This window comes from Stenomitos frigidus ULC18, assembly GCF_003003795.1.
Taxonomy (GTDB): domain Bacteria; phylum Cyanobacteriota; class Cyanobacteriia; order Leptolyngbyales; family Leptolyngbyaceae; genus Stenomitos; species Stenomitos frigidus_A.
This window is the reverse complement of sequence record NZ_PVWK01000011.1, coordinates 1-50,416: the sequence shown is the minus strand read 5'-3', so window position 1 is coordinate 50,416 and position 50,416 is coordinate 1. Positions and strand designations below refer to the sequence as shown.

The 50,416-nt window shown below is 50.5% G+C and carries 50 protein-coding genes and 1 pseudogene; 38 read left to right on the top strand and 13 right to left on the bottom strand.

From position 1 onward, the window contains the following. Positions 1-133 precede the first annotated feature (133 nt). Positions 134-298, top strand: coding sequence for a hypothetical protein (locus C7B82_RS31850; RefSeq protein WP_181357308.1), 165 nt, complete (start codon positions 134-136; stop codon positions 296-298). A gap of 54 nt (positions 299-352) precedes the next feature. Continuing rightward, positions 353-445, top strand: a complete 93-nt coding sequence (locus C7B82_RS34930; protein ID WP_422632144.1) for a DUF4113 domain-containing protein — start codon at positions 353-355, stop codon at positions 443-445. Positions 446-536: 91 nt separating this feature from the next. Here the strand turns inward: C7B82_RS34930 and C7B82_RS01810 are convergent, their stop codons facing one another. Next, positions 537-737, bottom strand: coding sequence for a hypothetical protein (locus C7B82_RS01810; protein WP_106254604.1), 201 nt, complete (start codon positions 735-737; stop codon positions 537-539). A 348-nt stretch (positions 738-1,085) separates the two neighbouring features. On the opposite strand from C7B82_RS01810, the gene C7B82_RS01805 reads away from it, so the two are divergent. After that, positions 1,086-1,652 (top strand): Hsp20/alpha crystallin family protein, encoded by a 567-nt coding sequence (locus C7B82_RS01805; protein WP_106254603.1) that lies wholly within the window; start codon positions 1,086-1,088, stop codon positions 1,650-1,652. Between the two features lie 87 nt (positions 1,653-1,739). On the opposite strand, the gene C7B82_RS32925 is transcribed toward C7B82_RS01805, so the two are convergent. Then, entirely contained in the window at positions 1,740-1,919 is a 180-nt protein-coding gene (locus C7B82_RS32925; protein ID WP_219903907.1) for a hypothetical protein, read from the bottom strand. Between the two features lie 62 nt (positions 1,920-1,981). Here C7B82_RS32925 and C7B82_RS01800 point away from each other — a divergent pair, with 62 nt between their 5' ends. Continuing rightward, positions 1,982-2,443 carry a GerMN domain-containing protein gene (locus C7B82_RS01800; protein ID WP_219903905.1) on the top strand — a complete coding sequence of 154 codons (462 nt, stop codon included), beginning with the start codon at positions 1,982-1,984 and terminating at the stop codon, positions 2,441-2,443. A gap of 264 nt (positions 2,444-2,707) precedes the next feature. Here C7B82_RS01800 and C7B82_RS34100 read toward each other — a convergent pair whose 3' ends face one another. From C7B82_RS34100 to C7B82_RS01790, 3 genes are all read right to left on the bottom strand, one after another. Continuing rightward, positions 2,708-2,839 (bottom strand): hypothetical protein, encoded by a 132-nt coding sequence (locus tag C7B82_RS34100; RefSeq protein ID WP_281258904.1) that lies wholly within the window; start codon positions 2,837-2,839, stop codon positions 2,708-2,710. Between the two features lie 178 nt (positions 2,840-3,017). Beyond that, entirely contained in the window at positions 3,018-4,079 is a 1,062-nt protein-coding gene (locus tag C7B82_RS01795) for an ATP-dependent 6-phosphofructokinase (protein ID WP_106254601.1), read from the bottom strand. After that, the gene (locus C7B82_RS01790) at positions 4,076-4,285 is read right to left on the bottom strand and encodes a DUF2949 domain-containing protein (protein WP_106254600.1); all 210 of its coding nucleotides are present in this window, start codon (positions 4,283-4,285) and stop codon (positions 4,076-4,078) included. Before C7B82_RS01790 ends, C7B82_RS01795 begins: the two co-directional genes overlap by 4 nt. 724 nt (positions 4,286-5,009) lie before the next feature. On the opposite strand from C7B82_RS01790, the pseudogene C7B82_RS01785 reads away from it, so the two are divergent. The 4 genes and pseudogenes from C7B82_RS01785 to C7B82_RS01770 all read left to right on the top strand — a co-directional run. After that, positions 5,010-5,531, top strand: a pseudogene (locus tag C7B82_RS01785) (pyruvate kinase); the annotation flags it as partial. Positions 5,532-5,738: 207 nt separating this feature from the next. Then, positions 5,739-7,310 (top strand): phytoene desaturase family protein, encoded by a 1,572-nt coding sequence (locus C7B82_RS01780; RefSeq protein WP_106254599.1) that lies wholly within the window; start codon positions 5,739-5,741, stop codon positions 7,308-7,310. Then, positions 7,307-7,750, top strand: a complete 444-nt coding sequence (locus C7B82_RS01775; protein WP_106254598.1) for a hypothetical protein — start codon at positions 7,307-7,309, stop codon at positions 7,748-7,750. Before C7B82_RS01780 ends, C7B82_RS01775 begins: the two co-directional genes overlap by 4 nt. 314 nt (positions 7,751-8,064) lie before the next feature. Next, a complete protein-coding gene (locus C7B82_RS01770; RefSeq protein ID WP_146141023.1) occupies positions 8,065-8,289 on the top strand; it encodes a hypothetical protein in 225 nt (74 codons plus the stop codon). 27 nt (positions 8,290-8,316) lie between these two features. On the opposite strand, the gene C7B82_RS31845 is transcribed toward C7B82_RS01770, so the two are convergent. Continuing rightward, positions 8,317-8,454 carry a hypothetical protein gene (locus tag C7B82_RS31845; protein WP_219903903.1) on the bottom strand — a complete coding sequence of 46 codons (138 nt, stop codon included), beginning with the start codon at positions 8,452-8,454 and terminating at the stop codon, positions 8,317-8,319. A 218-nt stretch (positions 8,455-8,672) separates the two neighbouring features. Between C7B82_RS31845 and C7B82_RS01760 the strand changes: the two genes are divergently transcribed. The 3 genes from C7B82_RS01760 (at position 8,673) to C7B82_RS01750 (ending at position 12,817) form a co-directional block, all read left to right on the top strand. Then, on the top strand, positions 8,673-9,350 hold the full coding sequence (locus C7B82_RS01760) for a DsbA family oxidoreductase (RefSeq protein WP_106254595.1): 678 nt from the start codon (positions 8,673-8,675) through the stop codon (positions 9,348-9,350). Positions 9,351-9,555: 205 nt separating this feature from the next. Further along, positions 9,556-10,587, top strand: a complete 1,032-nt coding sequence (locus C7B82_RS01755) for a caspase family protein (RefSeq protein WP_106254594.1) — start codon at positions 9,556-9,558, stop codon at positions 10,585-10,587. Then, the gene (locus C7B82_RS01750) at positions 10,580-12,817 is read left to right on the top strand and encodes a tetratricopeptide repeat protein (RefSeq protein ID WP_106254593.1); all 2,238 of its coding nucleotides are present in this window, start codon (positions 10,580-10,582) and stop codon (positions 12,815-12,817) included. Before C7B82_RS01755 ends, C7B82_RS01750 begins: the two co-directional genes overlap by 8 nt. 295 nt (positions 12,818-13,112) lie before the next feature. Here the strand turns inward: C7B82_RS01750 and C7B82_RS31260 are convergent, their stop codons facing one another. After that, complete coding sequence (locus C7B82_RS31260) at positions 13,113-13,346, bottom strand: FtsX-like permease family protein (RefSeq protein WP_146141022.1); 234 nt, start codon at positions 13,344-13,346, stop codon at positions 13,113-13,115. Between the two features lie 772 nt (positions 13,347-14,118). Between C7B82_RS31260 and C7B82_RS01740 the strand changes: the two genes are divergently transcribed. Together C7B82_RS01740 and C7B82_RS01735 are read left to right on the top strand one after the other, a co-directional pair. Further along, positions 14,119-14,730, top strand: a complete 612-nt coding sequence (locus C7B82_RS01740; protein ID WP_219903901.1) for a pentapeptide repeat-containing protein — start codon at positions 14,119-14,121, stop codon at positions 14,728-14,730. A gap of 123 nt (positions 14,731-14,853) precedes the next feature. Continuing rightward, positions 14,854-17,601 carry a UPF0182 family membrane protein gene (locus C7B82_RS01735; protein ID WP_106254591.1) on the top strand — a complete coding sequence of 916 codons (2,748 nt, stop codon included), beginning with the start codon at positions 14,854-14,856 and terminating at the stop codon, positions 17,599-17,601. Positions 17,602-17,785: 184 nt separating this feature from the next. Here C7B82_RS01735 and arcC read toward each other — a convergent pair whose 3' ends face one another. The 3 genes from arcC to C7B82_RS01720 all read right to left on the bottom strand — a co-directional run bounded on the left by arcC (position 17,786) and on the right by C7B82_RS01720 (position 21,484). After that, positions 17,786-18,685 carry a carbamate kinase gene (gene arcC / locus C7B82_RS01730; protein ID WP_106254607.1) on the bottom strand — a complete coding sequence of 300 codons (900 nt, stop codon included), beginning with the start codon at positions 18,683-18,685 and terminating at the stop codon, positions 17,786-17,788. Positions 18,686-18,722: 37 nt separating this feature from the next. Beyond that, positions 18,723-20,114, bottom strand: coding sequence for a cyclic 2,3-diphosphoglycerate synthase (locus C7B82_RS01725; RefSeq protein ID WP_106254590.1), 1,392 nt, complete (start codon positions 20,112-20,114; stop codon positions 18,723-18,725). Between the two features lie 113 nt (positions 20,115-20,227). Then, positions 20,228-21,484 (bottom strand): MgtC/SapB family protein, encoded by a 1,257-nt coding sequence (locus C7B82_RS01720; protein WP_106254589.1) that lies wholly within the window; start codon positions 21,482-21,484, stop codon positions 20,228-20,230. Here C7B82_RS01720 and C7B82_RS34925 point away from each other — a divergent pair. Continuing rightward, positions 21,369-21,746 carry a DUF4058 family protein gene (locus C7B82_RS34925; RefSeq protein WP_422632143.1) on the top strand — a complete coding sequence of 126 codons (378 nt, stop codon included), beginning with the start codon at positions 21,369-21,371 and terminating at the stop codon, positions 21,744-21,746. The two genes, C7B82_RS01720 and C7B82_RS34925, sit on opposite strands and share 116 nt — an antisense overlap. On the opposite strand, the gene C7B82_RS34095 is transcribed toward C7B82_RS34925, so the two are convergent. After that, a complete protein-coding gene (locus C7B82_RS34095) occupies positions 21,727-22,065 on the bottom strand; it encodes an ATP-binding cassette domain-containing protein (protein WP_106254587.1) in 339 nt (112 codons plus the stop codon). The two genes, C7B82_RS34925 and C7B82_RS34095, sit on opposite strands and share 20 nt — an antisense overlap. Positions 22,066-22,083: 18 nt before the next feature. Then, positions 22,084-22,305 (bottom strand): DUF4327 family protein, encoded by a 222-nt coding sequence (locus C7B82_RS01705; RefSeq protein WP_106254606.1) that lies wholly within the window; start codon positions 22,303-22,305, stop codon positions 22,084-22,086. Positions 22,306-22,498: 193 nt separating this feature from the next. Between C7B82_RS01705 and C7B82_RS01700 the strand changes: the two genes are divergently transcribed. From C7B82_RS01700 to C7B82_RS01650, 11 genes are all read left to right on the top strand, one after another. Beyond that, positions 22,499-23,032: a universal stress protein gene (locus C7B82_RS01700; RefSeq protein WP_106254586.1), complete on the top strand. Its 534-nt coding sequence runs from the start codon at positions 22,499-22,501 to the stop codon at positions 23,030-23,032. Between the two features lie 15 nt (positions 23,033-23,047). Next, a complete protein-coding gene (gene hoxE / locus C7B82_RS01695) occupies positions 23,048-23,575 on the top strand; it encodes a bidirectional hydrogenase complex protein HoxE (protein ID WP_106254585.1) in 528 nt (175 codons plus the stop codon). A gap of 5 nt (positions 23,576-23,580) precedes the next feature. Then, positions 23,581-25,215 (top strand): NuoF family protein, encoded by a 1,635-nt coding sequence (locus tag C7B82_RS01690; RefSeq protein WP_106254584.1) that lies wholly within the window; start codon positions 23,581-23,583, stop codon positions 25,213-25,215. Between the two features lie 216 nt (positions 25,216-25,431). Next, positions 25,432-25,842 carry a hypothetical protein gene (locus tag C7B82_RS01685; protein ID WP_219903899.1) on the top strand — a complete coding sequence of 137 codons (411 nt, stop codon included), beginning with the start codon at positions 25,432-25,434 and terminating at the stop codon, positions 25,840-25,842. 91 nt (positions 25,843-25,933) lie between these two features. Further along, the gene (locus C7B82_RS01680) at positions 25,934-26,560 is read left to right on the top strand and encodes a 4Fe-4S single cluster domain-containing protein (protein WP_106254582.1); all 627 of its coding nucleotides are present in this window, start codon (positions 25,934-25,936) and stop codon (positions 26,558-26,560) included. A gap of 24 nt (positions 26,561-26,584) precedes the next feature. After that, positions 26,585-27,301, top strand: a complete 717-nt coding sequence (hoxU, locus tag C7B82_RS01675; RefSeq protein ID WP_106254581.1) for a bidirectional hydrogenase complex protein HoxU — start codon at positions 26,585-26,587, stop codon at positions 27,299-27,301. A 13-nt stretch (positions 27,302-27,314) separates the two neighbouring features. Then, entirely contained in the window at positions 27,315-27,497 is a 183-nt protein-coding gene (locus C7B82_RS01670) for a hypothetical protein (protein WP_106254580.1), read from the top strand. A gap of 188 nt (positions 27,498-27,685) precedes the next feature. Further along, positions 27,686-28,228, top strand: coding sequence for an NADH-quinone oxidoreductase subunit B family protein (locus C7B82_RS01665; protein ID WP_106254579.1), 543 nt, complete (start codon positions 27,686-27,688; stop codon positions 28,226-28,228). 10 nt (positions 28,229-28,238) lie between these two features. Further along, a complete protein-coding gene (locus C7B82_RS01660; protein WP_106254578.1) occupies positions 28,239-28,937 on the top strand; it encodes a hypothetical protein in 699 nt (232 codons plus the stop codon). Positions 28,938-28,957: 20 nt separating this feature from the next. Continuing rightward, positions 28,958-29,584 carry a CBS domain-containing protein gene (locus tag C7B82_RS01655; RefSeq protein WP_106254577.1) on the top strand — a complete coding sequence of 209 codons (627 nt, stop codon included), beginning with the start codon at positions 28,958-28,960 and terminating at the stop codon, positions 29,582-29,584. 81 nt (positions 29,585-29,665) lie between these two features. Further along, a complete protein-coding gene (locus C7B82_RS01650; protein ID WP_106254576.1) occupies positions 29,666-31,117 on the top strand; it encodes a Ni/Fe hydrogenase subunit alpha in 1,452 nt (483 codons plus the stop codon). Between the two features lie 67 nt (positions 31,118-31,184). Here the strand turns inward: C7B82_RS01650 and C7B82_RS01645 are convergent, their stop codons facing one another. Continuing rightward, positions 31,185-33,896 (bottom strand): hypothetical protein, encoded by a 2,712-nt coding sequence (locus C7B82_RS01645; RefSeq protein WP_146141021.1) that lies wholly within the window; start codon positions 33,894-33,896, stop codon positions 31,185-31,187. 655 nt (positions 33,897-34,551) lie between these two features. Between C7B82_RS01645 and C7B82_RS01640 the strand changes: the two genes are divergently transcribed. The 13 genes from C7B82_RS01640 (at position 34,552) to C7B82_RS01580 (ending at position 50,064) form a co-directional block, all read left to right on the top strand. Beyond that, complete coding sequence (locus C7B82_RS01640; RefSeq protein WP_106254574.1) at positions 34,552-34,917, top strand: DUF4342 domain-containing protein; 366 nt, start codon at positions 34,552-34,554, stop codon at positions 34,915-34,917. Positions 34,918-34,924: 7 nt separating this feature from the next. Continuing rightward, complete coding sequence (locus C7B82_RS01635) at positions 34,925-35,428, top strand: hydrogenase maturation protease (RefSeq protein ID WP_106254573.1); 504 nt, start codon at positions 34,925-34,927, stop codon at positions 35,426-35,428. Beyond that, positions 35,410-35,751, top strand: coding sequence for a hydrogenase maturation nickel metallochaperone HypA (hypA, locus tag C7B82_RS01630; RefSeq protein WP_106254572.1), 342 nt, complete (start codon positions 35,410-35,412; stop codon positions 35,749-35,751). The genes C7B82_RS01635 and hypA overlap by 19 nt, the downstream gene beginning before the upstream one ends. A gap of 9 nt (positions 35,752-35,760) precedes the next feature. Beyond that, a complete protein-coding gene (locus tag C7B82_RS01625; protein WP_106254571.1) occupies positions 35,761-38,571 on the top strand; it encodes a bifunctional acetate--CoA ligase family protein/GNAT family N-acetyltransferase in 2,811 nt (936 codons plus the stop codon). After that, positions 38,568-40,931 carry a carbamoyltransferase HypF gene (gene hypF / locus C7B82_RS01620; RefSeq protein WP_106254570.1) on the top strand — a complete coding sequence of 788 codons (2,364 nt, stop codon included), beginning with the start codon at positions 38,568-38,570 and terminating at the stop codon, positions 40,929-40,931. The genes C7B82_RS01625 and hypF overlap by 4 nt, the downstream gene beginning before the upstream one ends. Further along, positions 40,922-41,152, top strand: a complete 231-nt coding sequence (locus C7B82_RS01615; RefSeq protein ID WP_106254569.1) for a HypC/HybG/HupF family hydrogenase formation chaperone — start codon at positions 40,922-40,924, stop codon at positions 41,150-41,152. Before hypF ends, C7B82_RS01615 begins: the two co-directional genes overlap by 10 nt. 11 nt (positions 41,153-41,163) lie before the next feature. Beyond that, complete coding sequence (pdxH, locus tag C7B82_RS01610; RefSeq protein ID WP_106254568.1) at positions 41,164-41,802, top strand: pyridoxamine 5'-phosphate oxidase; 639 nt, start codon at positions 41,164-41,166, stop codon at positions 41,800-41,802. 211 nt (positions 41,803-42,013) lie between these two features. After that, positions 42,014-42,589 (top strand): coiled-coil domain-containing protein, encoded by a 576-nt coding sequence (locus tag C7B82_RS01605; protein ID WP_106254567.1) that lies wholly within the window; start codon positions 42,014-42,016, stop codon positions 42,587-42,589. A 253-nt stretch (positions 42,590-42,842) separates the two neighbouring features. Continuing rightward, entirely contained in the window at positions 42,843-46,454 is a 3,612-nt protein-coding gene (nifJ, locus tag C7B82_RS01600; protein ID WP_106254566.1) for a pyruvate:ferredoxin (flavodoxin) oxidoreductase, read from the top strand. Positions 46,455-46,471: 17 nt separating this feature from the next. Then, positions 46,472-47,491, top strand: a complete 1,020-nt coding sequence (locus C7B82_RS01595; RefSeq protein ID WP_106254565.1) for a dihydroorotate dehydrogenase-like protein — start codon at positions 46,472-46,474, stop codon at positions 47,489-47,491. Next, entirely contained in the window at positions 47,475-48,560 is a 1,086-nt protein-coding gene (gene hypD / locus C7B82_RS01590) for a hydrogenase formation protein HypD (protein ID WP_106254564.1), read from the top strand. The genes C7B82_RS01595 and hypD overlap by 17 nt, the downstream gene beginning before the upstream one ends. A 12-nt stretch (positions 48,561-48,572) precedes the next feature. Then, on the top strand, positions 48,573-49,652 hold the full coding sequence (hypE, locus tag C7B82_RS01585; protein ID WP_106254563.1) for a hydrogenase expression/formation protein HypE: 1,080 nt from the start codon (positions 48,573-48,575) through the stop codon (positions 49,650-49,652). Between the two features lie 151 nt (positions 49,653-49,803). After that, on the top strand, positions 49,804-50,064 hold the full coding sequence (locus C7B82_RS01580; protein ID WP_106254562.1) for a hypothetical protein: 261 nt from the start codon (positions 49,804-49,806) through the stop codon (positions 50,062-50,064). The last annotated feature ends 352 nt before the right edge of the window (positions 50,065-50,416 follow it).

The window sequence follows — 50,416 nt, the reverse complement described above, 5'->3', positions numbered from 1 at the left end:
CGGTCTTCTGGCTTCTGAGCCGGTGCTTGAGGTCTGTTTCCGTTTCGGTGATAGCGAGCTTGTAAACGCCTGCCATAGCTGCTGCTTGAACGCCATAGCTACTTTATACCATCTGTAGCCTAACCTTGAGGAATTGGTATTACTGCCTCCTGCACTGAAAGCACCGACAGCTATCTTTAAACCAGGGTTTGCTTACTACAAAGCGGCGATCGTGGCACCAGAACTCGTGGAAGCAGCGTTGGTTCAAACGAGCCTCTTTGATGAGCCATCCTCAGCTAAGAGTCAGCAACTCATGTAGCCATTCGACCAGATCAATCGCCAGTTGGGATCTGGAGCCATTAAATATGGCGCTGTGGGGCTCAAGCAAGACTGGCAGACACGACTCGGCTATCCCTCGCAACGATACACCACGCAATGGGACGAACTGCCGATCGCAAAAACATGACCTGACGGGCAGAAAGATGAGCGGCTTTCGACTCATACGATCGTTTCATTCAGGCTCATGTCGCGCTATTAGTGTGTCGCCCAGCTCAGCGCTAACTAGCCATGCTTGCAAACGATGCCGTTGGGCTAAGCGATCGCTCCCAGGTCTTCTGGGGAACAGAGACCACACGCAACGGTTTCACAACGCTGGGTGACTTCAGCGAGTAGACCAGAAAGGCGACAGCCACGTAAGCAAAGAGAAAATATTCCACTACGGTAGCGGCAAGGGTCAAAACGTCTTGAAGATTGTCCATGTCATGTCGCCTCAAGCTTTAGTCTCACTGTCTCACCACTCGATTACATTGTCTGTTGCAAGCGACACCTGACCCGCGATCGCTACCAGACAATGCGATCGTACCGAGTGGGCTGGAAACCTGATTCTGTCGTAAAGAATCAACACTGTTTTCCTTGTCTGAGACTTGATCCAGAAGCCCGATGTAGAAAGACTTGTGGCGTCATCTTGCACTTTTTAGGGTTATGTCGGCTCAACCCCTTTTAATCCCTCACAAGTTCCTCAAATTGTTTGTCTACCGTATGAGTGTGGGCAAACAGGTTGCCCTGATCAATTTACAACCTTACAAGCATTCAGGGAGGAAAACAGTATGTCGCTCATTCGTTGGCAACCCCTTAAAGAACTGGACACGCTGCGTCGCCAGATGAATCACCTGTTTGATGAAATGATACATAGTGATCGCGAGTTCGATCAATTTCCCCAACTTGAGAACGCACTCTGGGCACCAGCGATCGAACTCAAAGAAACGGACAAAGACGTGATTTTGAAAGCCGTAGTACCTGGCATTGAAGCGAAAGAGCTGGATGTTCAGGTCAGCGAAAACGCCGTTTCCATTACCGGAGAACATCGGGAAGAGAAATGCACCGAAGAGAAGGGCTACTTCCGTTCGGAATTGCAGTATGGTCAGTTTCAACGCACAGTGCCCCTGCCAGTCTCTGTCAAACATGACCAGGTTCAATCTGAATTTAAAGATGGCGTGCTGACACTGACACTTCCCAAAGCTGAATTATCCCATCGGAATGTGACCAAAATCGATCTAACAGCACAACAAAAAGCACGGGAAACGGTTGTGCAGCAACGTCAACATGATGAACACCTGCAAGAAACGATGCATGAGCGCGCAGCCGAGGAGATGGGTTCAGCAGTTGCTCACTAAAATTCACGTCGTCTACCTGAAGAAGATTGCGAAGATTGAAGATTGTTTATAGCCGTTTGAGAACTGCTGCAGCTTAACAGGAGTTGTCTATGAAAACCCATGATGCTTATTCAACTCACCGAAGCGCGATCGTTGGTGTTGAGCTGCTCCTGTTAATAGCGGCAGGAGGAGGCGTTTGGTGGACTTGGCAAGCATCAACGCCAACCGCTTCAAATCAGCAAGCTGCTCCAACAAGAACAGATAAAATGCCTGCGGCTTCACATCCACAGCCAGCTCCTTCACAATCGCAAGCAGCAGTGAGTCCTCAACTCACAAAGCCATCAGCATCTTTGAACAGACCCCAAACCAGGGATCTGCAACCAGAAAGTTATTGGTTGAAGGTCGATGGACAACGGATTAGCCTGGTGCCTCACCGGATTGCACTCAATGCAGCGGTGTCTTCTGAGCAGGCACTCATGGAAGGAATCATCAATCTTCTTGCCAATCCCACGGGAGGCGATCGCAGTAGTGCCATTCCAGTAGGCACTCGCTTACTGAGTTTGCGCATGGCTCCAGAAGGGATCTACGTTAACCTGTCCCGTGAATTTAGTCAGGGCGGCGGTAGTAGCTCAATGATTTATCGAGTGGCTCAGATCCTCTACACCGTCACTAGTCTTGATCCAACCGCAAACGTATATCTCTCAGTTGAAGGACAATTTTTGAATGAAAAACATCCCTTGGGTGGCGAAGGGCTGATCTTGAGACAACCCCTCACACGACAACAATTTGCGAAAGATTTCTCCCTTTCCTAATCCTGCTCGCCCATACTCCTCATACTCCTAGTGACAACGGGAGGCGTGCATCCATTGTGGCGCTGCTGCAAATCGCTATCGAACAAGGAATGAAAGCAGAAGATGCCTTCCAGAGGGTTGAAAACCTAGACTTACTCAGTGATTGATCGCAAGAGAGGATGCAGTCATGCTGAAAGTAAGCGTCGTTTTTGGATAGGCTCTTAAAATATTTGCTCTACCAGGAAGTTAACAGGCAATTTTGAGCAGCCGGTGTTGAATAACCGCTCAAGCGATCGCTGTTTTAGCAAGGCGCTGGTATTCTGTGGCATTAAATCTGGCATCTCTTGCCAGCAATGGCGGCAGAAAAAAGCAGTTTGATGATGGCGAAAACAGCGCACCATCGGATAACCACAGCAAGGACAGTCTCTCATAAAAGTTTTCGCACCTATTTGTAATCACTTCTTTAGCGAGATGGCTGATATCGTGTTCGCTACCTGGTTGTCACAAGCATCTCATCCAAAGATGAGGAATTTGTGAAGCCCTCACAGACTAAAGAAGCATGAATAGATTTTAAATTGCTGTAATCTAAAGGATTTTACTGACCCACATAAATGCCTAGTGCGCGTGCTGTTTGGACTAACTCGCTACAGGGGGCAACTGCGAGCGGGCTGTGATCGCAAACCTGGTTAATTGGAACAGCAACCACCTGTCCATTCTGCCAAGCCACCATTTGATTGAATTGACCTTTTGCAATCAGATCAACCGCAGCTCTACCAAAAGCAGCAGCCGTCAAGCGATCGAGCGCCAAAGGAATACCGCCTCGCTGAATATGTCCTAAAACAGAAACTTTTGTATCGATCGGATAGTCGCTGACTTTGGCAATACAATCCGCAATATATTGCCCTCTACCGCAGGATGGCTTCTGATTGGGTTGACAGGTTGCGTCATGGGCAGGATGAATGCCTTCTGCCACGACCACGATCGCAAATTTACGTTGCCAGCGATTGCGCAGTTCGGCTAAATGGCTACACAACTCTTGAATAGAATAGGGGATTTCGGGAATCAAAATCACATCGGCTCCACCTGCAATGCCAGAGTGCAACGCCAGATGCCCCGCCTCGCGCCCCATGACTTCTACCACCATCACGCGATCGTGACTCGACGCTGTAAACGTCAGCCGATTCAGCGCATCGGTAATGGTATTCACCGCCGTATCGAAGCCGATCGATCGCTCTGTGAGCGCCACATCATGATCAATTGTTTTTGGAATGGCAATGAACTGCCAATGACCCTGGAATGCCAATTGATTCAAAATGGCGATACTGCCATCACCGCCAATGCCAATCAATGCATCTAGTTTCAATGCCTGATAGCTAGCAATGATTTCATCCATACAAGCCAGGGTATTTCCTTTGTTGATGGTGCCTAAGATCGTTCCACCCATGCTGAGGAGTGGATCAATGCCGCGTAGATCGAAACTATGCATGTGGAGCGGAATCACCTGACGTTCCAGCAGCCCTTGAGTGGCATACGGAATCCCTAAGACCTGCCAATCATAGGAAAGGGTGGCATGGCTCACCACGGCTCGAATCACGGCATTGAGTCCAGGGCAGTCGCCACCACTCGTAAGAATCCCCAGTCGTTTTTGTGTGTTCATCGCAGTTCTACCTGAAATGCCTGTTCCAGCCAATCAAAAATCTGATTTAACTGCGCTAGGGTCACCAGCCCATACTGCCAAAGGATCATGGGCAACAAGCTAGGACTTTGCTCAGGATGCCGTAAAGCAAGCTGAAGACCGGCATCAGGAATCATCAAATCATCCTGCAAAAAACGTATGAATTGGGCAAGCTCTCCAGTTTTCATCGTTGCTCCTCCGAATACCGTTGCTTTGAGGGTAGACGATAAATCTGAGGAAATTGTGAGCTTTGTTTTCTTCACAAGTCCCTCAGATTCTTGACCTACAGTTAGCCTCAGAGGAGTCAGTATCGTTTGGGACAAACAGCCGTTTGTCCTGACAGTCCATGGTGTGCCCATCCTGCAAAGGATTATCGATCCCGCCTTCAGTTACAGCCGTTTTCAGTTGGGTGCACCACAGATCAATTAAGCGTCATTGGTCATTCGTCACTTGTAGTTGACCAATGACCAATGATCAAAGCCAAAGACTTGTGGCTTAATCGATTGAGAACCGCTGTAAAAGACGTTTGGTCTCCCAAATGGTGGGTGATTTCTACTCTAGAACAGCCTCAAGCAGGCGCGATGTTTGACTACTCCACGTCCGATCTCTCTATCCTTGTACGTTGTTAAATACCCTACAACAACTGCGGCAGGTGATCGTTCAGGAAGGGCAGGATATTTTTGACTAGTGGCGATCGCGTCAGCGTTGCGGAGCAACATCGCAGATCCAGCGCCATGAGTTTCTCAGTGGTCTCAATCTTGCCTATTACCTGGCGCTCCGACGACAGGATTTACGCCCTTTACAAGCGGCCTTAATGCCCTGCGGATTGTCTTCTTTGGGTCGATTGGAAGCGCGAGTGATGCCGATTTGAAACTCAGCCCACTGACGGACAAGGATTGACAGGATTTAGATTTTGTCGCTATCCATGCCGATATTGTGGGCTATTCCTTTGTGCAATCTGCCGAGGACATGAAACAACTCCAGCAGGAGTTAGCCGCTCGGATGCATCAACGCCGCCAGATTGCCATTATGGCGAAGATTGAAACGCCTCAGGCTGTGAATCATTTACCAGAGTTGATTGTGCAAGCGGCGGTTCAGCAACCGTTTGCGGTGATGATTGACAGAGGCGATTTGGCGATCGAGATTGGGTATCAACGGTTGGTCGAAATGCAGGAAGAAATTCTCTGGCTCTGCGAAGCCGCTCATATTCCCGTGATTTGGGCGACTCAGGTGCTAGAGAGTCTGGTCAAAAAAGGCATTCCCTCGCGGGCAGAAATGACGGATGCGGCAATGGCAGAGCGGGCTGAGTGCGTCATGCTCAACAAACGTGCCTTTGTTGCCGAAGCTGTCACGATTCTGGATGATGTTTTGACTCGGATGCAGGCGCATCAATTGAAGAAAACACCGCAACTCCGGGCGCTGCACTCTTGGTGAACCGTGGTTAGAGACTGCAAAGCCATAAACCCTTTGTAAAAGTGGATTTAGCCAATTTATCCTCACAACTTCCTCAATTTGTTGACCTAATCTAAAGAAACGCGGGTGGTGCTGAACAGCAGCAAGTATGGAAAGATGCCGTTCATCCCACCTCAAATTCATCCCTTGATTTAGCAACGTCGAAACCCGATCGCGATGGGAGACAAAATGAAAAGTTTTGATTATGTCATTCTGGGCGCAGGGCTAGGCGGACTTTCTGCCGCTGCCTGTCTTGCTCGCCAGGGTCATGAGGTCGCCGTTTTAGAAAAACACTATTTACCCGGTGGCTGCTGCCACACCTTCGATTACGGCGAGTATCGCTTTTGTGCCGATGTGCATTACATTTCGCAATGTGGTTCTGGTCAAACGATCAATCAATTGCTCAACTATCTTGAATGTAATGTTCCATTCAACTCGCTTGATCCAGATTGTATCGATCGCGTGATTACGCCTGAGGTTGACTTCAAAATTCCACTGGGATGGGAAACCTTGCGTACTCGCTTACTGGCAACGTTCCCAGAAGAGCATGTCGCCATCAATCGCTACTGCGATGAGATTCGAGCACTCCATCAAAGCATGCATCATTTGGTACAGGACGTTCACTGGTACGACCAAAAATGGTTCGATTGGTTGAAGCTACCTAAGTATTGGAACCTTTTCTCCAAGCGAGATTGGACACTGCAAGATCTGTATGACCATGTTGGACTCTCACCCAAGCTGCAAAACCTGTTGGCGGGGCAAAGCGGTGATTATGCTCTACCCCCCAATGAAATCGCCCTCCTGACCCACACGTCTCTCGTTTGGGACTATTCCGAAGGCGCATACTACCCCAAACATCACTTCAAACATCTGGTGGACACTCTTGTGGAGGCAATTACCGCCAGCGGTGGTGTGGTGCAGCTTTCAACACCAGTGGAGCAGATTGAAGTGTGCGATCTCCAGGTGCAACATGTCATCACAGCCGAGGGCGATCTTTATCACGCGAAAAAAGCCTACATTAGCGACCTCGATCCTAAGCTCACCGTGGGTCTGATGCATCCCTCTGATGCCTTAAGTCCGCGTGAACATCATCGCCTGACCGACTATCAATATTCAGCCAGCGCATTCAACATTTACCTGGGCTTAGATCGTCGCTTTGAGCCTGAACGCTATGGCATCGGCAACTGGAATCTCTGGTACTATCCAACGGGCAATCTCAACCAGGAATATCAAAAACAGTTGCAGGGCGATCTCAGTCATCCGTGGATTTTTCTCTCTTGCCCCACGATGAAATCCCACGAACCGGGTATGGCTCCCCCAGGGCATCACGTTCTGGAGATTGCCACCGTCTGCCCCTATGAACCATTTGAACAGCTCCACAAAACCGATCTCAAAGCCTACAAAGCCAAAAAGCGGGAATTCTACCAACAAATCATGACCAGTGTTCGCGATTTAATTCCCGACGTGGATGCTTATATTCGCATGAAAGTTTTCGGTACACCAACCACCAGTGAATATTACCTGGGGCAACCCCAAGGCAATATTTATGGTGCCAAGTTGATTCCGCAACAGGTAGGGCTGAATCGGTTGGGCTATACGACCGAATTGCCCAATCTCTTCTTTGTTGGAGCCAGTGCAGGCTATCCCAGCGTGCCCGGTGTGATTGGTAACGGCATGGATGTGGTGGAACTGATCACGGGGCGATCGGTGTGGAAGCAGCAGGAAGGCTCGCAACAACTGGTAGGGAGCAAACGACTATGACCGTGAATCATCGAGAGAAAATTATTACGTTGTGGGCAGTCTTTCTCTTAGGCACACTCTTTCATACCCAACTTGGCTTGATGCCACTGTTCCACAACCAAAGCGTGGCGATTTCGGAAGCCCACGGAGGAGGGTCTATTGCCTGGATTCTATGGCTCATGTTGGGCTTTTTTACAGTCCCCATGATGGCAATAATTGCAACGCTCTTCACTGATTCAAAACGCTATCGAAAGCTGCACTTTGGGGTAACAATTTTCTATTCAGTGATGAATTTAGCTCATGTGATTGCTGATTCACTGGTACAGCCGATCGCATGGCACCAAATCGCTTTAATGGTTCTGTTATTTGCGATCGGGCTGTTGCTTAATCTCGTTTCTTTTCAATGGATGCAAGCACGAAGCTATGGCAATCTATTGCGGGAACGTGAAGTATCTCTGTAATATTTTGTGACTTCTCAATGTAGTTGGAATCGCTTTTTAACGCTTGCCAAAAGGATGCTCCTACCATTGCCAGTTGTTCCGCTTGATAAGGCGCAAGCGCTTGTAGAGCAACAACCAGAGCAACAACCTGCACTTAAAAAACTGCTGCGATATAAGCCTTGAAGGCGTTTGGATAGCCTTCAAGATGTGGATAGACAATTTCGATAATTCCAAAACACATAGCTTTATAACTATATGCTTTGTAGAGGCAGAAGACCGACTGTGGCTTTGGTACAGCGTTGAACTTATAGCACGTTAAGAGAGGTTCAATTTCAATGAAAAAGTTAATGTATACGGCGATATTACTGCTGGCAGTCAGCCTATCAATTCCGGTTGTTGCAGCCACTGGAAAGCACTGCACAGGCGATCTTGCGCATCTAACGCCTCCAGTGGTGAACAACCCAACACATATTCGCAATGTGGTCTGGAAGAATATGCGGGCAGTGTGTCTGCAAGAAATTGCACACGCAACGAAGCCAACTCGTTTAAACAAAACCTGAAGCAATCGTCCCCAATGCTTTGCCAATCTAACCACAGAGGTAATAGCGATCGTCGGTGTTTCCTTCAACCTCACCATTTGTATGCAACGATGCATCGTTCCAACTTGTCGCAGCTTGGCTAGTGAACGCGATCGCATGGATTAGTCGAGTCGGCAACCAGGGCATCGCGAGGCGCTCCTCGAATGCCTTTGCCAACGCGATCGCCAAACCCTCCCTAGATAAATGGACAAACCATCATGGTTGTATTATCGGGTTCTGAGAACGGAAGGATGACAGGATAAGGAGTGGATAGCAGTAAAGACAAGCTTCTGGCATTGCTGAATTAAAATATGATTTTCCGATCGTAATCACGGCAGCGATTCCCTTCTTCTCCTCAAAACCCAATGAACCCTATTCATATCTCCTACTTTTCTGATGTCCTTTGTGTTTGGGCATACATTGCGCAAATTCGCCTGAATGAGCTTCAAATAACCTTTGGAGACAAGATTGCGATCGTCTATCACTTCGTTCCAGTTTTTGGTAATGCCCGTGAAAAATTAGAGCATCGCTGGCGCGATAAGGGCGGCTTAAAAGGTTATAGCGACCATGTTCACGAAGTTGTAAAAAAGTTTGATCACATCACCGTTCATCCTGATCTTTGGACGGAGATTGTTCCCCCATCATCCATGTCCTGTCATTTGTTTCTCCATGCGATTCAATTACTGGAAGTAAAAGGCATTATCCAACCCTCAGAGAAGGGTTTTGAAAAAGCAACCTGGGCGTTGCGGGAGGCATTTTTTACCAAATTGGCAAATGTCTCCGATCGCAACGTACAATTTGCCATTGCAGAGGCGCTAGGACTTCCAGTTTCTATGATTCAGAAGCAGATCGATAGCGGTGAGGCTTATGCCCAACTCTCCAAAGATTTTGACCTGGTAAAAGAACATACGGTGTCTGTCAGCCCTACTCTGATTTTTAATGAGGGACGGCAACGGCTGAATGGCAACGTGGGTTACCGGGTCATCGAAGCGAATATCCAGGAGTTGTTGCACAATCCGCCCGGAGAGCAATCCTGGTGTTAGCTATTTCAGGTAATCATTTCCGATCAAGAGACCAGCGTTGGGTTTCACTAGGTTCAACCCAACCGACAAAAAAGATCGGTCAGTCAACCAGGATTGCAGACCTGTGCCTTAAAGTTGCAGGGCAATCCATCATCGCGATCGGTCAGTCTCAAGGCTCTGCGGTTTCGGTAATATGTAACCATTGCCATGCTGGAACTGCTCTCAAATGCCTGAACAATTTACCCATGGTTACGCGTTGCTGATTGGCGTGGGCAAAACGGTCGATGCTCGCTGGTCACTGCCGGTGACGGTCAAAGATGCTCAGGCACTGAAAGCGGTTTTGATCGACCCTAACCTTTGTGCTTATCCCTCCACACCCGACCATATCCGGTTATTGCATGATGAGGGCGCGACCCGCAGCGCCATTTTGGCTGGACTGGACTGGTTGCAAGGGAAAGCCGCCGCAGACTCGGACGCCACCATCGTGCTCTACTACTCCGGGCATGGGATGTTTGACCTTGCCAGCCATACCTATTACCTGCTCCAGCATGATTTCGATCGCCAGTCCATTGCCCAAACTGCCCTGGCTGCCGATACGCTGACCGAGAAGTTACGCCAGATGACGGCCAAACGGTTGTGGGTGATTATCGATAGTTGTCATGCCGAGGGCATGGCAAGCGCCAAGGATGACTTGCCTGCTGACTGGTTGCCAACGGCGCTGCCCAAGGGGGTAGTGGATGCGTTGAAGCAGGGAGACGGACGGGCAGTCTTCACCTCGTCGCGGGGCAATCAAAGCTCCTGGGTGCGTCCCGATCAAACCTTGAGCCTGTACACCTACCATCTGCTGGAGGCGCTGAAAGGAGCCGCGAACCAACCGGGAGATCGCCTAGTCAACCTCTCTAACGTCATGACCCACCTGGGCAAAACGGTGACAGAGAGCGCCCGCACAATGCGTCAGGCAGAGCAAACACCGTTTTTTGATACGGCAACGGAGGATTTCCCGGTGGCGTTGTTGCGGGGAGGGAAGGGGTTGCCTAGTCAACCGCAGAGTTCGGCATTGCCCAGGGTGATGACAAATCAGGAGGTGGTGACCCCAGCACTGGCAATGGCGCGGCGTTCCCTGGCAATTTTGGAGGAGCAAGCCGCTGGGTTTGGCAAATTGCAAATGCCCGCCCATTTACGCATTGAGCTAGAGGAAAAACGGCAACAGGTGGCAGAATTGGAAGCAAGATTGCAGGAAGGGAACGCCAATGAGTGATCGGGCTGAATTAGAGCAAATGCTGACCACGGCTCAAATGGTGCTGACTGTTTTAGAAACCCAAGCCGCTGGCTTTACCAATCTGACGATTCCAGCCCACTTACAGGTGCAACTGGATGGGAAACGTCAGGAAGTGGATAGCCTGAAGGCGCGGTTAGCGCAGTTGCAGGGGGGCGGCAATGCTACCGTACCGGATAATTTGCCCCGCTATGGCAGTGTGTTTGTTGGGCGCAAAACCGAGATGGCCCAATGCCTGGAAGCACTGGCACCGGAGGAGCGGGGTTGGGGCGTTGCCATTGATGGCATTGGCGGCATGGGCAAGACGGCGCTGGCACTGGAGGTGGCGCACTGTGCCCGCAAGGATGCCCTGTTTGATGCCTACCTGTTTGCCTCCGCCAAGACCACCTGGCTCAGTCCAGACGGCGTGCGGCAGGAAACCCTGGCGCTCTCCTCCCTGGATGCCTTTTGTCGGGAGTTTGCCCGGATCTTGGGGCAGGACGAGATTGTGAAAATCACCGAGGCCACCGAGCGTCGCCGCGCCCTGCTGGATGCCCTGCGAGGACGACGGGTGCTGCTGATCTGGGACAATCTGGAAACCCTCACCGCTGAGGAACGGGACCAAATCGCCGAGTTTCTGCGCAAGTTGCCCGGTGCCAGCAAAGCCATCATCACCAGCCGTCGCCGCACCGGAGAAAGCGCCGTGACGATTCGGTTGGATAAGCTTTCGCTGCCGGAAGCCTATCAGTTGATGCAGGACAAAGGACGCTTGGCTCCTGCTTTAGCTCAGGAACTGAAAGCCACCAATGATGCAGTCAAGCAGCAACTCTATGATCTGGCAGGCGGCAACCCCCTGGCACTGGACTGGACGCTGGGACTGGTGGCACAAAAGGGCTACTCCCTGACTGCCGCGCTGGAGCGATTGCGGGATGCAGCCGGTTCTGAGGATCTCTATGGCTTTCTCTTTACCGATGTGGCGCGCGATTTGCAGCCCAATGACCGGGCGGTGTTGTCGGTGTTAACGGTGTTTCAGACCCCTGCAACCCTGATTTCCCTGACGGAGGTGACGGAACTGACCCGGCTAGTGGTCGAAGCATCTCTATCACGCTTACTGATCCTGTCTCTGGTCAGTCAGATGGAAGGGGGAACCTATGGCATTCATCCTCTGACTCGCACCTATGTAGAGACGGCATTGAGAGCTAGCAGGGAAGGCGCATGGACAGCGTTTCAACAGTTTGTTGGGCTGAAGGCGCAAGCGGGAGAGGTGCAACTCAGCCCGAAAGCCCAGCGCAAAGCCTTGCGCTACTGGGTGGACTATGCCCGCAAGTACGGCGGTCGCTCTGAAAACTACAAAACTTACGACAAGCTGGAGGCGGAGTGGCAAACCCTGGAGGGCATTGCCAACACCGTGTGGGATCTGTCCGGCATCCCCGGCACCCTCCAGGATCGAGAAGCCGCCCAGATGCTGATTGACCTGGAAAGCGGACTCTACCAGTTTCTCCTGTTCCGGGGCTACTGGGACGAGGCGATTCGCCTGGGGGAATGGCGCTACCAGGCAGGGCAGGCATTGGGACAGGGTAGCGATGCCGGGTGGGGGGCGTACCATGTTGCCTCGATTTACTACTTTCGGGCAGAGACCGATCGCGCCGCAACCTGGGCAAAACAGATGGCGGCAGCGATGGAGCGGGGCGGCAATCGGCGCGATCGCGCCGTCGCAATTCAGCTTCAGGGACTGGTTGCTAGACAACGCGGGGACTGGGCAGTGGCAGAGCGGTGCTATCAGGAGGCAGTGGCAGCGTACCGGGAGTTAGGAGAAAAGGAAGATGAGGCGATCGCCCTCAACGATCTGGGAACAGTTGCCCGTCAGCAGCGGCAGTACGATCGGGCTGAGACCTACTATCAGCAGGCACTGGCGATTGCCGAAAAGATAGGAAATAAAGAAATGCAGACAGCATATTGCGGCAACCTGGGTTTGCTAGCCCTCAATCGCGATCGCCCCCACGATGCCCGCCCCTGGTACGAGCGAGAACTTGCCCTGGCCCAGGAAGTGGCACGGCAGGATCTGGTGGCTGACGCCCAGGCAGGGGTGGCGCAGGTGCTGGAGGCGGAGGGGCGCGATGCGGAGGCACTGGATCTGGCACGGCGGGCGCTCCAGATCCAGGAGCGTCTGGGCGATCAGGGCGTGGGGTTTTCGCGGTCGCTCGTGGCGCGGTTGCAGTCCAAATTAACCTAGATCTGTGGTCAGGTTTAGACTGCCGAGGTTTTCAAAACCTCGGCAGTCTGGGGCGTAAGGTCTGGGGTGTGAGGTCTTGAGTGTGAGAGCCTCGGCTCACTCTCTCGTTTTGAGCACCGCAATTAAATCTAGGCGATCGCACTGACGACGCACTAAGGGATCTGCGGACTCATAATCTACCAATCAGCCAGGTTTCGACTACGCTCAACCTTCGACGGCGGCAAGTTGAGCGCAGTCGAAACTGGTAGTTTATTTTTGTGCTAGTCCCTTATCGCCCCGATCGACGCCTAAAAGCTCACCTAATTTGGTGGTCAGCAGCACTCCATCCAGCGGTAAGGCGATCGGATTTAATGACCGCGTAGCGCAAGAGCGGAAATTTGTAAAATGCCGTGTAGATTTTTGTCACTTCAGACCACAACCAAACCCCTACACCTGTGCCGATGACGGCACTAAGGAACACAATCACTAAAACGAGTTTGAGGAAATGTGCGCCAATATCCCAGTTGCCGTAACCAAAAGCTTTGAAGATTTGCCATTGAGTTGGGGTGTCTTCACAAGATCCTCAAAACTTCTCCCTAGGGTTAAAGAAGGAGATGAGTCCAATGGCTGCTGTTAAAGCTAGGCACCAGCAACAAACTGTTAAGCCCAAAAAGCAAAGACAGTCAAACTGTTTTATACCAAATCTCGCAAAATAAACGCTACAGATGCGCCCTCACCCTAATCCCTCTCCCACAGGCTAAGGTGTACACACAAGTCATTGAATCCAGTCAAACGGCTACTGAACCGCCCCCTAGCCCCCAAGTTTGGGGGAATCAAACCGCTTAAAGTCCCCCAAACTTGGGGGCTTAAAGCCCTTCGGGCATACAAGAAAAGGGGGCGAAAAGAAGTCAAACGAAGTCTGACTCGACTTGTGTGTACACGGTAGCTCCCACAGGAGAGGGACTTTAATCCGGCTCTCTTCTCCCTTTGGGAGAAGGGCTGGGGTGAGGGCAAGATCTGTAGCCTTTGCTAATGGATTTGGTATTAAGATCTCAAGCTGAGGTTCTTCGGGAGTTACGGCTGCTTTGGGAAAATTCATCCTGAATAAACCCATCTGTAGCTGTCGCCAGATAGTTTAGGACATGGGATCAAAGGGGGTGTGGGGGCGTTGCCCCCAGCCAGGGGTCCCACCCCTGCACCCCGTCCTAACCAACATGGCTATGGCTATAAATCAGGAGCGCTTAGGCAACGTACACCATAAATTACCTTTCGAGACATCCCGTCATCAGAGGCGATCGAATCTCATCATAGGAAACTGAATCATGAATCGCTCTCAGCCCGTGAACCAAACTGAAATACACGCAATTGATGCTCGTGAACTGCTAAAACGGTATGCTGCTGGGGAAAGAGACTTTAGCGGTGCTCTTTTAACCGGAACTGACCTTAGCGGAGTGTCTTTGGGCGGCGCAGACTTTTCTAGATCTCAACTAAACGGTGCAAACCTGGCAAACGCCATCTTAAGCACCGTAAATCTTAGTGAGGCAAACTTGGCTGGAGCGGATCTATCTCAAGCTAATTTGTTTGGCGCGTTCTTAAGCGGTGCAAATCTGAGTCAAACCATGCTCAGGGCAGCCAATTTAACTGAAGCCGATCTCAGTGGTGCATCGCTTGTAAGGGCTGATTTAAGTGATGCGCTCCTGCATTTGACTTGCTTCGCTGAAGCCGATTTAACTGGAGCCAATTTAACTGGAGCCAGGCTGTGTGGAGCGAAGATGTGGAAGGCAAATCTGTGTGAGGCAAATTTGCATGGTGCCGATCTATGTGATGTCAACCTATGTGAGGCAAACTTGTGCGGAGCCAATTTGGATGCAGTGGATATGAGCGAGACCAGCCTAACCGGCACAACGATGCCCAAAGGTGAGGTTTACGGTTAGCGTTTTAGAGCGCTTTGATCGTCAGTGATTCTGGTGCGATCGCCACTATAACCCTGATTAAACGAACCCTGATTAAATGGAGGTCGATGATGACGATTCAAGGAACCCTGGAGTAGGTTTAGCATGAAATACTGTCAGAGGGCGTTCGGAACCATCGTCCTCATTCTGATTTTAGCGATCGCCCTTTCCAAGACTCTGGTACATCTATTGACCGAAGCCTGGTGGTTTCATGCGATCGATCTTACCAGTGTCTTCTGGACAAGATTAACCTGGCAGGTGCTGCTTTGGTGTGTTTCGTTTGTTGCCTACAGCGCCTTTCTCTGGGGTAACTATCGGCTGGCAATGCGAAACTCGCACACCCGTGGGTGGGCTGTATTGCAAACGAATGAGTTGGCACTGAAAGCGGGCGTTGATCGTTTTTTTAATCTGGTTGCGATCGCGCTGATTCTGTTCATTGCCCTGATAGCGGCAGCTTCCAGCCTGTCAGCCTGGGAAACCGTGCTGAAAGCTTTACATCCCACACCGTTCGGCAAGCAAGACCCCATCTTTCACCAAGACATTAGTTTCTATCTCTTTCAACTACCACTTTATGAAGGGATTCGCCTGTGGCTGATGGGACTGATTTTGGTGGCGATCGCCCTGGCTTTAGCGGTTTATCTGCTGAGGGGCATGATTGTACCGGGCGATCGGTCAGGGCTTCAGGTGATGGATCATGCCAAGGCTCATTTAAGCCTACTGTTAGGGGCGATCTTTCTCCTGGTTGCCTGGGGCTTCTGGTTAAATCGATATGGCCTGCTCGCCTCTTCTGGGAAGGTCGTCTTTGGTGCTAGCTATACCGATGTCCATGCCAGAGTATTGGCATGTTTGGTGATGGGTGTGATATCGCTTGCTGTCGCCTTTCTGTTTTTCCTGTCGCTGCGTCGCCGTAGTTTTACCCTGCCGCTGCAAGGATTGATGCTCTTTGTGGTGACGTTTATTGTTTTTAACGGCATTTATCCCTGGTTCATGCAACAGTTCATTGTCAATCCCAATGAATTGTCCAAAGAAAAGCCCTACATTGAACACAATATCCAGTTCACCCAGGCGGCCTATCATCTCAATGATGTGCAAAAAGAACGCTATGCAGCGATCGCCAAACTCAACCGTCAATCCCTACAAGCTAACCAGCCCACCGTTCGCAACATTCGGCTCTGGGACTACCGCCCCCTACTCAGTACCTACAAGCAGCTTCAGGAAATACGGCTCTACTACAAATTCACAGATGTAGATGTCGATCGCTACACCTTGAACAACGACTATCAGCAGGTGATGTTGTCGGCGCGGGAATTAGCCTATGCTCAACTGCCCCAGGAAGCCCAGACCTGGGTCAATCAGCGGTTGAAATACACCCACGGGTACGGTTTGGTCATGAGTCCGGTGAATCGGATTGCCTCGGATGGTTTACCAGAACTCTACATCAAAGATATTCCGCCTGTCTCCAGTCTCAATCTGCCGATTCAGCAACCCGCTATTTACTACGGTGAAGAGACAAAAAACTATATCTTTACCGGCACCTCAACGGATGAATTTGACTATCCCTCCGGCGATACGAATGCCTTTACTCGCTACAACGGTACGGGTGGTGTCCCCATCCCTTCTCTTTGGCACAGACTCGCCTATGCCTATGACCTGGGCAGTATCCAGGTTTTGATTTCCAACTACTTTACCAAGCAGTCTCACATTCACTATTACCGCCAAATTCAGGAACGAGTCAACCATGTGGCTCCGTTCCTACAGTTTGACCATGACCCCTATCTGGTGGTGATTGATGGCAAGGTGCAATGGTTGCTGGATGCGTACACCGTCAGCGATCGCTACCCCTATGCCAAACCTGTTGCCCAGATGCAAGGGGATAATCAGGTGCTCAAGGCAGGCAACGGTGCCGCGATCGTGCGAGACAACACCAACTACATCCGCAATTCGGTGAAAGTCCTGGTGGATGCCTACGATGGTTCCCTGCGGTTTTTCGTGGTAGATGAAACCGATCCGGTGCTGATGACCTATCGCAAGATCTTTCCGCACCTGTTTGAACCAACGGATGCCATTCCGCCCGCTGTCAAAGCCCATTTCCGCTATCCCGAAGACCTGTTCAAAATTCAGGCGCGGATGTACCAGACCTACCACATGAGCGACCCGGAACTGTTTTACAACCGGGAAGACCTCTGGCAATTGCCCAGGCAAACCTACGAGGGCAGTGAGGTGGTGATGGAGCCGTACTATGTGATCATGCGCCTACCGGGGGAAGAAAAAGCCGGATTTATGCTGATCCAGCCCTTTACCCCATCGAATAAAGACAACATGATTGCCTGGATGGCAGCCCGATCGAACACCAAGGACTACGGCAAACTGTTGCTCTATGAATTTCCGAAAAAAATGTTGGTCTACGGGCCTCGCCAGATTGAAGCACGGATTGACCAAGATCCGGAAATTTCGCAGCAGTTTACGCTCTGGAGTCAGGCTGGCTCCAAGGTGATCCGAGGCGATTTGCTGGTGATTCCCATTGACCAATCGTTGCTGTATGTGGAACCGATTTATCTGCGTGCCGAACAAGGCGAGTTACCCCAACTCAAGCGAGTGATTGTCGCCTACGATCAATCGGTGGTGATGGAAAATTCGTTAGAACAAGCGCTCAATGCTGTTTTTGGCGGCGAACAGGCTGGGCAGAAAGGGACAGCGATCGTCAGTAGCAAAACGTCAGCCCTGGTGCGATCGGCGCTCGAAAGCTATCGTCAGTCCCAAGAAGCATTGCGCCAAGGAAACTGGTCTGAATATGGGCGCTATCAGAAGGAATTGGAAAAAACTTTACAGCAGTTGTCGCCGTCAAATGAATAAGTAAATGGGTGTAATACCAATTAAAAGCATGACGGCTACAGATCAATCGCTGGGTAGAGTCAAGGCATTGCCTTGTCCCTAAAGGATGTGTCGCCTTTTCAATTCAAATGGGTGTAATTAAATTGAACATACTGACGAAACGTCTTGAGTGAGGCTTCAGAAGAGGGGCTTTGTTGGAAGGGACTCACCGCACTCGTGTTCCAGCCTGACCTGCCAGAATAGCTGTGGCGTCCTCCATCCGACCAATTCCCGCAATCCCACCAGTTTGTTCCACAAAGCGGCAGGCGGCCTCTACTTTCGGAGCCATTGAACCCGATGCAAATGAGTAGCGACGCAATTGTGCTGGAGAGACGTGATGGAGTGACTGGGCGGCGGTCGTGCCCCAGTGGGTATAAACCGCATCGACATCAGTGAGTAACAGCAGTGCCTCCGCTCCTAGTGATGTAGCGAGCAGTGCCGCTGACAGATCTTTATCAATCACCGCTTCCACCCCTCGAATGCCACCGGTGGGTGTCACCACGACTGGAATCCCACCTCCCCCAACACAGATCACTAGTGCCCCTGCTTGAACCAGGAGTTGAATCGCAGCCAGTTCAATAATCCGCTGCGGCTCTGGGGAAGGCACTACCCGACGGTAGGCATTGCCATCGGGAGCGATCGCCCATCCCCGTTCTGCCGCAAGCTGTTCTGCTTCAGCCTGGGTGTAAATGGAGCCGATCGGCTTGGTCGAGTGAGCAAAAGCCGGATCATTTGCATTGACTTCCACCTGGGTTAACAGCGTAACCACCAAGCGATCGGGCAATTGATTGTGTAGCTCTTGTTCAATTAGGTAGCCGATCATCCCTTCGGTTTCGGCATTCAACACATCCAGGGGATAGGGCTGCACCCCCTTGTAGGCTTCTGCCTGAAGCGCCAGCAATCCCACCTGAGGACCGTTGCCGTGGGTGATGATTAAGTCATGTTCCTGTGCCAGAATGGCTATCGCCTGAGCCGCCAGCCGGATATTTGCCTGCTGGTTTTCAGCGGCCATCGGTTCTCCCCGACGCAGGAGGGCATTGCCCCCCAGTGCTACCACAATCCGCATTGAAAACCTCCCAGATCGTCCATACTTACCACTGCGATTAGGCCCCAGGTTGGGCAGGGTACCCATCACAGCTGATTCCAGCTCGCATGAGAAATTCTTCAACCAGTGCCGCCAGTCCAGGTTCACTGGCTTCCGCAAACTCATAGTAAGCCCGCACGATCGGCTTATTCACCTTAATTAACGATTCCAGATCGATGGGTGTCGCCGAAACAACCACATCAGCGGGGGTATGATTAATCGTTTCCTGAAGCGCCTTTAGCTGTTCGGCAGAGTAACCCAGCGCTGGCAAAATTGAGTGCAGGTGGGGATATTTCGCATAGACCTCAGCGATCGCAGGCACCGCAAAGGAACGTGGATTCACAATCTCCAGGGCATGGGCACGGGTGGCAGCCACATACCCTGCTCCGTAGGGCATCCCACCGTGGGTCGTTGTGGGACCATCTTCCACCACCAGCACTGATCGACCCCGCACTGCCTCCGGATTGGCAAGCCGAATAGGAGACGTTGCCCGCACAATCGTAGCGGTTGAATTTATCGATCGGGCTGCCTCGGTCACACGCTGAATGTCAGCAGTGGCGGCTGAATCTACCTTTGCTACTACGATAATGTCTGCCATTCGCAGCACGACTTCACCGGGATGATGCGTCGTTTCATGTCCCGGACGCAAGGGATCAACCAGGACAATATGTAAATCCGGACGAATAAAGGGGAAATCGTTGTTGCCCCCATCCCACAAAATCAGGTCAGATTCCTGCTCTGCCAGGTTGAGCACCTTTGCATAATCGACTCCAGCGTAAACAATGGTGCCTGCTTCAAGATGGGGTTCGTATTCTTCCCGCTCCTCGATCGTGCAGTCTGCGGCGGCTAAATCGGCCCGGTCAGCAAACCTTTGGGCAATCTGTCGCTCCAAATCACCGTAAGGCATGGGATGGCGAATCACGCCCACCCGGAAGCCCCATTGCCGTAATAGTTTGGCTAGCCAACGGGTTGTTTGAGATTTGCCGCAGCCCGTTCGCACAGCAGAAACGGCAATCACAGGCACTTTAGCTTTCAGCATCGTGCGATTGGGACCCAGCAGGCTAAAGTCGGCTCCGGTTGCCAGGGCGCGGGACGCCAGATGCATCACCTGGGCGTGGGGCACGTCGCTGTAGGCGAACACCACGTGATCAATTCGTTGTTCTTTGCAAAGCGTGTCTAGCTCTGATTCATCCACGATCGGAATGCCGTTGGGATAGAGCGCCCCTGACAGCATCGGAGGGTAACGGCGATCGGCAATCCCCGAAATTTGAGTCGCGGTAAAGGCCACAACCTCCGTTTGAGGATTGTCCCGATAAACCAGATTGAAGTTATGAAAATCACGACCCGCGGCTCCCATAATTACAAGGCGAGTACGCGTTTGTGCTGCCGGGTTCAATGGATTATTAATCATCTTTTTCTTATCCTGTACATCATTGACGAATGGGTTGCAACGGATTGAAGGTAAATGCCCAGAGTGACTATCTGTTTGGTTAGAAGAATGAAACTGAGATGACTGGGTTCACTTCAAAAACTGGTGAAAAACGCTGTTGTTAGACTCAACCCCAATGCCAGCAGCAAAATTGGTGCACACCATCGAGCCAGTTCCCAGCCACCAATGATTGTGGCGAGTAGGGCTTTTACGATTGTGTTCACCATCGCGGCAATCAAAATTCCATTAGTACCCACCAGGAGAGGCAGATCTCCTTTGGTTGCTTGAGCCAGGGAAAGACTAACGGCATCGACATCGGTCACGCCAGAAATGGCAGAAAGAGCGTAGATGCCAGCATTGCCAAACCAGGCTTCCATTGCCCGAATTAGAACAAATAAAATCGTAAAAACTGCACCATATCCCAGGGCTGTTGCTAGTTCGATGGGATTTTTGAGTTCAACCTTGGTTGATGCTTCAGTCGCCCTTGTTCGGATGGCGATCGCCCCAGCCGCAATGAGTGGAACCATGGCTAAACAAGCAACAGGCGGTACGAGCGAAGGTAGTAGCAATGGGTTCACGATGGAAACTTCTATCAAAATGCGGAGTGCCATCGTTCCAGATGCCAGGGAAATCCCGGCTCCTAGTAGGGCAAAATTTCTTTGCTCGCGTCGTGCGATTCGCCCGAAAGAAACGGTCACGGCTGTAGACGAAACCAGCGCCCCAAGTACGGCTGTTGCCAAGATACCGACACGGGTACCCCATAGACGCATGGCAAAGTATCCCAGGTAGGAGATGCCTGCGATCAATGCCACTAGCAAACCAATTGCATGCGGATTCAGGGCAGACCAGGGTCCGAGGTTGCGATCGGGCAACAGAGGCAGCACAACTGCCGCAATCAGCAACAGTTGGAGGGTGGCTATTAGTTCACGGCGATCGATGTGCTTCAATGATTGGTGCAATTCTTGTTTAAAGCCCAGCAGAACTGCCGTCACCACTGCAATCGCCACCGCCTCAGCAATCAAGCCTTTACCTGTCAACGCTCCCAACATGAAGGTGATGAACAGCGCCAGTTCAGTGGTAATGCCAAAGTCCTGAGTTCGTTGGGTGATCAGTCCATAGGATATCGCAACAATCAGAGCAAGCCCCAGGAAGGCAACGGCAAGTATACCTACCCCAAGTTGTGCTGTCAGCAGGGCTGCTATCCCTCCCAAAAGACCAACAAACCCAAAACTTCTAATGCCTGCACTCCGAAGACCTTCGGGGCTTTCGCGGCTCTCCCAACCTCGTTCCATGCCGATGATCAACCCAATTGCCAGGGCAATTACCAGCCGCAGTGTCACTGTTGTGTCCATATCTTGTTCTTTCCAACAAGCACCTTATATGAAACATGCTAGTCGTTCGCCAGTCTCAATAGGCATTCGGTGCCGTGAACAATGCGGCAGCCGCAAAGCGATAATTTTAAGATTAATCCTTTGCCCTTTGGGAGTTCTAGCCATGCCCTCGCCGTTTCTGGGAATGGACCTCTATCTTGAACAACCTGCCTTCTGGTCATCGTTTCATTTCCGTCTCATTGGGGCAATGGCACGGGCAATCGCTACTCGAACTGGAAAATAAAGCCGACACAATCACAGCGAAAACGAGTTAATTCGTCATCATTGGCATGGGCGAGATCACGAGCGTGAAAAAACACCTGCCCACTGGTTGGTGTATCCAGTCCACCCAGAATGTTGAGCAGCGTTGATTTGCCACTGCCAGATGGTCCCAGAATGACGACAAACTCGCCCTCGTACAGATCTAGGTCAACAGACTGTAGTGCATGAACCTCCACGTCACCCATGCGGTAAATCTTGGTCAGTGCTTGCACATGAAAGCTAACACCAGACGGAGCAACAGCATCCGGATAGGGTTTTATCGTTCTGGGTCGATTCCACATCGCCTCACCCCAATGGCATCAATCCTCACACCAGTCTTCATGACCAAGCAAATCCAGAATTGAATCTCTTAATAAGAAATCATTCCTTTCAAGTTCGCGTTCAATATCGCCCCACTCCCGCGCTGGCAAGTATTTGCAAAGCGCATAAATCGGTTGTCTCCGGTCGAGGACACCCTTACAGACTAGCTGGCGTGCCTCTTCCCGGATGACATCTAAGGAATACTGAATCGGTTTTAGCATGACCCTCTCCTCTCCTCTAGATGCAGAATGAACAGACAGGCGATCGCTGCACCATCCCATCTTCAACATAGAGAAAGAAGTTGAGGAACTTGTGAGGGTGAGCCTCTCTTAATAAGTCGAGTTGAATAGCCTCACAAGTTCCTCATTTTTTTCTTTTAACTTTAAGGTAGAGCAATTGTGAAGAGGGAGCGCTATGTTTCACAAAATTCTAGTTGCCATTGATCACTCTGAACTGGGGCAGCATGTTTTTGATGAGGCACTGATCCTTGCCAAACCCATCCCAGCTAGCCTAGTGCTGCTCAATGTGCTGTCACCAGAGGATGAAGCGAGTCCAAGTAGTCCGGTCTTGATCGGCTATGAAGCTTATCCAAGCAAACTCAGCAAAAGCATCGTTGAGATCTATCAGGAGCTTTGGCAAAGCTATGCTGACAGAGAATCGGAGCTGCTGCAATCGCTCACTGATGCAGCCACCACCGCAGGCGTAGACGCAACATTTCGTCAAAGTTTTGGTAACCCTGGTCGAATCATCTGTGAACTGGCCTGTGAACTGGACGTGGACTTAATCATGCTGGGTCGTCACGGTCGTTCTGGTTTGAATGAGCTGATCTTAGGCAGCGTCAGCAATTACGTGCTGCATCATGCACCCTGCTCTGTACTGACGATTCATCGACAAGATCAGAACGCAGGCGATCGCGCTGAAGCAAAGCAAGTCGCAATGGCATCCTAGAACCCCCGCATCCTTATGGTGATCAATCAGCAAAACAAATATGTTAGGGGCGCTGTGCCAGAGCATCCCAGTGGCGATAAGCGCTTTAAGATGCTTGATGCCACAATCAAGCGTCATCAGTATCAGCAAGACGCACTGATTGAAATTCTGCATAAGGCACAAGAACTATTCGGCTATCTAGAAACCGATCTGTTACTTTACATTGCCCATAGCCTGAAACTGCCGCCCAGTAGGGTCTATGGAGTCGCAACGTTCTATCATCTGTTTTCGCTGGCACCGAAAGGGTTGCATCGCTGTGTCGTGTGTACCGGAACCGCCTGCTATGTCAAAGGTTCAGCAGCATTACTGGCAGCGGTTGAGCAATCGACCCATATCCATTCGGGTGAAACCACATCCGACAATCAACTCTCCCTCTCCACCGCCCGCTGCCTGGGTGCTTGTGGGATTGCCCCTGCGGTTGTGTTTGACGGTACGGTATGTGGTCATCAAACGCCAGAGTTGGTGTGCGATCGCTTGAAAGAGTACTTGGAAAAAGGGGAGTAGGGAGTATGGATTTATCTGAATTACTGGAAATTGCTGAAAAGGAACGCCAATCCCAAAAAGCGTTGCGGATTCGCTGTTGTGTCGCAGCGGGTTGCCTCTCTTCCAATGCTCTAGCCATTAAAGAAGGGTTGGAAAAGGCAGTCACAGAAGCAGGGTTGGCAGACACCGTAGAGGTCTCTGGTGTAGGGTGTTTGCGTCTTTGCTGCCAGGGTCCGCTGGTTCAAGTAGATGATCTAGTAGAGCCAGATAATCCTGGAATCCTTTATGAAAAAGTCACTCCCGATCAGTCCTCTGCGATAGCAGCATCTCTTCAATCGAAACCATCTGTCAATACACTAACGCCACTCCAGAAAGGCAATCTCACCCAGCCGTTTTTTACCCAGCAACAGGCGATCGTGTTAGAAAACAGCGGCAAAATTGATCCGGAACGAATTGAAGCCTACATCGCTGCAAGTGGCTATCAGGCACTTGGTCACGTTTTGCGTGAAATGAGTCCAACCGAAGTCATTCACGCAGTGACCCGCAGTGGTTTGCGAGGACGGGGTGGAGCGGGGTATCCCACCGGATTGAAATGGGCAACGGTGGCAAAGGCAACTGCAGAACGTAAATTTGTCGTTTGCAATGCCGACGAGGGCGATCCAGGTGCCTTTATGGATCGCAGTGTGCTGGAAAGCGATCCTCATCGGGTGCTGGAAGGCATGGCGATCGCTGCCTACGCGATTGGTGCCACGCAGGGATACATCTATGTACGAGCAGAATATCCCCTCGCGATTAGCCGTTTACAATTGGCAATTCGGCAAGCCCAGCGGTTGGGCTTGTTGGGGAGTCAAATTTTTGATTCCCCCTTTGACTTTCGCATTGATATTCGCATTGGGGCCGGAGCCTATGTCTGTGGTGAAGAAACAGCCTTGATGGCATCGATCGAGGGCAAACGAGGCGTGCCGAGTCCGCGTCCTCCCTATCCCGCAGAACGCGGCTTGTGGGGATTTCCAACGCTGATCAACAATGTCGAAACCTTTGCTAACATTGCACCCATTCTTCGTAACGGAGCCGACTGGTTTGCCAGCATTGGCACTGAGAAAAGTAAAGGCACGAAAGTTTTCGCCTTAGCAGGCAAAATTTGCAATACGGGACTCATTGAAGTGCCGATGGGAACATCATTGCGACAAATTGTGGAGGTGATGGGTGGAGGTGTACCCGATGGCGGGTCAGCGAAAGCGGTGCAAACCGGTGGCCCCTCTGGCGGCTGCATTCCCGCCTCAGCCTTTGATACGCCTGTAGACTATGAATCGCTGACTCAACTTGGTTCCATGATGGGGTCTGGCGGCATGATTGTGATGGATCAGAACACCAGCATGGTGGATGTAGCGCATTACTTTATGGAGTTTTGCCGAGATGAATCGTGCGGCAAATGCATTCCTTGCCGAGTTGGCACTGTGCAACTCCATCAACTGCTGACAAAAATTCGTGACCGTAAAGCAACCTCTGCGGATTTGGAGTTGCTGGAAGAACTCTGCGATATGGTCAAACACACCAGTCTGTGTGGCTTGGGTCAATCTGCACCCAATCCAGTTTTAAGTACACTGCAATATTTTCGAGAGGAATATTTAGAGTTAATCAATGCTCACGCGACAGTTTAAAAACTGTTTAAGAATCTTTCTAAGGGCAGGATATGTATGGTTCACAAAATTTTAGCGATGATCGATACATCCTCAATGAATCAATCCGTAAAGCAATGTCGGTAGAGTTGAAGTGCTAGGGAGTTTGATATGCGATATAAAGCCATGTGGATTTTCTTGTTTTTCCTTGTAATTGGGGGTTTAGTCGTAACTCCATCCTTCGCCAGGAATCCCATGATGGATGGCGGCATGATGGGTGGTAATGGCATGGGTACCATTCATCAACTGTTCGCGAATCATCAGCAGATTCATCGGACTGTTCAAGACATTCCAGGCGGCATCCGGGCGACTACAGAATCTGATAATCCTAAGGTGACTGCATTGATTCAGTCTCATGTTCCTTCAATGTATCAACGAATGAATAAAAAGCAAGTCATTCCAATGGTTCAGATGGCTCCGAGTTTATCGCCTCTGATTCGCAATGCAGGCTCTTATCAACGGCAATTTCAACTCACATCGAAAGGCATTGCTGTGACTGAAACATCCCAAGATCCCAAGATCACCGCTGTGATCCGTGAACATGCTCGTGAAGTCAGCAAATTCGTCACAGAAGGTATGCCAGCCATGATGAAGCAAAGGACGAGATGAGAGATCAAAAACAGAGTAATAGCAATGCTCGCTAAGCTGAAAGGTTGAGATTAGCTGACACCACCTTACACAAGCCTAAAGGAGAAGAAAAATGATTCATCCTGCAAATAACCCATACTTGTCACTCCTGGAAATTCCGCCTGGATACCTCAATATCATGGGCTATGTGGATGAATCTGAGGTGAATGGGCCTGGTTGTCGCGCCGTGATCTGGGTACAAGGCTGTCTGCGGGAGTGTCCAGGATGCTTCAATCCGGCATCTTGGACGTTTGAAATGAATCAACTGATGGCAGTCGATACTCTGGTACAAAAAATTCTGAGCAATCCTCATAACACGGGAGTCACATTCTCTGGTGGCGAACCCTTTTGGCAAGCTCCCGCACTGGCAACTTTGGCTCGCAAGGTCAAAGCTGCTGGGTTAAATGTGCTGTCTTTTACCGGATTTACGTTGGAGCAGTTACAGGCAGAGTATGCCCCTGCTGGTGCTCAAGCGCTATTGAAAGAACTCGATATCCTGATTGATGGGCCTTATATCGAGTCACTCGCCATTCATGAGCCCGATTCGCCTGTCTCTTCTCGCAATCAGCGGGTGCATGTATTCAATCCTGCTTTCAAAGACAGCATCACCTGGGCGAGCGATCAGATGGAAATTCATATTCTCAAAGATGGAGGGCGAATTGTGACGGGCTATCGTGGCCAGATGAGTTTGAGTGAATAGCCGACGAATGCTTGGGGAGCCTTTATGGGAGTCAAAACGTTAACGATCAATGATCAACCGGTGAGCGCCCGCGAAGACGAAACGGTTCTAGAGGCGGCGCAGGAAGCGGGTATCCATATCCCAACATTGTGCGCTCTGGAAGGCGTTTCGGACGTGGGAGCCTGTCGGCTTTGTCTGGTGGAAATCGCTGGAAGTAGTAAACTGCAACCAGCCTGTGTGACCAAAGTGGCAGAGGGCATGGACATTAAAACCAACACAGAGCGGTTACAGAAGTATCGCCGCACCATTGTTGAAATGCTGTTCGCGGAAGGCAATCATGTTTGTTCTGTTTGTGTTTCTAACGGGCATTGTGAATTGCAAAATCTGGCGATCGCCGTAGGCATGGATCATGTCCGGTTAGAGTATCAATTTCCCGATCGCAAAGTCGATCTGTCCCACGATCGCTTTGGCATGGATCATAATCGCTGTGTGCTCTGCACCCGCTGTATTCGCGTCTGTGATGAACTGGAAGGGGCACATACCTGGGATATGGCGGGTCGAGGGTCTCAATCTCATGTGATCACTGACCTGAACCAACCCTGGGGCACCTCTCAAACCTGCACATCCTGCGGCAAATGCGTCGAAGCGTGTCCCACGGGTGCGATTTTTCATCAAGGTTCAAGCGTTGGCGAAATGGTTCACGATCGCGCCCGCATCGAATTTATTGCGACGGCTCGTCAGAAGCAACAATGGCAACTTTAAAGGAGGTATTTTTATGTTACGCCCTCATGTTCCTGAAACCTATCTGTGGATTCTTTTGTGGTTTGTTCTAGCATTACTGCTCTTGGTCGCAGAAGGTGCTTTGTTGACGCAACCAGCGATTGCAATCATGGGTCAAACGAAGGAAGTTTTGGATACATTTTTTCTTCAGGTTTCTCGATTTCCTTGGTGGGGATAGTGGTGGGACTTACGCAGAAGATCCCCCAACGCCCTTAAAAAGGGGGCTTTCAAAGTTCCTCCCTTTTTAAGGAGGGCTAGGGGGGATCGGGTTTTGCGGCTTTCAGTGCGTAAGTTCTAACCGATTTCAACTGAGGACTCTTCAAATTGGTCTGAACATTCGTTGAGCAAGGTTCGCTGGAGGAAACGATGGCGCGTGTGAAATTAGCAACGGTCTGGCTGGGTGGCTGTTCTGGTTGCCATATGTCCTTTCTGGATTTGGACGAATGGCTGTTTGATTTGGCAGCCCAGGTCGATTTCGTCTACAGTCCCTTTATGGATGTGAAAGCGTATCCAGAAGGTGTGGATGTGGTGTTGGTGGAAGGGGCGATCGCCAACGAAGATCACCTGGAGATGATTTACAACGTGCGGGCGCGATCGCGGATTTTAATTTCCTTTGGCGATTGTGCGGTGACGGGCAACGTGACCGCTCTTCGCAACCCCTTAGGCAGTGCCGAACCTGTGCTGCAACGATGCTATATCGAAGCCGTTGATATTCACGGTCAAATTCCCAGGGAGCCGGGGATTGTTCCCCCTTTGCTAAAGCAAGTTACACCCGTTCATGCAGTAGTCCCAGTGGATGTTTATTTACCCGGTTGCCCGCCACCCGCCGATCGCATTCGGGCGGCTCTAGAACCCCTCCTCAGGGGTGAAATGCCCCATTTAGAAGGGCAGCAAATCAAATTTGGTTAAGGAGAAAACGATGCCCAGACAATCGACTGAAAAGCAACCCCACCCATCGAGCCAGTCGTTAAGCCTGAAAAAAAGCTGGACGTTATGGGAATGGTGGGTGGGGATTATGGCGATCGCCCAACTCATCGGTTTAGGGATTGGCTTCGTCGCGAGTGCCATCACGAATTCGATCGGAATAGAGCACGCAGCGACCGTTTTCCATCTCGTTGGGCTGTTGGAAGGAATTGTATTGGGCGTGGCTCAATGGCTAGTTCTGCGCCGTTATGTGAAACGTATCAATGCCTGGGTTATCGTCACGGCGATCGCCGTCATGGTCGCTTGGCTGATTGGCTTAAAAGTCAGTGCGCTGATGATATTTTCGATTGGACTCGATCCAACGCTGACGACCGCGATGAAAACAAGAGCCTTGCTCCAGGGTGTATTTTTCCTGGGTGTCTGGGTGGGAGGAGTATTAGGATTTGCCCAATGGACTGTGCTTAAGGCTCACATCCACCGAGCTTTTTTGTGGATTGTGGCAAATGCTTTGGCTTGGGCGTTGGGTCTAGTGGTTGCATTCATGATGGTCGGGATGACGCATACCGATCAATTCAACCTTGAGACTGTATTGCTTGGAGCCGCAACCGGGCTGACAACGGGGGCTGTCGTTGGTGCAATTACAGGCGTTGCTCTCATTTGGTTGTTGAAACCGCGTTTATTGCGACGTAATTGATAATCCCTAGGAGGCTCCCGATGATCAAAGCATCTGACATTATGACCAAAGACGTTGCCACGATTCGTAGCTCGGCAACGGTAGCTGAGGCAATCAAACTGATGCAAGAACGGGGTTGGCGGGGGTTGATCGTAGACCGACGCCACGAGCAGGATGCTTACGGCATCATTACCGAAACCGATATTGTCTACAAAGTGATTGCCTTTGGCAAAGATCCAAACCAAATGCGAGTCCATGAAATCATGACCAAACCTTGCATCACCGTTAATCCCGACCTGGGTCTGGAATACATTGCACGCTTGTTTGCCGATCATGGTCTGGTGAGAGCACCCGTGATTCAGGGCACATTGCTGGGCATTATTTCGCTCGCTGACATTCTGGCCCAGCGCACCTTGATCGAACAACCTCAGTCCGTTGTCTGGGAACAAGATATCCAGACCGCTACACGGCAAGCCCGATCGATCTGCGCGGAAGCTGGAGTCACGTCACAGGCATGTTTAGCGGCCTGGAATGCGGTCGATGAAATACAATCTGAGGCAGCCCATCAGCAAGCAAAAAAGCTGCTAAAGACTGCGTTTGAAGAATACTGTGAGGAATTTCCTGAAACAATGCGATCGCGAATGCTTGATAACTTTTGCAGTGGATGAGCAACGACTAATGACTAACGACCAATGAGCAACGACCAATGACTAACGACCAATGATTAACGACCAATCACCCCCAAAACGATGTCTCAGCGAATTGTGATTGATCCGGTAACACGGATTGAAGGACACGCCAAAATTACGATTTACCTGGATGATTCTGGCCAGGTGACGGATGCCCGCTTCCATGTCACAGAATTTCGCGGGTTTGAGAAATTTTGCGAGGGGCGACCGCTGTGGGAAATGCCGGGAATTACAGCCCGGATTTGCGGCATTTGTCCGGTGAGTCACTTACTGGCATCGGCAAAAGCAGGCGATCTCATTCTGGCGGTCACCATTCCCCCCGCAGCCGTCAAGTTACGGCGCTTAATGAACCTGGCGCAGATCATCCAGTCCCATGCCCTCAGTTTTTTCCATCTCAGTGCCCCCGATCTATTGCTGGGCATGGATAGCGATCCGCAAACACGCAATGTCTTTGGACTGATGGCGGCAGCGCCCGAACTCGCACGGGGCGGCATCCGTCTGCGTCAATTTGGACAGGAAATCATTGAACAATTGGGCGGACGCAAAATTCATCCCTCTTGGGCAGTTCCCGGCGGGGTGCGATCGCCCTTGTCTGAGGAGGGACGCAATCACATCCGCGATCGCCTTCCTGAAGCCCGCACCACTGCCCTGAATGCGCTGGGTCAATTTAAGCAAGTGCTCCAGACCCACGAACGGGAAGCCCAGACCTTTGGCAACTTTCCTTCCCTGTTTATGGGCTTGGTGACCCCTGACGGACTGTGGGAGCATTACGACGGCTACCTGCGCTTTGTTGATAGTGCTGGGAATATTGTGGCCGATCGCCTCGACCCTAGCCGCTATCAGGAATTCATTGGCGAAGCGGTTGAACCTGATTCCTACTTAAAATCCCCTTATTACAAACCGTTGGGCTATCCCGACCAGAATGATCATTGCCGATTAGACAGCGGTATCTATCGCGTTGGCCCCCTGGCACGGCTGAATGTCTGTACCCAGATTGGTACACCCCTCGCTGATCAGGAATTGCGAGAATTTCGCGATCGCGGCAATGGCACCGTCACCGCATCCTTCTTTTACCACTACGCCCGCTTGATTGAGATTTTGGGGGCGATCGAGAAAATTGAACAAACAATGGATGATCCAGACCTATTCTCGACTCACCTAAGAGCCGATGCAGGTATCAATCAACGGTCAGGCGTTGGAGTCAGCGAAGCCCCACGCGGTACTTTATTTCATCACTATCAAGTAGACGAAAACGGGTTAATGAAAAAGGTGAATTTAATCATCGCCACCGGGCAAAACAATCTGGCCATGAACCGCACGGTCGCTCAAATTGCGCGTCACTTCATCCACGGTGCCGATATTCCAGAAGGGATGCTGAATCGCGTGGAAGCTGGCATTCGGGCCTTTGACCCTTGCCTAAGCTGTTCCACCCACGCTGCGGGGCAAATGCCGCTCCATGTTCAACTCGTTGGCGCAGATGGTACTCTGCTCAACGAAACTTGGCGGGATTAGCGATCGATCGCTATCCTTTGGAAAATATTCTGTTTGTACGGTCGTTGCTGGGTTATTGTATGACCGATCATTTATTGCTGTTGCGGACTAAACCAGAGAAACCGGCAACCCAAAGTGTCGTTAGCACCCAACCTGAGATAATGTGCAACCAGAAATAATATCGCAGTAACGCTCCCCATTTGATGTGAAAGAATGGATTTTCAACTCCTTTGGTCGCATTCGGTAGCCAGTAAGTTTTGAGCCGTAGATCAACTATTGGCAGAAAGACATCAAGGGAATAGATGATTGGGTTGAATTTTGGATGGTTAGGACAGGCTTGATCAACTTGCTGAAGGGTAGGCGGTTTGCAGTCTTTATCGGTGGCAGAAATTAGTCCATGCTGGTATCCCACGTTAAACAGAAAAGAACCAGCAACAACTACAACTAAGCCCCAAATCAATGCCCACTCAGGATGATACCCGTAGGCGATCGTGTAACCCAGGAATCGCTTCCACCCCTTGCTAAACCAGTGCAGGTTGCCACGTTGGAGCAAGTCATTTTCTCTCCCGATTAGTACCTTAACGGCTTCATCCCCCTCGCCAACCGAGCGGAGGACTTTGGCAAGCTGTTCGTAAGGTTGGGATGAAAAGAGTGCTTTGGGCTGAAGCCGTAACCACGTGAGATGCCGTTCACAGTTTTGCAATGGTTTTGTTCCAAGCACCTCATACGCAAGACCATTCAGTGCCAGATTTCCTGAAAGAGGCAAGCTGTTTTCAGCGTGTTCAAAGGTCTGAACTTGAGCGAATCGAAGATCGAGAGCCATGCCTTGGGGTGCTCTTATCCTAGCGATCTCCAAGGTTTTACCAACCCTTGCTCCGTACAAGCTAATTAGCCCCTCTACCTTGAAATCCTTCAGAGAAACATTTCCTTTAACATCTATGGCATCAGCCAGTAATGCAACGATGCTTTCCGCCCTTTTTACCATGAAACGATTAAGATCCTGGACAACAAAGAACTCTAATGCAGAGACGCTTTTAGCCCTGGCTGTCATAAGGTGCTTCAAAACCAAAATAAGAAAAACCCCTAATGAAGGCTTTACAGCTTCTTCGGGTGCCTTATTTTGCTTTACCGGAAGTAGGTTCAGCCAAAACTTTACAGCTTTTCTAGATAACTTATTTTGTAGTACCCGATCTATTTTTAGGCAAAGGCATAGAATCGCAGTCACTTGCTCGTCTTCAAGTATTCTGCCAGAGCAATTGAGGTCACCCCCGATCGTGGCACCGAATAAGCTGACTTTCCCGATTGCCTGAAAGTTATCACTTAAGAAGACACCACCCGTAACCTTGGCATTTTGTGCAACCAAAGCAGCTTTGCCTTCATTAGTGAATTTCCCTCCAGAGCAGTCGAGGTCACCCCCAATCGTGGCACCGAATAAGCTGACTCTCCCAATTGCCTGAAAGTTATCACTTAAGAAGACACCACCCGTAACCTTGGCATTTTGTGCAACCAAAGCAGCTTTGCCTTCATTAGTGAATTTCCCTCCAGAGCAGTCGAGGTCACCCCCAATCGTGGCACCGAATAAGCTGACTCTCCCAATTGCCTGAAAGTTATCACTTAAGAAGACACCACCCGTAACCTTGGCATTTTGTGCAACCAAAGCAGCTTTGCCTTCATTAGTGAATTTCCCTCCAGAGCAGTCGAGGTCACCCCCAATCGTGGCACCGAATAAGTTGACTTTCCCAATTGCCTGAAAGCCTTTGTCCAGGTAGATATAGCCTTTAATGTTGGCGTCTATTGCAACCAGTGCAAACTTGTCTTCGTCTTCATTAGTGAATTTCCCTCCAGAGCAGTTGAGATCACCCCCAATGTTGGCACCGAATAAGCTGACTCTCCCGATTGCCTGAAAGTTATCATTTAAGGAGACGTCACCTGTAACCTTAGCATTCTGTGCAACCAGTGCATCGTTTCCTTCATTGGTGAATTTGCCCTGGGAGCAGTTGAGATCTCTCCCCATTGTGGCATCGACTAAACTGACCATCCCAACTGCCTGAAAGCCTTTGCTCAACCAGACAGCACCCATAATCTTGGTGCCCAGTAAAACCAGTGCACTCTTGTCCTGATTGGTGAATTTTCCCTTGGAGCAGTTGAGGTCACCCCCAATCGTGGCACCGCGTAAATTGACCTCCCCCACTGCCTGAAAGTTATCATTTAAGGAGACGTCACCCGTAACCTTGGCGCTCTGTGCAACCAGCGCATCGTTTCCTTCATTAGTGAATTTCCCCCCAGAGCAGTTGAGGTCACCCCCAATCGTGGCACTGAGTAAGATCACGCTCCCGATTGCCTCAAAGCCATTGCACAGGTAGACATCAACCGTAACCTTGGCGCTCTGTGCAACCAGCGCATCGTTTCCTTCATTGGTGAATTTGCCCTGGGAGCAATCGAGGACACCCCCAATTGTTGCATTGACTAAACTGACCATCCCCACGGCTTCAAAGCCGTCGCTAAGCCAAACAGAACCCGTAATCTTGGCGCTCTGTGCAAACAGTGCATCGTTTCCTTCATTTATGAATTTGCCCTGGGAGCAGTCAAGGTGACCCCCAATGGTGGCACCGCGTAAAATAACCATTCCCACTGCCTGAAAGCCATCACTAAGGCTGACAGGGCCTGTTACACTGATCTCTCTGGCGTTGATTGAAGTGGAAATTGGTGGTTTAGCAGGAGAGACGAGCAGTTTACTCGAGGCAATGCGTGTACCACTTAAATCAAGGTTTCTGAGCTTGGTTTGTTGAAGCTGAAGCACCTCAGTAAAGTAGCACTGGAAGCAGCACAGCGGCACATTAACCTCTGAAAAACTAAGGTTCAATGAGCCTTCAATCTTTGCCCCTGAAATGTCTATACCTCGGGGAAGACAGAGTTTCCAGACTTCTGGCTCGATACAGAGCCAACGAATGCGATCGGCTCTTAGAGTCCGATCCACCCCCCAATTCAAAGCCTGATCAAGATTGTTGTGCTCCTCAGATGACGTGCGGTAGTCAGCAGGTCTACCCTTTGCAATGGCACGAAAGAGCGTGTACTCAGAATCAGCTAGCTCACTAAATGCTTCCTGTGCCAAAGTGAACAGCTTTTTCTCAGCACCATTCAACTCACCAAACTTTTCACAAGCTAGTTCTAGTAGCTTTGGCTCTGGGTTTTCGTTCATAGCCTTATTCTTTACTCGTGGCATAATAGGATAATAGAGCCTTTAATCGCTCAGCTTGCAAAAGATGTACTGATTTTATGAAACATTCAATCGCAGGCTGAAGTGATATTTCTGAAGTATTAGCACGCTCGCATTTCATCGCGCGGTTGATCGCCCTTCCCCAACACTCCAGAGTAGCAACCCCAACCTGTCCTCATAAGTTCCTCACAGTTTAGTTCTATCGTCAGGATATCTACAGTCTGAAGAGGTACAGCATATGAGTCAGGATACCGAGGCGAAGCCAGAAGCCACGATCGAGCCAGATCGTGTGGTGGATGTCAATACCAATGCGGTCGCTGCTGAACCAAGAGAGAAGACAGCAGCCGATGAGAACGTCAAAACTGAAGAATTTCGGATTCAGGGCGATGAACTCGTCGCCAAGGTCAAAACCTTGATTCATGAAGGGAATATTCGCCGAATTATTCTGAAAAATGAGACAGGTCATACCTTGATTGAGATCCCCTTGACCGTGGGCGTTGTGGGGAGTGTTTTGAGTGCAGCGTTGTTCCCAGTGTTGGCAGCGGTGGGTGCGATCGGGGCTGTGGTGGCACACCTCACCTTAGCAATCGAGAAGCGAGAGTAACTATCTAATGGATTGCCACTTAGCCGCTACACTCAAAAGCCTGCGCCGATCGATCCTAGTGATTGGTTACGGCAGTCCGTTACGCAGTGATGATGGTGTTGGACAGCAGATTGCCAAAGCGATCGCAGCTTGGGGAATGCCCAATGTGAAGGCGATCGCTGTTCACCAACTGACCCCCGAATTGGTTGAATTTCTGGCAAAGGTTGATATCGCCATTTTTATTGATGCCTATCCTGCCACCGCAGACCAGGAGATCCAAGTTCGCCCACTGGAGCCTGCTGAGTCTGGCATCACATCAGGACATTGGTGTGAACCGCAGGTGTTGCTGGCAATGACGCAGGCGCTCTATAGCAAACATCCCCAAGCGTGGTGGATGATGGTGCCGGGGGTAAATTTTGAGTTGGGAGATTGCTTTTCTGCGGTTGCAAACCAGGGCATAGAAGCAGCATTGCAGGAAGTTGAACAGTTAATAAAATCAGCGAGGACAGAATTATGCATGAAGTTGGGATGATGCAAAGTATTTTAGAGCGGGCTGTAGAGCGTGCTAAACAGGAAGGCGCTCACCATATTGACGGAGTGCATATGCGGGTGGGGGCTAGTTCTGGAGTTGTACCCGACTCTTTGGAATTTGCGTTTGAAGTTGCGAAGAAAGGCACGATCGCAGAGGATGCTCGACTCCAAACAGAACTTGTTCCCGTGGTGTGTTACTGTGCCAATTGCAATCTTGAGTTCCAACCCACGGATTTACTCTATGAGTGTCCTGAGTGTCACCAGCCCAATTGTGAGGTCAAACAAGGGCAAGAATTTGAATTGGCTTTTCTAGATGTGTCGTGAGGAGACGTGATGCCAGAAGCGTTTAGGTCAGCGACAGACAAAGCCTATGATGTCTTACGGACTGAGCATCAACCCCTGAAAGCCATCTTTACGCCCAAAAGCGTTGCGGTGATTGGTGCCACCGATCGAGTGGGAAGCGTGGGGCGAACGGTTCTGTGGAACTTGATCAGCCACTCCTTTGGTGGCACCGTATTTCCAGTCAATCCAAAACGGCATAGTGTGCTGGGAATTAAGGCGTATCCGACGATCGCCACTGTGCCAGAACCCGTTGACCTGGTGATCGTCGTCTTACCTGCGCCCAGCGTTCCCGATGTCATTGATGAATGTGTAGAGGCTGGAGTCAAAGGTGCCATTATTATCTCGGCTGGCTTTAAGGAATCAGGGCAGGCGGGTGCCGCCTTAGAAGCGCAAATCCTGGAGCGGGCACGTCGCGGCAACCTGCGCATCATTGGTCCGAATTGTTTGGGCGTGATGAATCCGCTCACGGGTCTGAATGCCACCTTTGCCGGAGCCATGGCGCGTCCTGGAAATGTGGGGTTTATTAGCCAAAGTGGGGCGCTGTGTACGGCTATCCTGGACTGGAGTCTACAAGAAAATGTGGGCTTTAGTGCGTTTGTGTCCGTGGGTTCCATGCTGGATGTGGGCTGGGGCGATTTGATTGACTATTTGGGAGACGACCCGCACACGCACAGCATTGTGCTTTACATGGAGGCGATCGCCGATGCGCGATCGTTTCTCTCCGCAGCAAGGGAAGTGGCGCTCACCAAACCAATTATTGTGATCAAGGCCGGTCGCACGGCAGCAGCAGCAAAAGCGGCAACCTCCCATACGGGCGCTCTGGCAGGCAGCGATGTGGTGCTGGATGCGGCCTTTAATCGCTGTGGGGTGCTGCGAGTCGATACCATTTCTGACTTGTTTGATATGGCAGAAGTGTTGGCCAAACAACGCCGCCCCCAAGGTCCCTGCCTGACCATTCTGACCAACGCGGGTGGCCCCGGTGTGCTGGCCACCGATGCGCTGATCGCCACTGGTGGTGAACTGGCGGAATTATCGGAGAGGGCGATCGCGAACCTGAATCAACTTCTGCCCGCGCATTGGAGCCATGGCAACCCGATCGATATTCTCGGTGACGCCGATCCCCAGCGCTATGCCAGCGCATTGGACATTGCCGCTCAAGATCCCAACAGCGATGGCTTGTTGATGATTCTCACGCCTCAAGCCATGACCGACCCAACGCAAACGGCTGAACAATTGAAAGCGTACGTGGAAGATCGTTCAGAAGCGACGCAGACCGCGTCTTCAAAACCCAAACCCATCTTGGCCAGTTGGATGGGCGGAGCCGATGTTGCAGCCGGGGAAGCCATGCTCAATCAAGCTGGCATTCCCACCTATGCCTATCCCGACACCGCAGCGCGGGTATTCAGCTACATGTGGCGCTATAGCTACAACCTGCGCGGACTCTACGAAACGCCAACGCTCGCTGAAAATGCTGATACCGAGAGCATCGATCGCCCCTTGGTCGAAACCATCATCCAAACCGCCCGTCAAGCTGGTCGCACCCTTTTGACCGAGGTCGAATCCAAACAAATTCTCAAAGCCTATGGCCTGCCAGTCGTTGAAACCGGTGTCGCCAAGACCGAAGAGGATGCCGTACAGTGTGCAGGCGCGATCGGCTATCCCGTTGTCCTGAAACTGCTCTCCCAAACCATTACCCATAAATCCGATGTCGGTGGCGTGCAGCTAAACCTAGTCGATGCCGCTGCCGTCAAAAAAGCCTACCGCACCATCGCCGCCTCCGTTGCTGCCCTTTCTCCCCACCCTCCCTTTCTCCCCGACCCTCCCACTCCCTTCCTCGGCGTCACCGTCCAACCCATGATCAAACTCGACGGCTATGAACTGATCATCGGTAGCAGTTTGGATAGCCAGTTTGGCCCCGTGGTGTTGTTTGGCTCCGGTGGACAACTCGTAGAAGTCTTTGAAGACCGGGCGATCGCCCTGCCTCCCTTAAACACTACACTGGCACGACGAATGATGGCACAAACCCACATCTACCGTGCACTCAAAGGTGTGCGCGGACGCCCCCCGATCGATTTAGCAGCCTTAGAGCAATTGCTCGTGCGCTTCAGTCAACTGGTGGTGGAACAACGTTGGATCAAAGAGATTGACCTGAATCCCTTGTTAGCCAGAAGCCAGGAGTCGTCTCCCTTCCTTGCGCTAGATGCGCGAATCGTTTTACATGAGCCGGATGTTCACCTAAACGAGTTACCCAAGCTGGCTATCCGTCCTTATCCATCGCAATACCTTTCCGCCTGGACGCTGAAGAATGGAACCTCCATCACCATTCGTCCCATCCGTCCCGAAGATGAGCCACTCATGGTTCAGCTTCACAAAACGCTGTCGGAGCAAAGTGTTTATTTCCGCTACTTTCACTTAATCAAGCTGAGTCAACGCACGGCTCACGATCGCCTGACCCGCCTCTGCTTCATTGATTACGATCGCGAGATGGCACTGGTAGCCGACTACAAACATCCCGATACAGGAGCCCATGAAATGCTCGCCGTGGCGCGGCTCAGTCAATTGCATGGCACCCGCGAAGCCGAATTTGCGCTGTTAGTGAGCGATCGCTACCAATGCCAGGGGTTAGGGACAGAGTTGCTGAAACGCTTGCTGCAAGTGGGTCGAGACGAGCAGCTAGAGTATATTCATGCCGAAATTTTGGCTGATAATTCTGCGATGCAGCGAGTTTGTGAAAAGTTAGGTTTTAGCCTGCAATTGATCGAAGCAGACATCATGAAAGCAACGATAGAAGTAAACCAATGAACGTGGCCTTTCAACAACGGTTGCAGATTGTGATTCAAGGAGCTGTTCAAGGGGTCGGTTTTCGTCCTTTTATTTATCGCTTAGCAACTGAGCTAGGTCTGGTGGGTTGGGTGAACAATTCGGCTCAGGGCGTTGTGATTGAAGTAGAAGGATCGCGATCTCAACTTGATACCTTTCTGCTCCGACTTGACCAGGAAAAGCCACCGCGATCGCACATTCAAAGTTTAGAAGCCTCCTGTCTGAATCCAGTCGGCTATGCTGCCTTTGAAATTCGAGCCAGTGTTGTCGGGGAGAAAACAGCCATCGTTTTACCTGACCTTTCGACCTGCCCTGATTGCCTTCAGGAGATCTTTGACCCCACCAATCGCCGCTATCGCTACCCCTTTACGAACTGCACAAACTGCGGTCCCCGCTTCAGCATCCTTGAGGCGCTCCCCTACGATCGCCCCAACACGACGATGCAACGCTTCAAGCTTTGTCAGCATTGTCAGACAGAATATGAAAACCCTCTCGATCGCCGCTTTCATGCCCAGCCAAATGCCTGCCCCCACTGCGGGCCTCATCTAGAATTGTGGAGCCAGACCAGCGAACTGCTGGCATCCGATGACAACGCATTGAACATGGCAGCAGATGCCATTCGCCAGGGCAAGATTGTGGCGATTAAAGGCATCGGGGGCTTTCATTTATGCGTCGATGCCCGCAACGAAAAAGCGGTTCAGCGCTTGCGTCAGGCAAAGCACCGGGAAGCGAAACCCTTTGCCCTGATGTACCCTTCAATGGCATCCATCAAGGCTCACTGTGAAGTCTCTGAGTTGGAAGCACAATTGTTGCGATCGCCCGCCGCCCCCATCGTTCTGCTCCACAAATTATCCGCTTCATCCGTTACTCCATCCGTTGCCCCCAACAATCCCTCTCTGGGCATCATGCTCCCCTACACGCCTTTGCATCACTTGCTGATGGCTGACTTAGGATTTCCCGTTGTTACAACCAGTGGCAATTGTGTTGATGAACCCATTTGCACCAATGAGCACGAAGCGATTCAACGTTTAGAAACTATCGCCGATCGATTTCTCGTTCATAACCGCGAGATCGCCCGTCCCGTTGATGATTCCATTGTCCGAGTGCTCATGGGACAAGAAACCGTGTTACGTCGAGCACGGGGCTACGCTCCATTGCCAATTCGGATCAGGAGTCATACCCCCCCACCCCCTCACTCCCCCACCCCCCATCTCCTAGCCGTTGGAGCGCATTTGAAAAATACGATCGCGTTCTCCATCGATCAGCAAGTCTTCGTCAGTCAGCATCTTGGTGATTTAGACACGGTTCCAGCCTTTGAAGCCTTTCAGCAAGCGATCGCCAGCTTTCAACAGATCTATGACCTGCAACCCACTGCGATCGCCTGTGATTTACATCCCGATTACCGCTCGACTCAGTTCGCCCATCAACTGGCTTGTCAATTACAGATTCCAGTGATACCGGTTCAACATCACTATGCCCATGTGCTTTCCTGCATGGCGGAGCATCAGCTTGAGGGTTCCGCTTTAGGCATTGCCTGGGATGGCACTGGCTATGGCTCCGATGGCACAATCTGGGGCGGCGAATTTTTGCATATTACCGATAGGAACTTTCAGCGGGTCGCCCACCTACGACCATTTCGTCTGCCTGGAGGAGACAAGGCTGTGAGAGAACCGAGGCGATCTGCCATGGGGGTATTGTATGAGTTGTTTGGCGATGCGATGTTTGAGATGCCAACGCTTGGGCCTTTACAAACATTCTTGCCTCAAGAACTGAAGCTGATCAAAACAATGTTGAGCAATCAAATCAACTGTCCCATGACCTCCAGTGTGGGACGGTTGTTTGATGCGATCGCTTCAATCATCGGATTGCATCACCAGACTCAATTTGAAGGGCAAGCCGCAATGGCATTGGAGTTTGCGATCGAGGCGTTAGAAACCAATGAATCCTATCCCTTTTCGTTGCCCAGATCTCCGACTTCTTTAAAGAAGTCGGAGATCTTAAATCTGGAGCCAGTCATCATTGATTGGGAACCCATGGTACGGAATATTTTAATGGACAGTAGCGCTGGTGCATCGAGCAGCAGTATTGCAGCGAAGTTTCACAATACACTCGTGGAGATGATCGTGGAAATGGCAAAGCGAGTTGGCGAAGAACCAATCGTTCTCACGGGCGGCTGTTTTCAAAATCGCTATCTAACCGAACGCACCATTCAACGACTCAGAGCAGAAGGATTTCGACCTTACTGGCAGCAACGCATTCCACCCAATGATGGCGGCATTGCGCTGGGTCAAATCATGGCAGCGTTACGGGAACTTTCAGGAGGAAAAGAGCCATGTGTTTAGCAGTTCCAGGAAAAATCATCAGTATCAATGACCAGGACGATCCCTTGATGCGGACTGGCAGAGTGAGCTTTGGTGGCGTGATTAAAGAGGTTAGTCTCGCCTATGTTCCTGAAGCAAAGGTAAACGATTACGCGATCGTCCATGTTGGCTTTGCCCTCAGTATTCTTGACCCTCAAGCAGCAGAACAAACGTTGAGCGATTTACATCAAATTCAGACCTGAATCTTACAACGATGGATATCCATACCTTACGAACAGACTATACTCAAGCCGCGCTAGGACGAAAGGATTTACAGGACGATCCCTTTAAGCAGTTTGAACTCTGGTTTCAGCAGGCTTGTCATGCAGAGTTGCAAGAACCGAACGCGATGGTTTTGGCGACAGCTTCTACTCAAGGAGAACCCTTGGTTCGTACTGTACTTCTGAAATATTTTGACAGCGATGGCTTTGTGTTTTTCACAAATTATGAAAGCCGGAAGGCTCATCATATCAGCGAAAATCCACAGGTTTCACTGCTGTTTCTTTGGCTCCCGCTACAGCGCCAGGTGCAAATCACGGGCACCGCTGCCAAAATCTCGACCGCCGAATCGCTCAAATATTTTGCCACTCGCCCTCATGGTAGCCAATTGGGAGCCTGGTGTTCGCCGCAGAGTTCAATCATCTCATCCCGTCAGATGCTATTGATGGAATTTGAGCAGATGAAGCAGAAGTTCCTCAATCACGAAATTCCCTTACCCTCGCTTTGGGGTGGCTATCGGGTTGTTCCCAAGAATTTTGAATTTTGGCAAGGGCGTTCTAACCGATTGCACGATCGCTTTGTATATATTCGCCAAGATGATACCGATTGGGAGATTCAGAGGTTAGCTCCTTGAGGTTTAAAAAGAATCAATCTTCCTCACAGACTCCTCACAATTCAGATCTACACTGAAAACTAGCTTCCAGACCTATGAATTGGCGTTGTCTTAGACCATTACTGGCTCATGCCTGTGAATGAAGGTCTGAGTGAAACACAGTTCCTCAAGAAACAAAATAAAGTTGATCAATTAGTAGCAATAGATGATTACTTAATAGAGGGTTCGTCTCATGAATAGCAATTTTTATCCGAATTTAAAGAGAAGTTTGAGTGTTAATCCTTGGATCTTGATTATTGTATGTTTATTACCTATCGGTATCGGCTCGATATACTTCATCCAAGAGCATCGATACCAAACTGAGAAGACAGAGAAAGTAGCTCTTCAGGAGGAACTTTCAAAAGCTAAGAATAGTCTTCAAAATATCCAAAATCAAATCAGTAAAGATAGTGCCCAAATTGAGAGTGCTAACCAAGAGATTAAAAGTTTAAAGACTAGGCTAGAGAACTCTAGCAAAGAAACTCAAGAGTTGAGAAACAAGCTTACATCTGTCGATAAGACTGCGAAGGCTCTTAGCACTCAGATTAGCACTCAGAAATCAGCATTTACACAATGTATGACACAGGTAGGAAATATTGTAGAAACAACAAGACCACTCTATCAAAAAATACAGGAGTATGGTCTGAGTAGGAAAACGTTGTCAATGTTTCCTCAGGGTCTAACAGCTTTAGGTAAATTCACTGAACTGCATGCTGTGTGGGAAGGTAAAGCATGCAAAGAATCTCAGCAACTTTCCTCAAATCAATAGAGTTGTTGGGTAATAAGCCGAAAAATCCTTGAAACCCAATCCCAATAAGCATTTCAGCGATTTTTAGTCAAAATCCTTGAAACTCAGTCTGCAAGGGCATTTCAGCGATTTTTATCGTTATATCCCAACAACTCTAATGAGTGAATTCAGAGACTTGCGCCTTAAGGTTTGGAGCGATCGCGCTACCCTCACAAGTTCCTCAAACTTTTTGCCTAACCTCAAGGTGAGAGCAAATAATTGGGATTCTATGGGTATGGCAAATTCTAGGGAGAGAACCTTTGCAACCATTGATGGGAACGAAGCTGTCGCTCAAGTTTCCTATCAACTGAATGAAGTAATTGCCATCTATCCCATCACGCCTTCCACACCCATGGGCGAAGGGGCAGATGCTTGGGCTTCCGAAGGGAAACCCAACCTTTGGGGCACCATTCCTGCGGTTGTGGAGATGCAGAGTGAAGGCGGCGTGGCTGGAACCATCCACGGGGCCTTGCAAACGGGGGCGTTGACCACGACCTTCACGGCATCCCAGGGATTGCTGCTGATGATCCCCAATATGTATAAGATTGCGGGTGAACTGACGCCGACAGTGTTTCATGTGGCGGCGCGATCGCTGGCAGCCCAGGCACTTTCCATCTTTGGCGATCACAGTGATGTGATGGCGGCTCGTACCACGGGCTTTGCCATGCTTTGCTCTGCTTCTGTACAAGAAGCGCATGATTTTGCGCTGATTGCCCAAGCCGTCACACTGCAATCCAGAATCCCATTCCTACACTTTTTTGATGGGTTCCGCACGTCCCACGAAATTGCCAAAATTGAGTTACTCGATCAGGACACTTTACAAGCACTGATCGATGAAAATTTCATTCACGCTCACCGGGCACGCGCACTGTCGCCGGATCACCCCGTCTTGCGGGGCTCAGCCCAAAATCCCGATGTCTATTTTCAGGCGAGGGAAACCGTCAACTCCTACTATGCAGCCTGTCCAGACATCGTGCAAACGGTGATGGATCAGTTGAGCCAGTTAACGGGCAGATCTTACCGTCTGTTTGATTATCACGGCGCGACCGATGCCGAACGGGTGATTGTGCTGATGGGTTCAGGCTGCGAGGCAGTGCATGAAACCGTCGATTACCTGAATACTCATGGCGAAAAAGTCGGCGTGGTCAAAGTGCGGCTGTATCGTCCTTTTGATGTCAAACGATTTGTTGAAGCGTTACCTGAGAGTGTGAAAGCGATCGCCGTCCTCGATCGCACCAAAGAACCCGGCAGCACAGGCGAACCGTTATATCTGGATGTTGTCAATGCCATTCATGAAACCAATTCAAAATTCAAAATTCAAAATTCAAAACTCATTATTGGTGGGCGCTACGGGCTAGCTTCTAAAGAATTCACACCCGCAATGATCAAAGGCGTTTTCGACAATCTTGCTACAGCAGAACCCAAAAACGATTTCACAGTGGGAATCAACGATGATGTCACCCACACGAGTTTGGAGTATGACCCTGAATTTGCGATCGAGCCAGACAACGTCGTTCGCGCCATCTTTTATGGTCTCGGTTCAGATGGCACCGTTGGAGCCAACAAAAACTCAATCAAGATCATCGGAGAAGAAACCCAAAACTACGCGCAGGGATACTTTGTTTACGACTCCAAGAAATCGGGTTCTGTCACCATTTCTCACTTGCGGTTTGGCTCACAGCCGATTCGCTCACCCTATTTGATTCACCAAGCGAACTTCGTCGCCTGCCATCAACCGGGATTTCTCGAAAAGTTTGATATGCTCCAACACCTCATTGCAGGTGGAACCTTTTTGCTGAATACTCCCTACAACGCTGAAGAAATTTGGGAACATCTCCCCCAAACGATACAGCAGCAGATCATTGCTAAACACCTAAAGGTTTATATCATTAATGCCTCCAAGGTTGCCCGTGATTGCGGTATGGGTGGACACATCAATACTGTGATGCAGGTTTGCTTCTTTGCCGTATCTGGAGTTCTGGCTAAAGAAGAGGCGATCGCCCAGATCAAGCGTTCGATTCAAAAATCCTACAGTAAAAAAGGCAATGAAATCGTTCAAATGAACCTCAATGCCGTTGATCAAACCCTCGAAAACCTCCATGAAGTGGCAGTAATGGAGCAGTCAGGAGCCAGGAGTCAGGAGTCAGCAGTAAATCAGCCCACCCCATCACCCCTTGCAACCGCGCCAGTATTTGTCCGCGACGTATTAGGCAAAATGATCGCAGGCTGTGGCGACCAAATTCCGGTTAGCGCTTTACCAGTAGACGGCACCTATCCCACGGGCACAGCCAAATATGAGAAACGCAATATTACCCAGGAAATTCCAGTGTGGGATCCTGATGTTTGCATTCAGTGTGGCAAGTGCGTGATGGTCTGTCCTCACAGCGTGATTCGTAGCAAAGTTTATGACTCACAAGCATTGGAGAATGCACCAGAAACCTTTAAGCATGTGAATGCCAGAGATCACGATTGGCAGGGGTTGAAGTTTACGATTCAAGTTGCTTCAGAAGATTGCACAGGTTGTGGCATTTGTGTCGATGTTTGTCCTGCGAAGAACAAATCACAGCCGCGTTTGAAGGCGATTAACATGGCATCGCAGCCACCCTTACGGGAGGCAGAACGAAGCAATTGGGACTTTTTCTTGCATCTCCCCAATCCCGATCGCCCGTCACTGAATCTCCACAAAATCAGTCAGCAGCAGATGCAAGAGCCGCTGTTTGAGTTTTCGGGTGCTTGTGCGGGGTGTGGAGAGACGCCCTATCTTAAATTGGTGAGTCAGTTATTTGGCGATCGCGCCCTGATTGCCAACGCTACCGGCTGTTCTTCCATCTACGGTGGCAACTTGCCCACCACCCCCTGGACTCACAACGCTGACGGGCGCGGCCCCGCCTGGTCAAATTCCCTCTTTGAAGACAATGCCGAGTTTGGGCTGGGTTTTCGCGTCTCCATTGATAAACAAAGCGAATTTGCCAGCGAACTGCTCCGGCAATTAGCGCCTCAAGTGGGGGAAGCGTTAGTGGATGCGATTGTCAGTGCGATGCAGCAAGATGAAGCCGATATCTACGAACAACGTGAACGCATTGTCTTACTCAAAGAACGAATGCAAAAGCTCTTTGAGGAAACATCTGATCACAAGCTAAAAGCCATCATCCAAAATCTCACCCCCCTCGCCGATCTGTTTGTGAAAAAGAGCGTCTGGATCATTGGTGGGGATGGCTGGGCGTATGACATTGGGTTTGGCGGCTTGGATCACGTTTTGGCAAGCGGTCGGAACGTCAATGTGTTGGTGCTAGATACCGAAGTGTATTCCAACACGGGTGGGCAGATGTCCAAAGCGACGCCGCGTGGAGCGGTCGCCAAATTTGCAGCAGGCGGCAAAGCGGCTGCCAAGAAAGATCTGGGTCTGATTGCCATGACCTACGGGAATGTTTACGTTGCCAGTGTCGCCATGGGCGCCAGGGATGAGCATACGCTCAAAGCCTTCCTGGAAGCCGAGGCGTATGACGGGCCATCACTGATCATCGCCTATAGCCATTGCATTGCTCACGGGATTGACATGAGTACTGCCATGCAAAATCAAAAGGCAGCGGTCGATTCTGGGCGGTGGTTACTCTATCGCTATCATCCCGATCGCCGCCAGCAGGGAGAAAACCCGCTGCAATTAGATTCCCATGCTCCCAAGATTCCCCTTGAGCGATCGATGTATCTGGAAAATCGGTTCAAAATGTTGACGAAGACCAAACCAGAAGCCGCAAAACGCTTGTTAGAGGAAGCCCAACAGGATGTCAATGCTCGCTGGCAGATGTATCGCTATCTGGCAGCCCGACCCACCGAACCATCTCCATAAGAAAGGGAACCGTTACCATGGATTTAACCACAAACTATATGGGATTGGCGCTGCGATCGCCCCTGGTGCCCTCCGCCTCACCGTTGTCGGAAAACATTGACAATATTCAGCGCATGGAAGATGCAGGTGCGGCCGCTGTCGTCATGCACTCCCTCTTTGAAGAGCAGTTACGACTAGAACGCTACGAACTGCACCACCATTTGACCTACGGCACCGAAAGTTTTCCAGAAGCCCTGACCTATTTCCCGTCATTAAGTAACTTTCGGGTGGATGCCGAAACCTATCTGGAGCATATTCAAAGCGCCAAGGAGAAGGTCAATATTCCAATCATCGCGAGCTTGAATGGTTCCTCTGTGGGCGGATGGACACGTTACGCCAAGCAGATTCAGCAAGCGGGAGCCGATGCCCTGGAACTGAATGTGTATGACGTCCCAACGGACGCCACGTTGACCGGAGCCGCGATTGAGCAAACCTATCTCGACATTCTGCAATCGGTAAAAGCGGTGGTCACCATTCCGGTGGCGATCAAACTCAGTCCCTACTTCACCAACATGGCAAACATGGCGCAGCGGTTCGATCAGGCAGGAGCAGATGGACTGGTGTTGTTCAACCGCTTCTATCAGCCAGATATTAACCTGGAGACGTTGGAAGTGGAACCAAATGTATTGTTAAGCACTCCGCAAGCAATGCGGTTGCCATTGCGTTGGATTGCTATTCTCTACGGTCAGGTCAACGCCAGTTTAGCAGCTACTAGCGGCATTCACACCGGACAAGATGTGCTGAAAATGCTTATGGCAGGTACTCATATCACCATGCTTTGTTCGGTGCTATTGCGGCATGGCATTGACCAGATTCGCGTGATTGAACAAGCCATGCACGAGTGGATGGAGGAACATGAATACGAGTCAGTGCGGCAACTTCAAGGGAGCATGAGCCAACAGCATTGTCCGAATCCAAGCGCATTTGAACGGGTTCAATATGTGCGATCGCTCCAAACCTACCAACCTGAAGCATCCTACTATGAAGTTCGTCGATGAATACCGGGATGCAACCGCTGCACAACGCTATGCTACGGCGATCGCACAGATCACCACACGCCCTTGGGCAATCATGGAAATCTGCGGTGGACAGACCCATTCTATCGTCAAATTTGGCATTGATGAATTGTTGCCAAAAGAAATCACGTTGATTCACGGCCCCGGTTGTCCAGTGTGTGTCACGCCGATTGAGCTGATTGATCAGGCGATCGCGATCGCGCCCCTTCCCAAGGTCATTTTCTGTTCCTTTGGGGATATGCTGCGCGTGCCCGGTAGCCATACCGATTTACTCATCGTGAAAGCAAAGGGCGGCGATATTCGCATCGTGTATTCGCCCCTGGATGTCCTTAAAATTGCTCAGACGAACCCCACAAAACAAATCGTCTTCTTTGCCGTTGGGTTTGAAACCACTGCACCGGCAACAGCAATGCTGGTCTACCAAGCGCATCAACAAGGCATCCAAAATCTCTCTCTCTTGGTGTCCCATGTCCTCGTTCCCCCTGCTATGGAGACGATTCTGGCTGCACCCCATAACCAAGTCCAGGGGTTTTTAGCAGCGGGGCATGTTTGCACGGTGATGGGCTATACCGAGTATGACGCGATCGCCCAAACCTATCATGTTCCCATCGTCGTCACAGGCTTTGAACCCGTGGATATTCTACAGGGCGTCTATCTCTGTGTGAAGCAGCTAGAGGAAGGACGGGCAGAAGTCGAAAATCAATATGCGCGTTCCGTGCGTCAGTCGGGAAATCACATTGCCCAAAAACTGATGCGAGAAGTGTTTGCGATCGTGCCCCGTCAATGGCGTGGCATCGGTGAGATTGCTCAAAGCGGCTTAGGACTCCGCGATGCCTATGCGAACTTTGACGCCACGAAACACTTCAACCTGCCCACTCATACCGCAACAGAAGCCACCGAGTGCATCAGCGGCTTGATTCTACAGGGTGTCAAAAAGCCCCATGAGTGTTCCGCCTTTGGGACTCGTTGCACACCCGAGCATCCGCTCGGTGCACCTATGGTCTCTTCCGAAGGCACTTGTGCTGCTTATTATCGCTACCGCCAACAGTAATGGAAGGTTTGCATGAAGACGAATCAGAACGTTAGGCTGTCTTGCCCGATTCCCATTCAACAATATCCTCATGTTCTCATGGCGCATGGCGGCGGCGGCAAGCTGATGCATCAATTGATTGAGCAGATGTTTGTGCCAACATTCAGTAATCAAACTCTAAATGTCCGGCATGATGCAGCAGCCATTGTAATACATGGTCAAAACCTAGCATTCACAACAGACTCCTACGTGGTGCGTCCCCTCTTTTTTCCTGGTGGTGACATTGGTTCCCTCGCCGTGAACGGTACTGTGAACGATCTGGCCATGGCCGGAGCGCGTCCCCTTTATCTGAGTGCTGGCTTCATCCTGGAAGAAGGACTGCCCATGGAAACACTGTGGCAAGTCGTACAATCCATGCAGTCTGCGGCTCAAGCGGCAAACGTGCAGATCGTCACAGGAGACACGAAGGTTGTAGACCGAGGTAAAGGGGATGGTATTTTTATTAATACGGCTGGGATTGGCGTGATTGAATATCCTCAAAGCATTGCACCTCAAAGCGTTCAGCCGGGTGATGTTGTGCTCTTGAATGGCGATCTTGGACGACACGGCATGGCGATCATGGCCATTCGAGAGGGGTTAGAGTTTGAAACCACGATCGCAAGTGATTCGGCTCCCCTTGCTGAGGTAGTTCTGACACTTCTGGAAGCTGGAATTGAGCTTCACTGCTTGCGAGATTTAACCCGTGGTGGTTTGGCAAGTGCTTTAAATGAAATTGCGGAAGCCGCAGGTGTGGAAATTGCGATCGCGGAAGCCCAAATTCCCGTTCATGAAGAGGTTCAGGGTGCTTGTGAAATCCTTGGGTTTGATCCGCTGTATGTGGCAAATGAAGGACGATTCGTTGCGTTTGTGCCAGAAAAGGATGCAAAACGTGCCCTAGCAATCATGCGTTCTCATGCTTCTGTGAAAGCAACCTCAGACCAACCGACCAATCATCCTTGCGCCATTGGGACTGTCACAGGCAAAGCACCAGGCATTGTGAAAATGAAGAGTAAAATCGGTGCCCAACGTATTGTGGATATGCTGAGCGGTGAACAACTACCACGCATTTGCTGAATTGTCGCTATGTGGACCTGCTACACAAGCAACTGGTTGCGGGTTTTGCTCTCTGGATGAATTTGTCTGGAAGCCTCTATCTGCTTGAATTTCCATCGACTTAAGCTAAAGTGACTCCAGTCTTTTTAGCTTGACAAGAATTGGAGGAATCATGGCTGCATCTAAACCCTGGCAAGGGCTTCCCACGCATTTGACCTTGGAGCAGTTCGAGGAATTTGTCTTGCCCCACCTGCATACTGGCAGTCGTGGTTCGCAGCTGTCGAGTATCACAATTAATGTCACCGACTTACGCTATTTGTCGCGAAGCTCTGAAAGGCTGGGGAGCTTTAGCTTTAAGGCATTGTTTGATTCAAAGCACGTTCAGCCAATGTTGTCTGAAAGCATGTCTATCTTGCTGAACCACTGCGGCTAAATTGCCGTCACAGTAAACTTTTCGTTATCTGTGACAAATAGCGTGATATTTTCTGGAAGAAACCTACGACAAATAATGTGGTACAGCGAGGTTAGCGGATCTGTAGGAACTCAATCGGCTAAAAGTACTTCTAGACAAGAGATATAAGTCCCAAAGGTATGCGATAAACAGCGTGGCACAAACGACATTTATTGTGATACTCGACAGTATCATGGTCAAACAACCGATATTTTCTGCTTGCCCAAGTGGTTTAGCGTTGGCGTAGCCTCTCTGTAAGGAGATTTCTAGGAATGAATTTACCCGCTAGCAGGTTGAATAAGGATATCCCATTTTGGTAATTCTGGATTGCGTT

Excerpts from the sequence above, each read along its gene's own strand:
- hoxU (WP_106254581.1), top strand. The coding sequence starts at position 26,585 with ATGGGAGTCAAAACGTTAACGATCAATGATCAACCGGTGAGCGCCCGC.
- C7B82_RS01760 (WP_106254595.1), top strand. The coding sequence starts at position 8,673 with ATGAACCCTATTCATATCTCCTACTTTTCTGATGTCCTTTGTGTTTGG.
- C7B82_RS01720 (WP_106254589.1), bottom strand. The coding sequence starts at position 21,484 with ATGGACACAACAGTGACACTGCGGCTGGTAATTGCCCTGGCAATTGGG.
- C7B82_RS01700 (WP_106254586.1), top strand. The coding sequence starts at position 22,499 with ATGTTTCACAAAATTCTAGTTGCCATTGATCACTCTGAACTGGGGCAG.
- hoxE (WP_106254585.1), top strand. The coding sequence starts at position 23,048 with ATGGTGATCAATCAGCAAAACAAATATGTTAGGGGCGCTGTGCCAGAG.
- C7B82_RS01685 (WP_219903899.1), top strand. The coding sequence starts at position 25,432 with ATGGATGGCGGCATGATGGGTGGTAATGGCATGGGTACCATTCATCAA.
- nifJ (WP_106254566.1), top strand. The coding sequence starts at position 42,843 with ATGGCAAATTCTAGGGAGAGAACCTTTGCAACCATTGATGGGAACGAA.
- C7B82_RS01705 (WP_106254606.1), bottom strand. The coding sequence starts at position 22,305 with ATGCTAAAACCGATTCAGTATTCCTTAGATGTCATCCGGGAAGAGGCA.
- C7B82_RS01650 (WP_106254576.1), top strand. The coding sequence starts at position 29,666 with ATGTCTCAGCGAATTGTGATTGATCCGGTAACACGGATTGAAGGACAC.
- C7B82_RS01605 (WP_106254567.1), top strand. The coding sequence starts at position 42,014 with ATGAATAGCAATTTTTATCCGAATTTAAAGAGAAGTTTGAGTGTTAAT.
- hypE (WP_106254563.1), top strand. The coding sequence starts at position 48,573 with ATGAAGACGAATCAGAACGTTAGGCTGTCTTGCCCGATTCCCATTCAA.
- C7B82_RS01770 (WP_146141023.1), top strand. The coding sequence starts at position 8,065 with ATGAAAAAGTTAATGTATACGGCGATATTACTGCTGGCAGTCAGCCTA.
- hypA (WP_106254572.1), top strand. The coding sequence starts at position 35,410 with ATGCATGAAGTTGGGATGATGCAAAGTATTTTAGAGCGGGCTGTAGAG.
- hypD (WP_106254564.1), top strand. The coding sequence starts at position 47,475 with ATGAAGTTCGTCGATGAATACCGGGATGCAACCGCTGCACAACGCTAT.
- C7B82_RS34925 (WP_422632143.1), top strand. The coding sequence starts at position 21,369 with ATGCCTGCACTCCGAAGACCTTCGGGGCTTTCGCGGCTCTCCCAACCT.
- C7B82_RS01750 (WP_106254593.1), top strand. The coding sequence starts at position 10,580 with ATGAGTGATCGGGCTGAATTAGAGCAAATGCTGACCACGGCTCAAATG.
- C7B82_RS01615 (WP_106254569.1), top strand. The coding sequence starts at position 40,922 with ATGTGTTTAGCAGTTCCAGGAAAAATCATCAGTATCAATGACCAGGAC.
- C7B82_RS01680 (WP_106254582.1), top strand. The coding sequence starts at position 25,934 with ATGATTCATCCTGCAAATAACCCATACTTGTCACTCCTGGAAATTCCG.
- C7B82_RS01640 (WP_106254574.1), top strand. The coding sequence starts at position 34,552 with ATGAGTCAGGATACCGAGGCGAAGCCAGAAGCCACGATCGAGCCAGAT.
- C7B82_RS01735 (WP_106254591.1), top strand. The coding sequence starts at position 14,854 with ATGAAATACTGTCAGAGGGCGTTCGGAACCATCGTCCTCATTCTGATT.
- arcC (WP_106254607.1), bottom strand. The coding sequence starts at position 18,685 with ATGCGGATTGTGGTAGCACTGGGGGGCAATGCCCTCCTGCGTCGGGGA.
- C7B82_RS01810 (WP_106254604.1), bottom strand. The coding sequence starts at position 737 with ATGGACAATCTTCAAGACGTTTTGACCCTTGCCGCTACCGTAGTGGAA.
- C7B82_RS01625 (WP_106254571.1), top strand. The coding sequence starts at position 35,761 with ATGCCAGAAGCGTTTAGGTCAGCGACAGACAAAGCCTATGATGTCTTA.
- C7B82_RS01690 (WP_106254584.1), top strand. The coding sequence starts at position 23,581 with ATGGATTTATCTGAATTACTGGAAATTGCTGAAAAGGAACGCCAATCC.
- C7B82_RS01795 (WP_106254601.1), bottom strand. The coding sequence starts at position 4,079 with ATGAACACACAAAAACGACTGGGGATTCTTACGAGTGGTGGCGACTGC.
- C7B82_RS01670 (WP_106254580.1), top strand. The coding sequence starts at position 27,315 with ATGTTACGCCCTCATGTTCCTGAAACCTATCTGTGGATTCTTTTGTGG.
- C7B82_RS01660 (WP_106254578.1), top strand. The coding sequence starts at position 28,239 with ATGCCCAGACAATCGACTGAAAAGCAACCCCACCCATCGAGCCAGTCG.
- C7B82_RS01595 (WP_106254565.1), top strand. The coding sequence starts at position 46,472 with ATGGATTTAACCACAAACTATATGGGATTGGCGCTGCGATCGCCCCTG.
- C7B82_RS01665 (WP_106254579.1), top strand. The coding sequence starts at position 27,686 with ATGGCGCGTGTGAAATTAGCAACGGTCTGGCTGGGTGGCTGTTCTGGT.
- C7B82_RS31845 (WP_219903903.1), bottom strand. The coding sequence starts at position 8,454 with ATGCCCTGGTTGCCGACTCGACTAATCCATGCGATCGCGTTCACTAGC.
- pdxH (WP_106254568.1), top strand. The coding sequence starts at position 41,164 with ATGGATATCCATACCTTACGAACAGACTATACTCAAGCCGCGCTAGGA.
- C7B82_RS01655 (WP_106254577.1), top strand. The coding sequence starts at position 28,958 with ATGATCAAAGCATCTGACATTATGACCAAAGACGTTGCCACGATTCGT.
- C7B82_RS01805 (WP_106254603.1), top strand. The coding sequence starts at position 1,086 with ATGTCGCTCATTCGTTGGCAACCCCTTAAAGAACTGGACACGCTGCGT.
- C7B82_RS01790 (WP_106254600.1), bottom strand. The coding sequence starts at position 4,285 with ATGAAAACTGGAGAGCTTGCCCAATTCATACGTTTTTTGCAGGATGAT.
- C7B82_RS01755 (WP_106254594.1), top strand. The coding sequence starts at position 9,556 with ATGCCTGAACAATTTACCCATGGTTACGCGTTGCTGATTGGCGTGGGC.
- C7B82_RS01635 (WP_106254573.1), top strand. The coding sequence starts at position 34,925 with ATGGATTGCCACTTAGCCGCTACACTCAAAAGCCTGCGCCGATCGATC.
- C7B82_RS01775 (WP_106254598.1), top strand. The coding sequence starts at position 7,307 with ATGACCGTGAATCATCGAGAGAAAATTATTACGTTGTGGGCAGTCTTT.
- C7B82_RS01780 (WP_106254599.1), top strand. The coding sequence starts at position 5,739 with ATGAAAAGTTTTGATTATGTCATTCTGGGCGCAGGGCTAGGCGGACTT.
- C7B82_RS01725 (WP_106254590.1), bottom strand. The coding sequence starts at position 20,114 with ATGATTAATAATCCATTGAACCCGGCAGCACAAACGCGTACTCGCCTT.
- C7B82_RS01580 (WP_106254562.1), top strand. The coding sequence starts at position 49,804 with ATGGCTGCATCTAAACCCTGGCAAGGGCTTCCCACGCATTTGACCTTG.
- C7B82_RS34095 (WP_106254587.1), bottom strand. The coding sequence starts at position 22,065 with ATGTGGAATCGACCCAGAACGATAAAACCCTATCCGGATGCTGTTGCT.
- C7B82_RS01740 (WP_219903901.1), top strand. The coding sequence starts at position 14,119 with ATGAATCGCTCTCAGCCCGTGAACCAAACTGAAATACACGCAATTGAT.
- hypF (WP_106254570.1), top strand. The coding sequence starts at position 38,568 with ATGAACGTGGCCTTTCAACAACGGTTGCAGATTGTGATTCAAGGAGCT.